A 57671-nucleotide genomic window follows, 5' to 3' on the forward strand; every position below is an offset into this window, starting at 1 on the left:
GATGTGCTGTGTATGCAGGTACTTGGGAAGATGGACAACTCCGAGTACAAAGAGATCTTGTCTAAAGATGCATTAAAGTTCTTAGAAGCCCTTGTTAATAAGTTTGGAGATCGCCGTCATACCCTGCTAAATGACCGCGACATAAAACAAGCTCAATATGACAACGGTGAGCTACCTAATTTCAGAAAGGACACCATTTCCATTCGTCAGAATAAAGAGTGGAAAGTGGCGACACCGCCGCCAGAGTTACTGGATCGTCGCGTAGAGATCACCGGACCTATCGAAAGAAAGATGGTGATCAACGCGCTAAATTCAGGCGCAAAAGTCTTCATGTGTTGCTTTGAAGACGCCTCTTCCCCGACTTGGGCCAACATGGTCGAAGGGCAAATTAACCTAAGAGACGCCAACCTTGGCACCATTAGTTACTTCGATGAGAAGAAGCAGAAGCGTTACCAATTAAACGACGATCCTGCATTGCTGATCGCACGCCCACGAGGGATCCACCTTCCTGAGCAATCCATCCAATTCAACAATCAGCCTATCGGCGGTTGCTTGATGGACTTCGCCTTGTACTTTTTCCATAACTATCAGTCACGAGCACAACAAGGCTTAGGCGTTTACTACTACATTCCCAAACTTGAGAGCATGGAAGAAGCACAGTGGTGGGACGATATTTTCAGCTTCACCGAAAACTATTTCCACGTACCCAAAGGCACCATTCGTGCGACGGTTTTGATTGAGACGCTTCCAGCCGTATTCCAAATGGAAGAGATCTTGTACGCAATGCGTGATCATATCGTAGCGATGAACTGTGGCCGTTGGGATTACATCTTCAGCTACATCAAAACGCTGAAAAACCATAAAGATCGTATCCTGCCAGACCGTCACGGAATCGGTATGGATCAAGAATTCCTAAATGCCTATAGCCAGCTGTTAGTGCGTACTTGTCATGCTCGCGGTGCACTGGCGATGGGTGGTATGTCGGCCTTTATTCCAGCAAAAGATCCGCAAGAGATGTCGCGTGTAACTGCCAAGGTTATCGAAGATAAGCAAAGAGAATCTCAGAACGGACACGATGGCACATGGGTCGCGCACCCTGCACTGGTTGATTTGGCAATGTCGATCTTTGATAAGCACTTAGATGGCAAAGTAAACCAAATGGATTTCCAAAGCCCAGAGCATGTGATCAATGCCGACTCGTTGCTAAAACCTTGTGAAGGCAGCCGCGACGAAGCAGGAGTACGTAAAAATATACGCATTGCGCTGTATTACATTGAGGCTTGGATCCAAGGCTACGGTTGTGTGCCTATCTACGGGCTAATGGAAGATGCCGCCACCGCAGAGATCTCAAGAGCCAACATCTGGCAATGGATCCACCACGGGGTAACACTCGATGATGGCCAAACCTTTACCAAATCACTATTCCACTCTTGGCTTTACCAGGAGTTAGACACAATAAAACATGAAGTCGGTGACTCGCGCTACGCAGCAGGTCGATTTGAAGAGACAGCTGATCTTTTCTATCAACTTTCTACAGCCGAAGAGTTCGCTGCCTTCCTAACTTTACCCAGCTATGGGCTATTACAAGAGTCCAGTTAGGACTCTTGTACCGAGCTGAACCAGTCAATGATATTCACAAACAAGAGTAATGATTGGTTGGCTGAGCTTGGTACGTATGCCCCTTGAAAAACTAGGAGATAACATGGGAAGTTTGACTCTACAACAAGCGTTAACCATCATCGATGGCACCTTAAAAGCAGGAAACAAGATCCACACAGAACCTTTGACGGTCGCCGTCTTAGACAGCGGTGGCAAGCTGATTTCTCTGCAACGTCAAGACGGCTCTAGCATGATGCGACCAGACATCGCGATCGCTAAAGCGTGGGGGGCACTCGCACTGGGTTGTTCCTCTAGAAAACTCGCCCAAGATGCTGACAACCGACCAGCATTCATCTCCGCCGTAAACGTGCTGGCACACGGAAACATGGTGCCAGTACCAGGGGGGCTACTGATTCGAGACAAGGATAAAACGGTATTGGGTGCTATCGGCGTGAGCGGTGACATTTCAGACATTGATGAAAGCTGCGCCATTAATGGTATTGGCTGCGCAGAACTGTTCAGTGATGAGATGCTGCAAGCTTAACTCGCTAACTCTCTGTACTTGAAATTCTTAGACAGGAACAAAAAAACCGAAGCGATTAGGCTTCGGTTTTTTGATTCATAAGTTGCGCCAACAACACTAACGAATAACGAATAACGAATAACGTGTGATTAGACAAAGAGCACTAACGAACAAGAACCATTAAGCGCGTCCATTTGGTATCTTGCTTTAGCTTGTTAGACAGCCAGTAATCAACACTAAACGATCCCGCGCCAAGTACCGCTAACGCCAGATACCCACCAGCAACAGAGACATTTTTGTAGAAGTGAATCATTTGACCCGACGAACTTGGGTCGAAGTGAAACATAACACCAGAGACTAAAGAAAAAAATGCAATCGAGAACGCTGTAAAGCGAGTCATAAATCCAGCTAAAATTGCAAGCCCGCCACCGAGTTCAAGCAAGATAACCAAAGGCAACAAGTGAGCACTAACTCCTTGAGATGCCATATATCCCGCGGTTCCTTCATAGCTAAATAGCTTTCCCCAACCCGCTTGAATAAACAAGTAAGCCAATAAAATACGAGCGAAAAAAGTTAGTGTGTCGTTCAATCTAGTGTTCATAGTTCTAAGCCTTGATAAGTTTCATTGCCGATAGGTTATTCGACTTAGCATTAAGATGATAACGAGAAAAATAGAACAACTTGTTTGAAATTTTAGTAGACATGCTCGCATACAAATTACTGACTAAATCCGAAGATTGAACAACCTCAATGCGGTTACCATTGCCTTAAATTCATTAAAACACTTGCTTTGAAAAAGCTAGAGAAGTGCTGGAGAGCCTCGGCTCAACCTAAGCCATCTAAATGAGTCAGAGATGTAAACCCATTTAACAAACACAAAAAAACCGAAGCTCATCACTTCGGTTTTCAAATCAGATTAAGTTAGCTCAGTTCAATAAATTCAGCAAGCCGCTCCAGCCAGTCAATTACTCGTATGCACTCAACCATGTTTTCAGCAGCTGGTTAGTATTTTTCTTCTGGCTCGCAGACAGAGATTTCACAAGCTTCTTCTGCGTTTCAACATGCTCAGTCATCATTTGGTCAATAAGAATAAGACCATCTTTTGTTAACTGAACACTCACGCTGCGTCTGTCTTCTTTACTGTGCTCACGACTGATCAGCCCTTTCGCTTCTAGCTTATCAAGGCGATTGGTCATCGCGCCTGATGTCAGCATCATCGAGCCGATCAATTCTGACGGAGTCAGTCGGTAAGGCTTTCCAGAACGTCGCAACGTCGCCAGCACATCAAACTCACCCAGCTTCATGTCGTATTTTTTATGAAGCTCGGCAACTTGCGTCTCCATATACTTGGCAATACGCATAATCCGGCCCATCATTGCCATAGGCTCAGTTTCTAATTCGGGCTTTTCCTTTGCCCATTGCTCTACAACGCGGTCGATAGCATCCATTTGCAATCTAGCTCCGTGATTAGTCTTGTTTACTTCAAACTAGTTTAACATAAAGATACTTTACAACCACTAGTTCTCAGTATACAGTTCACACAATAGTTATCTTAACGTAAAGATATTTCAAATGAACATATTATTAGCAATGATCCCCGCGTTCTTTTGGGGAACAACCTATGCAGTGACGCAATTTACGCTACAGGAGTGGCCACCATTATTATTAGGTGCTTTGCGTGCGTTACCTGCTGGTTTGTTATTGCTAGCAGTAAAGCCGACACTGCCTAAAAACGGCGAGTGGCAGATCATTTTCACATTGGGTCTTATCAATATTGCGACCTTCTTTGGCCTGATCTTCGTGATGGCACTAACGCTGCCTTCAGCGATTTCTGGCGTGGGTATGATCTCTGTGCCTGTGTTCGCTATGATCTTCCATTGGGTAGTGAAAAAGCAGCGCCCGCATTTGATTCAAGCCCTGTCTGGTATTGGCTTGATCACCTTAGCGTGGATATTGTTTAACCCAAGCCAGATCGCATTAAACCCGATCGGTTTGGGCGCCATGTTTGCGGCAATCATGTGTATCGTTATCGGCAGCAGCATTACCAAATCACTGGGTAATCGCATGCACTGGTGGAAAGTATTAACGTGGCAACTGATTTTGGGTGGTACGATTTTGTCTGTCGCGTCTGGCGTTCATGCGTTCATCGACCCGCAACCTTATGTTAATGCTGTCACTCATTTCGATTCTCGCAATGCAATGGGTCTATTGTGGGTAATTGGGCTAAATACTGCGCTTGGTTACGGCATGTATGTATGGTTACTACAACGTATGTCTGTGGTTGATTTCACCTTCGGTGGCATCGCTAACCCAGTGGCTGGCATCGTTACGGGGATGGTGTTGATGGGTGAATCCTTTACTCCAGTACAGTATTCACTGATGACAGGCATGATCGTGATGTCACTGCTACCGCAACTTATTCTGGCAGTAAGACAGTCCAAACAAGTTAAGCCTGTTACGCAGTAGACACTGTCTCTTAAACGTATTGATCAAGAACGCGCCTCATTGTGGGCGCGCTTTTTGCTGCTACGCTAAAAACAATAATCCAGCAGCCATACTCGCCGAGTTGATCATTCCTTGAACTAAATTAAACCCTCAAAAAGAACAATAACTTTAACTCACCCTGCCTTTGTGAAAATAAATTACTAAAAAAGATTACATTAGAGATTTAATTTCTATATTTAATTTCAATTAGAGATAAAAAGACAAAAACTTTCTCCGACGACCTACTTATACTGTGCCACGTCATTAAGGCGCCACAAGCTTATGATTTAAAATAATTATTAATGAGTAGTCACCATGAATTCGAAGTCTCTAACTATCTTGCTTTTTGTCTCTGTTTGCTTAATTTGGGGAACCACTTGGTTCGCTATGGAAGTAGCATTGCATTCTATCCCACCTATTTTTGCTACTGCGTTACGCTTTTTACTTGCAGCACCTCTGCTTGCGGTATTAGCGAAAGTCTTCAACCAACCACTGCTGTTCCCTAAAGGTAAGCGCCAATGGCTGCTTATTGTTGCGCTGATGTATTTCGCGATTCCGTTTACGTTGATGATCTATGGCGAGCAATACATCTCTTCAGGTTTAGCGTCGATCATCTTCGCCAACATGCCTGTGGTTGTGATGCTGATGTCTGGCTTATTCTTAAGTCTACGACTGGCGAAGCACCAGATATTCGGTTTGATTACTGCTGTTGTGAGCCTATGTTTAATCCTTGGCAACGAAATGCAGATGGGTGGCGATGACTACCTAATTGGCACGGTTTGCTTAGGCCTTGCTGTTGCGATTCACGCAGTTATGTATGTGCTGGTTCAAAAGCACTGCAAAGGTATTGAAGTACTGACCTACAACGCCGTACCGAGCCTGATTGCTGCTTTATTCTTATTCGCTGTTTCAGCTGTAGGTGAAAACGTGAATGTTGAATCCTTCACTGGGGATTCAATCTCAGCCGTGGTTTACCTAGGCTTTTTCGCGAGTGTTGGCGGCATTGTGGCTTACTTCAAATTAGGACAGGTTTCGACCCCTTTCCAAGCGTCTATCTGCTTTTTGATTTTCCCGGTAGTAGCGCTGCTAATATCTTGTTACGTCAACGGTGAAGTTCTGTCTGAACGATCATTGTTTATGATGATCCCCCTGCTTTGCGGCATTTTACTCACCAAGGCACCAAAGGGAATTTTCAAGCTGCGTACCGAATTAAAAACCGTAAGAAACTGATCCGCGTGAAACCTATTTTGCGGATTAGATATACATATCCCACATAAACAAAAAGCTCCAATATCACTATTGGAGCTTTTTGCTTATTTCATAATATCGAGACCAACATTAGCGCCAGCTAAACATTCGCACTTCGTTGCCCTCTTCAGGTTTCTTCGGAATGTTTAAAGATAGCGCTAGAGAAACCACGGCCATCACTGCACCAATATAGAAAACCGTTGCAGGAGAAGACAACCAAATCACACCAAACACCACTGGAATAACGACCGCTGCAATATGATTGATGGTGAAAGAGACACCAGCGGTTGATGCCATGTCAGCCGGATCTGCAATTTTCTGAAAGTAAGTTTTGATCGCTAGTGCCAACGCAAAGAACAAATGATCGACCACGTAAAGTGCTGCCGCCCACTCTGCGTTTTGCACTAAGCCATAACCGACAAATACACCAATCAAACCGACATACTCGAAAATCAGCGCCTTACGCTCACCCACCACACCAATAAATCGACCAATACGTTTTGCGAACAAGAAGTTAAATAGGTAGTTGATTAAGAACAATAGCGTTATGTCAGCTGCCGAGTAACCGAATTTCTCTACCATCAGAAAGCCTGCAAATACGGTGAAGATTTGTCTTCTTGCACCACTCATAAACGTTAGTGCGTAGTAGAGCCAGTAACGCTTTCTCAATACCAGTTTCTTATTTTGTTGGGTCTTAGTCTGAAATTCAGGGAAACCAAAGGTCATCACCAAAACTAAAACAAAACCAATTCCGCCAGTGATGCCATACACCCAAGCAAAGTCGAGTTTGAGTTGCTCTAACATCACCCAAATAGAGCCATAAGTGATTAAAGATGCCAACGCGCCAACGGAGATCATCTTACCTAACATCTCTGGTGCTTCTTCTTTACTCAACCATTGTAGTGACAAAGACTGCTTCAGCGTTTCAAAATAGTGGAAGCCCGTCGACATCAAAATCGTAGTCAGCAACAGACCAGTGAGTGAAGGGAACAGCCCCGTAATCGCGGTGCCTACAGTGAGCATCGCTAGCGATATCAACATAAAGCGTTGTTCACGTATGAAGGCCAGCACAAACACTACGGTAAACGCTAAGAAACCAGGTATTTCACGAACACTTTGCAGTAAACCAATATCCGCACCATCAAAGTTCGCTTTTTCAATCACGAAGTTATTAAGCAGTGCCATCCAGCTCGAAAACGCGATAGGAACAACAATCGAAATCAGTAATAAAAAGTTTTGCGGCGTTTTCCAGCTCGCAGTTCTATCGAACATTGACGGACTCCTGTTCGTCTAATTGAGTAAGCACTCGTAAGGTCAACTGCTCAGTATACGGGTTAATCTTCCAATGCTCTGGGCTCCAGCCTTTTACGAAACGTTGGAAGTCGGCCCATGCGACATAGAACATTGGTCGCCAAGCGGATTCGACTTCATAGAACGAAAGCTGTGGCTGATAGTACGCCAATGCCTCTTTCAAGTGTCGGAAGTAAATATCCAGTACCTGTGACTCAAGTTCAGCGCAGTCTTGCGGCCTCACCGCACTACTCATGAACAAAGCGACATCTTTCATCGCACAACCGTGACCCACATATTGGAAATCGACGGCAGCTGCGTTTTGGGTTTCTGAATCAAAACCGAAATTGGCAAGCTTGGCGTCGCCATGTACCAAGGTTGGATACGGACACTTTTTGAGTAAATGGTCGATGTGCTTGGCTTGGTTCTTCAAGGGTAAATCAGTCAAAGTGTTTAACTCATCAGGACGTGTGTCTAAATGCCAATATGTGCCGACTTGCCACAATGAGGCTGATTGTTCTTGATCTACATTGATGTGCTTTGCGTGAAAGTTAGCGAGCCATTTTAGGCAAGCATCGCGTTGTTTATGTTCTTCTAGTGTATAACCAGAAGCTCGTTCAGACTGAGTATCTTCGGTCTCCACAACATCAAAAGCAGCAAACACATCAAACTGAGAAGTTAACGGAAAGCCTATATCCGCTAAGTCTTGCATCACAATTAGCCACTCATTCTCTTCTAGTTCACAGTGCAACCCTGTAGGTATAGGGCAACGTTCGTCCCACTGTTGGGTGAACGATTGATACCATTTCGTCTCAACTTGGTAAGAGTGCACCTTTCGCTGATGAGATAATTTGGTGTTCCACCCCTTGGGGTGTTCGGCTTTATCTGGCAATACGACATGCTTAACGATGACGCTGTTCATCGAAGCACTGTTATTTTTAACAAAGACCAAGCGAACTAACTCGCCGTAACCGCCCCACAAGCGTTGAATAACTTGTATATCAACGACTTCATTGCATCCGAGCGAGTTGGCAATTTTCTGATAAAGTACGGGAACCGATTGGTTCGAATCGGCTTCAGTTTGGCTAAGTTGTTTTGATGACTTTGGTTTTGGCACAATTGATTGAGACATAAGTACCATTTATGCCTCAGACGCTAAAAGATGCGACCATTGTTTCTGCCTATGCATGTAGTGAACAACATAACTGCACACTGGAACGATCTTAAAACCTGCCTGTTCTATTTCAGGTAAAATAGATTCCATCATCACCTTACCAAAGCCCTTGCCTTGCAGTTCATCAGGGATACGAGTCGAGGTGATATGAAGCACATCCCCTTGTTTGTGGTACTTAACGACTGCAAATTGGTTTGGTTCGAGTTCAACTGTGATCTGGTTCTCATCTTGAACCCATTTTATTGCCTTCATTCTCAACTCCTACAAATAATTGATACGACAAACAATTAAAGTTTGAAGTATGAGTTCCATGTAATAGACTAACGCAAGTGCATATAAATAAAACTAAGTACTTACAAACAAAGTAAATAATTTCAATTCTCTGGGTTAATATAAAATTCATCCAAAGAAAAGACACTCTATAAATAGATGTAAGTACACCTACTAAATCTAGCACGTAATTACCCCTTGTTAGCAAGTCATCAATATCTAACAGACGCATGTTGGCGCATGGAGAACATATAATGAACGCACCACTGAAGAAGCCTTTGGAGCATAATCAGGCACTTCAAGACCCTCGTAACCGCACCGTTTCTACGATAAACAGCACCGATGCACTGGCCATGATTGAGCACGGCAGTGAACTGACATTAAATGTCTCGACTCCGGTTGGCACTAAGTTTCTCGCCACCACCAAATTTATCGGAACGCACAGTGATAACTGTATTGTGGTTGAGGTTCCCGAGGTATCCAACGAAGACCTGAATTTTTTCTTTCAAGAAGGTTTTTGGATGACGGCTCGTGCTTACTCTTTGCGAGGTGAAGGCGCGCTTATCCACTTTAGAAGCCAAATCCACCATAAGGTTGGTGAACCCTTCCCTATTCTTGTACTCTCAACGCCAAGTACGATGCAAGTGACTCAACTGCGTAAAGAAACACGCTACGAAGTGAACTTAGCTTCAAGAATTATTTTCAACGACCAACGAGCAAATTGTGAGATAAGAGACTTATCAAAAAGTGGTTGTCGCTTTGTTACCTCACCAACCTCTCGTGCGATTCAAATTGCCGACCGAGTGTCTATCGAGATTACACCTGAAAACTACAATGGCCCACTGATTCCACCATTGAGGGGTGTCATCTGTAATCTGCAAAAATCGACGCACTACGCTCGATACGGTGTGGAATTTGATGATATTGGTCGAGCTAACGCTAAACACTTGTTGGCAAAATTGAAGTTCGATGGCACCAAGCTCTGCTTACGAAACGCGTAACCTAGTTTGATACCAAGACCATATCGTTATTTAAGACAGCAGGCCGAATAAATCCGATCACTAGCGTTCTAATTCGCACCAAACAAAAAGCCATCGACCCTAGAGTCGATGGCTTTTGCGTTTTGGCTGTTATTTTTTTGTTTGTCTGTTTATCTAGTCATAAACTAACTAAGTATTCAGCTATTTACGCAATGCGTTCAGTTTAGCTTGAGCGATACCAAAGATAGTATCAATTGGATAACTCCCCTCATCACTTGCCTCACCTGCGGCTTTGCCTGTAAACAACTCAATCGCTTCTGTTACATGATCAATCGCCCAGATATTAAACTCGCCCTTTTCAACTGCTTTTACGATGTCGCTACGCAGCATCAGGTTATGAACATTCGAGCGTGGGATGATCACCCCTTGTTCGTTTGAGCGCCCTTTGATTTCACACACATCAAAGAAGCCTTCTATCTTCTCGTTCACACCACCAATTGGCTGAGACTCACCAAACTGGTTCATAGAGCCCGTAATTGCGATATCTTGACGGTTTGGCTGCTTAGAAAACGCTGAAACCACCGCACAGAACTCAGCCATACTCGCACTGTCACCATCGACACCACCATATGATTGCTCGAAGGTGATATTAGTGGTGAGTGGGACTTTCGCTGTCTTACCAAATACAGAAGAAAGGTAGGCCGACAAGATCATCACGCCTTTCGAGTGAATGCTGCCGCCGAGATCTACATTTCTTTCAATATCAATCACCTCACCGTCACCATAGGCCGTCGTTGCCGTGATTCGGTTAGGGGCGCCAAACATATGATCGGTTGTGCTCAGTACAGAAAGTGCATTCACTTGCCCAACTGCTTGACCATCAACATGAATAAGTGTTGTACCGTTAGTGAAAGTTTCCATTACGCTGTCTTGCAATCGGCCAACACGCATCTGCTGGTTAGACAATGCTTGGTCAACGTGTGAAGCCCGAATCAGGTTCGATTTCGCACCTCTAGCAACGTAGTTCGACTCTCGAAGTAGGTTCGCAATATGCGCCGAATGCAACGATAACTTACCTTGATCGCCAGCCTGGCGGGAGCTGTGCTCAATGATGCGAGCAATTGCTTTGCGGTCACAATGAAGCATGTTGTTGTCGTGCACGATGCTCGAAATAAAGCGCGCGTAATGCATTTCAGAATCCGCAGTACGCTTCATCTCATCTTCAAAATCAGCCGTCACACGGAACAATTCACCGAACTCCGCATCGTAGTGCTGCAGCAGTTGGTAAGTACGATAATCACCAAACAGGATGATCTTAACGTCCAGCGGGATAGGTTCAGGATCTAGCGATACCGCTCCCGTTAACGTCACCTCTTTTTCTAACGAAGTGAAGCTCAATTGACGTGAGCGTAGCGCTCGCTTCAAACCTTCCCAAACGTACGGCTGCTCAAGTACCTTCACCGCATCCATTAGCAGTACGCCGCCATTCGCTCGGTGTAAGCTACCTGCGCGAATCAATGAAAAGTCAGTAAATACAGTACCCTTAAACGTCGCCGTTTCTACATAACCAAACAGAGAGTGATAGTTAGGATTTTCTTCAACAACAATCGGTAGAGATTGCTCTTTCTGGCTAACAATGACGTTAACCTTGTAGCGACGCGGCATTTTCTTATCCAACGAAGCCGTCGCAACCTCAGCTTGCTCCGTGCTCTCTTCTAAGAAAATGTCAGCGTTGTCGACGATGTCTTTACGCAGTGCTGTGAGGTATTTTTTGATATCAGGATATTGACTGTAATCCTTCTTCAACTGCTTGATGAAGTGAGTGATCACATCTCTTGCGGTATCATCATTGAGCTTTTGGATTTTCTCTGTATACGTCTCTTCAAGCTCCGTCAATTCACGAGAAATGGTTCTTAACCCAACCTCTAAAATATCGATGGTTTTATCAAATTCGTCTTGTTCTTCCGGTGAAAGTAGATCGAAGCTCTCCTCAGTATGAAGCTCATCACCATTCATTGCGACAAACTGATAATCACCCTGTGTTGTAATCGTCAGGTTGATCCCTTTGTCTTTTGCCTCTTGGCTAATGGCTTCTAATGCCGCTTGTTGTTTAGCAGCCAATTGATTTTTGAGCCTATCGGCGCGGCTAAAGTACATCTCATTATCGAATGCAAGAGGCATTGCTTTGAGCAGTTTACGCATCAACTTCTCAATATCTTGCTTTAAGCTGCTGCCCACGCCACTCGGTAACTTAAGTACCTTCGGTGTACGAATATCTTCAAAGTTAGCGATATAACACCAATCAAAAAGCTCCTGCACTTCTTGAGGATGTCGGTTTAGATAGCGCAAGATCATGGTACGTTTACCAAGACCATTTCGCCCTATCGCATAAATGTTGTAACCCTTTTCCTTGATTGACATCGCGAACTCAACGGCCTTTTGAGCGCGTTCTTGCCCGACGATCTCGTCAATTGGAGCCAGTTCTTTGGTCGACTTACATGGTAGTTTGTCTAGATCTGCTACCTGATACAGCTGTTCTGTATTGAGTCTTTGCATCGCCATCGCCGCCTCCTTAGTCCTTCATTACTTGGGTGTAGATAAAATCAGTGTAGATGTAATTTCCTCTAAATTTAGTGACTTACGCTGCATCGCTGTTCAACCGAACAAATAACACACAATTTGAGTCATTTTTACGAACCAGGGGTTATTTTATTCATCAACTTAACATGCAAATGATTTTAATTTGCAATTGATAATAAATATCATTAACATTTTAAAATACTATAAATTGAGGATGTGGATATGGAAATTGAACGATGCTGGATGCACTACCTAAAAGCTGAACAATTAATGGAACAAGGTCACTGGCCTGAAGCGCAGCGCCTATACAATGATGTTCTTATTTCTCTTCCTCATCACATCCAAGATGCTGCGTATCAAAGCGACATTAAACCTTGCCAGTTTGCTTGTTTACTTGCAGGGCTTAGAGACGCAAGTGTTGCTCAATCAGAGATTCTCAATCGTCTAGGTCAACAGCAGCAAGCCTTCGATACATTGAATCAGTCGTACGCACTGATGCAATTTATCTCGCTTGAAAGCACTGAGCTGATTCAACGTACCTTTGGATTATTAGAAAAACAGAGTGAAGATTTACTCAATCACCTGATCGCTTTTTGTAGTGCTCAGCGCAGTTCGCATTGGATGCTGGAACTAGAACAAATTCAACGTGCTCATCATCATTTTGGGCAACTTAAAACAACGTCAGAAGTTCAATCTTCACCTAATGTCTTAAATTGATAAGGATATATCATGTCGGACCGGGCCATTCTCAAAGTTAATAACCTTTCCGTTAGTTTCACAACCAATGATGGAATCATTGATGCGGTTAAAAAGGTTAACTTTACTCTTAATTCCAGTGAAACCTTGGCCATTGTAGGTGAATCAGGTTCTGGTAAATCTGTGTCTTCCAACGCGCTTATGCGCTTGCTTCCTGATAACGCGATTATTGACGCTCAATCTGCAATAGAATTTGAGGGCCAGTCGATACTTGAAAAGACCGAGCGTGAAATGCAGTCAATTCGCGGCGACAGAATTGGCATGATATTCCAAGAGCCAATGACATCACTGAATCCATACCTGCGAGTGGGAACGCAAGTGGCTGAAGCCATTATGTGTCATCGTAAGGTATCAAAATCAGAGGCAAAACAACGAGTGCTCGAGCTGTTTGAGCTTGTTCACTTACCTATGCCAGAGCAGGCTTACAGCAAATACCCGCATGAATTTTCGGGCGGTCAGTTACAGCGCATCATGATCGCGATGGCACTGATTAATGAACCTGACATTCTGATTGCTGATGAACCAACCACAGCATTAGATGTAACAGTTCAGGCGGAAGTGCTCTCTTTAATCAAAGAGATTCAAAGCAAGATGGGCATGGCGATTTTGTTCATCACCCATGACCTTGGTGTAGTGAAACACTTTGCTGATCGCGTACTCGTGATGTGTAAAGGTGAACTCGTCGAAGAAGGGATCACTCAAGCCTTGTTCGAAAACCCTAAACACGATTACACACGTATGCTGATTAACTCGATTCCGAAAGGCGCTAAGATTCCTGTCCATGAATCAGCCCAAGAATTGTTAAACGCTGAAGACATACGGGTCCAATTCTTGGTTAAATCGCACTTTATCAAAAGTAAGAGTCAGTACTTCGAAGCTGTAAAAGGCATCTCATTGACCCTTAAACAAGGTGAAACGTTAGGCATTGTGGGTGAATCTGGCTCAGGCAAGTCAACACTGGGACGAGCGTTAATCGGTTTACTACCAAGTACCGGACGCATTGTTTATAAAGGCCAAGATGTCAGTTTATTAACCGACAGAGAACGTCATAAGCTCAAGAAAGATGTACAGATGGTGTTCCAAGACCCTTATGGTTCTTTGTCACCACGCATGACAGTTGGAGAAATTATCACCGAAGGCTTAACGGTGCATCAACCTCAACTCTCTAAGAAAGAACGATTGGAACGAGCACGCAAAGCGCTGATTGAAGTGCGTCTAGAACCCAATTCAATTAACCGTTATCCGCATGAGTTCTCTGGCGGACAAAGACAACGTATCGCGATTGCTCGTGCACTTATTCTTGAACCCTCTTTCATTTTACTTGATGAGCCGACTTCAGCACTCGATCGCTCGGTACAACTCACAGTAATCGACCTGTTGAAAGACATTCAAGCAAAGCACAACATCGGCTTCCTTTTCATCAGCCATGATCTCTCGATAGTGAAAGCACTGTCGGATCGTGTTTTGGTGATGCAGAAAGGGGAAGTGATGGAAGAAGGCTCTGCGGAAGATATTTTCAACAACCCGAAAAATAACTACACCAAAAAACTCATCGCTGCGTCATTCGATTTAGAAAATAAATCTAAAAAAAATGCAGCGTAAAGGGAACTAATCAACATTAACAGCGTCTTATAACTACATTCTGAAAAAGCATCTAATGGATTGCAATCTAGAATGGATATAGCAAAACTGGTTTGGCCGCCAAAAGAAAAATGTCGCATGGATGCGACATTTTTCGTTTCTGAAGGGAAATAATTCATCTCGAAGTGTCATTCCCTGGCATCAAATCACTTCATGGCATACTAACGATACAAAGACTTGGTCGACTCTCTCACAATCAAATCAATCGGTGGCAATCGAGCCTCATGCCTCTCACCAGATAATAGATTCAAAATCGACTGAGCACACACCTCTCCAATCTCTTCAATCGGCTGTCTCAAGGTGGTTAGCGCTGGTGTGAAATACTTGGAGGTTGGTAAGTCATCAAACCCAATCACTGATACATCTTCTGGCACTTTATAACCATGATCATGCAGCGCCTTAATCGCGCCATAAGCCGTTTGATCATTTGCTGCAAACAGAGCTGAAAAATGAATCTTAGACTCGATCAGTTCGACGGTTTTCTCATACCCAGACTCACTACTAAAATCACCCTGCTTAACCAATTTGGGCATCACTTTTATGCCAGCCTCTTGAAGTGCTTTTTTATAGCCTTCAAAGCGATTTCCAGAATCAGGCTGACTAGAAAGCCCTTTGATATGAGCGATATTTACATGCCCTTGCTGGAGAAGATGCAAAGTGGCCATATAACCTCCCAGCACATTATCAATGTTAATCGTACGAATATTATCATCAACAATGTCATACCCCACCGCCACGACCGGGATGTCTTGAGCGTATTTAGCAATATCTTCTTTAGTCACACTGCCGGTCACGATGATCATGCCATCAACATTACTTTTCGCCAGATACTCCAGCGCATGTAATTCCAGTTTTTTCTGCCAATGTCCTGTCGCAATCACCAAAGAGTAACCTTGAGCAATCAGAGTTTTCTCCATGTCATTGAGAATGCGACTGGTGTAGGGGCTATCAGGGTGTTGAACTAATACACCAATCGTCAGTGAGCGACGGTTGATGTTCTCTTGCATTTGAAAGTTAGGTTTATAACCCGTGTCTTTGATCGCTTGTTCTATGTTCTGACTCTTATCATCCGACACATAAGTCGTTCGATTAAGAAAACGAGAAACCGTACTGGGAGATACCCCTGCCAGTCTCGCTACATCGTATACGGTGGTTTTTTTTGTTTTTGTACGCATCTCGATACCCTAATCAGGTGACACATGGGAAGCCTATAGCTCCCCACCCGTTTCAACCTGCATACCACTGCTTTGGTTGAAAGTCGTGTCGTGAAGTTAATACAAGTAGGCGAATATCATCCCCGGTCTAAAGTAGCGACCTGCGGTGTATTTCAACCCCGTGCTCAATAACCATTTATGAAGAACGATAGCATGTTCAACCGAGATTTCTCCTTGCAGCATACTAACAAACTTATCAGTGTCTTTAGTCAGGCTCGGATTAACTCGACCGTCAGATAGGACACAGTTTTGAAATTTAAGTGCCACAAGCCAACTATTCGCATCATTTTGTGACAATTCAAATGATTCTGTCAGATCTTTCTCATCAATAGAGACTGAACAATTGAACCCTTCTGGTGCAGCAAAAGGAATCTTTGAATAGTCATAAAGCGCGGTATACACGGTATCCATCAAGGTTTCCGCTTGCTGCGATTTACCCGCCAAATTCAACGCAGTCGCTACGCTAAACTGAACGCCAATCCACACATCTTGCGCCTGAAAAGCTTCATGTGGGGAACCATCGGCCAGCGTCATATTTGCTACACCCAGCTTAGGGCTGTTGATCTCAAAGTTGTGCTTATAAACATAGTCTAGTGCTCGTTGTATTCTGTCTTCTGGGAAAATGCCCTCTAAACCGATGAGCTTTAAGTAGCTGTCGGCTAATAGTGCATCACCAAAACTGTTGTCAGAATCTGGCACTAAATTTAAATACTCTTGTGTAAAGGCTTGAGGAGCTGTTTCGCTCAGTAAGCGTTTCTTAGAGACTCTTTGACATACCTTACTAACATCAATTGAAGTATCTGTTTGGTTAAGATAATCATTCAGAATGTTCTTATCGGCAATCGCATCGCCAGTCAGCGCAAGCCCCAAGGTTTCCAATACTTGGTAGCCTTGTCCCGTTAAATGCTTAGCTTGAACCGGAGTGACGAAGAAATGGTAGTAACCTTCTTTATCATCCCATAAGCTTTGCTCGACAGTGGCCAAGGCCTTCTTAGAACGAGCTAAGTAGTCAGCAGCCAATTCATTCTCATTCATCAATAGAGCAAGCTCATTCGCAGCTTGAAGTCCTGCTACCCAAAGGCTCGCGCAGTAAATAGAAATACCGTGAGATGCTAAGTTGTCAAAGGTGTCGTCTGTGCCACGAGTAAGCGGTAAGTCATCACCTTCAGCAACAAGATTCGATAAGAATTCGATGCTTTCAGTCACGGCTTGCCAGCACTCTTTAACCACAGACAGATCTTGAGTATTTTGATAATGACGATACACCATCAGAATGTATTTCGGCGCTAAGTCCTTCCACTCTTTCACATTATGCCAGCTGTAGGCGTCAGGCTGGATATCGAATGGGCTGCCCAAGTCGTGGATTACTGCGCCTCGAATGGCACGTACGCCTTGGTACTTTTCATCAATCAATTCAGCATTCGGTGTCGCTTCGTATTCCCAGTAGCGGCGCTGAGTGAAATCTTCGGCTAAAATAGCTTTCGAGAACTCTTTCATCACACAACCATCAAGCTCAGGCAATAAGTAAAGCAGCGAGAATGAGCCGTAGAAATACACGTCCAGAGAGTTAAAGAATGGGTAGTCGACACACTCTTTCACTAAGAACTTGTCCTCTTTATCCCATACTGTCGATTCCGCTAAGAAGGACAATGAATTCATCGCCATCGTGGCATAGCGCAGTGCAGAATCAGGCTGTGATATCTTGCTTTGAGCTTGCTCTAGGAAAGCCGTTTGTTGCTTCACGATCTGTTGCTCAATAGCTTCTAGCTCTGGCAATACATCCTCTAACATTAGCAAAGCTGGCTTAGCTTGCGGGTAGAATTGCGTATAAGCTTTTTCTGAATGCCAACCATTAAGCATAACTTTGCTGTGTGCCATTACTTGCGCAAAACGCAGGTCAACAGACTCTCCCGCTTCTAGCTCAACCTGTACCACAACCAAAGCGCTCAGTGCTTCACGCCCTGTGTAAATTCCTGTTTGGAACTCAGTGTTTGTACGGCCTGTTTTCAGTGCAAATTCGGTTTGTTTTGTCGTTTTAGATGTATAAAACGTCGGTTTCACAGACACCGATACCTTGCCAGATTCAGTCAGGCGATTATCAGCTTGAACACCGAATACCACTTCACCTTCAATATCACTTTGATAAGGTGACTGGCTAGACAACTGAACACCTGTAAAGCTGTGACTTTCACCCTTTAAGTTAACCGTTTGATGCTGCTGAGCAATTGGGTTTTGAGACAAGGTACAAGCAGAATCCTGAATGCCATCGCGACCTTTTTGGTAGGTTGAGCCAATTAAGTTTTGTAGAGGCTGAGCAAGCGTAATCACGCGTGTTTGCGATGAATTATTGGTTAATTCGAAGTGATTCCAGTGCATCGGTAAAGAACAAAGACGTTTGTTCTCTTTAACGATCGGAGAGACGACCTTACGCTTTATATTAATATCATCGAAGCTACTGTATTTATATTCAGCCAATGGATACAAAGCTTGATATTCTATATCTCTACCATTAACACTACCGGTTTCATTATTACCCCCTGCAGTAAGTGATAATGATTTAGCTGTATAGTTTATTAATAAACCATTAAAGAAATCTAACGCTACATATATCTGACAAACAATAGAAGTTGAATCTAATTCAATCAATAACTTCGTTTTATTCGATAGCTCAACATTCCACTTTATAAAATTATCTTTATTTTCTTGGTAAAAATTACCGTTTTTTAATGCTGCTTGAATGAAGGTAATCGCATTTGGTATATCTTTACTGTCAATTTTCTTTCCATCGAACAAAGCAGGATAAAAATTGAGATGAACGCTCAACTCTTTTTCGTTCAACACTTGAAGTGTATCAATGGTTGGCACATTCATCACAGAAGCATAAAAATCATTAAAATTAATATCTTGCTCTGAACAATCAACAAATATACCAGGAATAAAACTGAAATTTGGAGTGTTACCGTTAGGCGTCAGTGTAAATGTATTGCCAATACCACCCACAGCCATTCCGGTATTTTCTGGCGTGGTCGAAATCGGCGTGTACCAAGGTTGAATAAATTCTACAGCATCCCCTTTTTTACACAGGTGTTCTGAATTTCCTGAATATCTTGTATATGGAATTTTATTCTTCATGTTAAAACCACCATTGAATATTTTATTTTTCTTGTTAATATCTTTTAAAAAATGGAGACATCAACATGTTTAAAATTATAAATGAAAAGTTTGGAAATATTGACTCTGTCACATTAATAAATCACAAACATGGAATAGAACTTCAAATAATTAACGGATTTGGTGCTGTTATTAATAAATATATCGTAAATAACAGTCCATTCTCTTTTATTTGTGGCTATCAGAATTATGATGAACTGATCAACCAATATCCGTTCTTTTCCCGTAGTGCTAAATTATTCCCTTTTCCAAACCGTTTAAACTTAGGACGTTACAGTTTCGATAACCAAAACCATCAACTCCCGGCTAACTTTCCTTGGTCTGATCACGCCGTACATGGCCTGCTTTACAACCAACCTTTTTCAATCACAAACAGCGTAACCAACGAAGAATCAGCCAGTGTGACGTTGCAATATCAAACGTCGTCTTTGCACCCAGGATTCCCGTTTTCTTTCAAACTTGAAGTCACCTTCACTGTCGACATCAAGGGTAGACTCACGTCTTCAACAACTGTTTCTAACCTTGGTGATTCTGCATTCCCGTTCGGTGATGCTTGGCACCCTTATTTCTCGCTCGGTACTGAGTTAGAACAGTGTGAACTCACTATGTCACCTTGTACTGAGGTCATACACGAGAACGACCTGCCAAATGGTGAAAAGCGTGCTTTTGACCGTTCATCTCTGAATAACGCCCTAACTAATCAAAGCCTGAACCACTGCTTTGAATTTGAAGCGGCTGCAACCAACCAACTTACTTTGACACTCTCAGATTCGTCTGCCGCTATTCATTACCAACAAAATGCGAGCTACCCATTCGTTCAGTTGTACACGCCGACTAGCGAGCAAAGTATTGCAATAGAACCAATGACTTGCCCAGCTGATTCCTTCAATAACCTGATTGGCCTATTGACGCTTAGCCCGAATCAATCTCAAACCTTTACTTGGCAATGCCAAGCTAGCTATCAACCACAGTGATGCAACAAAAATAAAGCGACACTAAAGAGAAACCAAAAACCAATAAAGGGCGCATAAAGCGCCCTTCTCTTTGTTAGCCTAAAATCACCTCGATGGTGTGCTCACCAGATGTAAACACTGGCGCCTTGTTACCTGAAATCAGGTCACCATTTACCTTCATTTCAACCACACCCTTACACACGTTATTCGGGTTAGAGACATGAATATGGTATGTCGCGCCACGGAACTGACGACGCACTTTGAATTCAGGCCACTCAGACGGAATACAAGGGTCCACCAGCAAACCATCTACTTCAGGACGGACACCCAGAATCCATTGCGTACCAGCAACGTAGGTCCAAGATGAAGTACCAGAAAGCCAAGCATTACGGCCTAGACCGAACTGTTTATGTTCGTCACCCAAGATGTTTTGAGGATAGCAGTAAGGCTCAGATTCAAAGGTGTCAATGTCGTCGTTCTTAGAAGCTGGGTTGATTTGACGATAGTACTCATACGCACGTTCGCCGTTGCCCATTTTCGCTTCTGCGATCATTACCCAAGGGTTTGAATGCAAGAAGATACCACCATTCTCTTTAGCGCCGGGTGGATACGTTGATACGCCACCTAGCTGTGGATCAAAACCGTTGTAACCTGGAGTTGAAAGCTTGATACCATTGGCCGTGTTCAGCTTGCTATAAACAGAATCTAGCGCTTGCGTTGCACGCTCTTGAGTCGCGAAACCAGAAATCACAGGCCAGCTTTGACCGTTAGTGTAGATCTGCCCTTGTTCGTTCTTGTGAGAGCCTATTGGCAAACCTTGTTCATCAAAGTAACGAACGAACCATTCACCATCCCAACCACACTCGTTGACCGTACTCTGCATTTGCTGATATTGGTCTTTGAACTTAGCCGTCAATTTCGCTTCGCCGCGCAACTCACACAAATCCAACATATCGAGCAATGCCTTACCGTACATGTTAGCTACCATCATCGACTCAGCACCTGTTGGCAGGTTCACCGTGTCATTCCAGTCAGCAAAACCCAATAGCGGTAGACCGTGCTCACCGGTATTGGTGTAAGTAAACTCAATCGCGCGGCACAGGTGGTTCCAAACCGTTCCCGTTTCAACTGGGTTGCCCGCTTTATTTTTTTGATAGAACGGGATCTCTTTATTCAAGAAGTCTGCATTACCCGTTTCTTTCACATATTGAGTTACCGCGTAGATGATCCACAGGTGATCATCGCCGTAGTAATCAGGGCGATCTTCCTCTTCACGAGAGTCACCCGCGTTCGCTTCCATCGTTGATGGGAAGAACTGATGCATCGCAGAACCGTTAGTATTCTGAACAGACAAGAGACGCTCAATGAACTCACGCGCCTCTTCTGGCATGTGAGTAATCACACCCAAAGTATCTTGAGAAGAGTCACGGAAACCGATACCACGAGCGCCATAGCCAAGCTGATACAGAGACAGGTAACGAGACCAGTTCTTGGTTGTGTGGCACTGACGTGGGTTATGTACGTTAAGCATTGAGTTCATTGCTGGGTCTGGCGTTTCAACCTGAACCGCTTGTAGGTAACCATCCCAGTGTTCAGCCAGTTCAGCGAAAGCCGAATCGACCACTTGATGGTCACGGTATTTAGCCAATAGAGGCAATGCTACTTCTAGGCTCTCTTCCTGTGCGATTTGTACAATCGTACGTTCGGTCTGCTCTGGTGATAACCAACCCAAGCGCAGATTTAGTGCGCCAATGTTATCGCCACGCAAGCACTCAGTATTACCCAGTTCATCATTGTTTAGCGCTTCTGGCGCTGCCCATGTACCGTATCCCAAATTGCCTAAAAACGACTGGCGATCACCGTCAAAAGAAGTCGCAGGGCGATCCGCTGTCATAAGGTTAACCGCGTAATCACGCTTCATGAAAGCGTATTGCTCAAGCACGGTATGACCCGACTCTTGCTGATGCGCTTTAAGCGTCATAGTTTGTGGAACCCAATCCGCATTCAATAGTTGCTTAAGTGCATCAAAGTGAGTGAACTCATACACGGGTACCACATCAACGTGCAGCGCGTTGTCTGAAATGTTGGTGACTTTGATGTCTTGCAACAGTACTTGGTCAGACTTTGGCACAAAGAAGGTCGCTTCACAGCGCACACCGAATGCTTCCGCAATAATGGTGGTGTAAGACAAACCCGTATGGTTTTCAAACTTATCCAATGGCTTCAGAGTTGGTGTGTAAAAAGGAGAAAACACTTCTACATTCCCTGCTTCATCACGCACCTTAAGGTATAAGGTCGAGCCTTTGAAATCTGAGTTTGGCAGTTGAGCAATGTACTTGGTGATGCGGTTGAGTGCCGGATCGCCTTTACACAACAACACGCCGCCGTTGCTATCTACAATGCCACCGAAATCTAATGTGCCCACATAGTTACACCATTTGATCGGTGTACACGGTGTGGTTGCTACGTATTCTTTGTTTTTATCGTCAAAATATCCGAATTTCATCATCACTATCCCCAGCCCCTCCCAAATCAGGAAGGGCCAAACAATTTGTCGTAAGTTGGTTGATATCAGCTCGATGGCTGACTGAACCATTTGAATCTGTTGTCTCGAACTCGCTTTATTTAACGAACTAGCTCGCTAGCGAGTTTTCGCTTAGCGCGTCAAACAGGTGGAATGCATCCAAGTCCAAGTAAAGTGTCAGTTCTTTCACGTCTACTTCAGCCGCTTGAGTTTCAACCATTAACGGTTGACCGCCGATTTCTGTTTTCAGAAGAATGCTTGCGCCCAGTAATTCCTTGTCTTTTATTTTCACAGGGAATGGCAGTACGCGATCGTGGTCCACTTGCTCAGCACGTAGGTGAATGTCTGTTGGACGAACACCAAAATGCAGCGCTAGGTTTTTCGACGCCAAAGATTTGAATCGCTCAGGCAGTGGAATTTTTACATCGCCAAGTTCTACGAAGTACTCACCTTCTGTTTCAGTCAATTTCGCTTCCAGCATATTCATTGATGGGTTACCAATGAATTGCGCGACAAACTTGTTAGCAGGGCGTTGGAACACCTCAGTTGGCGTACCGACTTGTGCCACATAACCATCTTTTAGAATCACGATGCGATCGGCCAGCGTCATTGCTTCGATCTGATCATGGGTTACGTAGATCGTTGTGGTTTTTAGTTCACGATGTAGGTGTTTGATCTCTTCACGCATCACGCCACGCAGTTTTGCATCAAGGTTAGATAACGGCTCATCAAACAAGAAAACCTTAGGCGTACGAACCATCGCACGGCCCATCGCAACACGCTGACGTTGACCACCAGAAAGCTCTTTCGGCTTACGGCTCAGTAACGGATCAAGTTCAAGCATTTTTGCTGCTTTCAGTACTTCTACGTCGATTTCTGCTTTCGGCATGCCTTTCAGTTTTAGTGCAAAGGCGATGTTCTCATAAACCGTCATGTGTGGGTAAAGCGCGTAGCTTTGGAATACCATCGCTAAGTCACGATCTTTCGCGTCGACTTTATTCATCAGCTTACCGCCAACGACGATGTCGCCAGAGCTGATGCTCTCTAGGCCAGCAAGCATACGTAGCGTAGTCGATTTACCACAGCCAGATGGGCCAAGGAAAACAACGAATTCACCGTCTTCAACCGTAAAATCAAACTCTTTTACAACTTCAACGTCGCCAAATGATTTTTTGATGTTCTTAAATTCAACTTTAGCCATTACTTGTTCTCCTCAGCGCGCTCTAGAAGCATATTTTGGTATGCGATAGCACTCTGTTTTAATGTTCTTTTTTGGGTTTGGTAATCAACGTGGATAATGCCGAAACGTTGGCAGTAGCCGAACGCCCATTCAAAGTTGTCCATTAGGCTCCAGGCGAAGTAACCATCGACTCGCACGCCCGCTTCTACTGCGTTATGCACCGCTTCGATATGACCTTGGAAATAACGAACTCGTTGCTCATCCATCACTTGTCCGTTAACACATTCGTCGTTACCTGCTGCGCCGTTCTCTGTGATGTAGATAGGCGGCATATTTTCGTAACGATCATCCAGTCTTATCAATAAATCGGTTAAACCTTGCGGGTTGATTTCCCAACCAATATAGGTGTGCTCAGCATCGGTTTGTTTTACAGACTCAATATCACCGTTTTCATTGAAACGAGCGACGTTGCGTGTGTAGTAGTTGATACCGATGTAATCCACTGGTGCACTGATGATGTCGAGATCGCCTTCTAAAATCATCGGCATGTTCATCGCTTGGCGTTCAACCACTAACTGTGGGTATTCACCTTTCAATACTGGGTCAATAAACCAGTGAAAGTTTTCCGCTTCACAATAATCCGCAGCACCTTGGTCTTGCGGCGTTAATGGGTAAGCTGGTGTCGCATTGAATACCACACCATGCTTAGCGTGAGGTGCATTCTTTCTAAGAATCGGCATTGCCAGACCATGTGCCAACATTAGATGGTGAGACGCTAAGTAGCCCTCTTTTTCACCCTTGATACCTGGCGCGTGTTCGCCCCAGCGGTAACCAAGGAATGCAGAGACAAACGGTTCGTTCAGCGTAGTGTAAACGTCAATTTTGTTACCAAAATAGTCACTTACGGCTTCTGCGTATTCTGCGAATTTGTAAGACGTTTCTCGGTTTAGCCAGCCACCCTTATCTTCAAGGTATTGCGGAAGATCCCAGTGATACAGCGTCACATACACCTTCATTCCACGAGCATGGCACTCATCAATAATTTGCTCGTAAAACTCTAGACCTTGCTGATTCACTACACCGTCTTGCGGCAGGATGCGCGGCCATGCAATAGAGAGACGGTATGCATCAACACCTAAGCCTTGAATCATCTCGATATCTTGTTTCCACAAATGGTAGTGATCACACGCCACGTCACCATTGTCTCCGTTATCAACCTTACCCGGCTTTTTGCAGAACGTGTCCCAGATAGACGGTGTGCGACCGCCCTCTGCTACGCCGCCTTCAATTTGGTATGAAGATGTCGCGACACCGAATACAAATTCCTTACTGCGTAACTTTGAATCACTTGGAAGTTGAAATTTATTCATTGTTATAACCCTTAAACCTAACCTTTAACTGCGCCGGACGTTAACCCACTGATCATCTGTTTTGATGCGAACAAGTAAGTAATCACGAGCGGTAAAATAGAAATTGTGGTGCCTAGCATTACCGCGCCCCATGGCGTATTCGGAATACCTTGAACACTTCGAAGTGCTTGCGTAATAACATAGTTATCTGGGTTGTTGAGCACCACGAGAGGCTGCATAAACATGTTCCAGAAGAAAACGAACTGAACGATAGCCAATGTTGCGAGTGCAGGCTTCATCAGTGGCAGTACCACGCTCCAGTACGTTCTAAACTCACCAGCGCCATCCAGTTTCGCCGCTTCAAGTAGCTCTTTTGGAATCGATGCAATCACGTGCTGACGCATGAGGAAGATACCAAATGGTGTGGTGGTGAACGGTAGCCATACCGCCATGTGGTTATCCAACAAGCCTAAGAATTTCACGATCATGAAGTAAGGGATCAAGCTAAGCACCGGCGGAATCGCCATCGAGCCAACCAACATGCCAAACAGCACGTTTTTTCCGCGGAACTTAAACACTGCAAACGCGTAACCACCCATGCTACAGAACAGCAGAGAGATAGTTGTGCCTAGGAAGGCCACGTAAATAGAGTTAAACATCGCCTTCCAAAACGGCATGATTTCCAGCAGCTTTGCGTAGTTAACCGCTAAGCTATCGCCAATGGCAAAACTGATGCCCGAGCCAAAAATTTCTGAACGATCACGTGTTGAAAGCAAGGCTGACCACACGAACGGGAATACCGTAATAATCGCTGAAACAACCAGTAATATGCCGAGCATAACCATCAAGATCTTAGTCATGATGTACATGCTGCGTTCGCTTGGCATTAGGCCACTTAGTGGTGAGGTATTTGTCTTAATCGATGTCGACATATTAATGTTCCCCTAAGCCTTTCTTACCGAAGAATATAAATTGAACCAAGGTACACGTTGCGATGAGAGCGAATAGCAGCCAAGAGATTGCTGACGCTGTACCCATTTCTAACCATTCCCAACCCACTTTGTAGAGGTACATCGAAATGGTTAAACCAGATTGACCTGTACCACCCGTACCACGTGTTAAAACGAACGGTTCTTCAAACATCTGCAAGTTGCCGATGATGGTCATTGTGATAGCGAAGAAGATAAACGGACGAATCATAGGCAGTGAGATATTCCAGAAGCGGCGGAAAGCATTAGCGCCATCCATACGAGCTGCTTCTAAAATGTCTTTCGGAATCGTCATCAAACCTGTGGTGTACAGAACAATGTTAAAACCTGTGTATTTCCAAAACACCATGATTGCGATTGACGGTTTCACCATAGTGGCATCGTCTAGCCAGCGGATTGGTTGGAAATCGTTAACCCAAGCGAATGCCCAGCCAAACAGTGTGCTATCTGCGAGAGCCATTAGCGTTTGGTTGATTATTCCTGAGTTAGGAGAGTACATGTTGAAGAAAATCAGTGACGCTGCGACCGTTGATGTAATGAACGGAAGAAAGTACGCCGATGTTAGCCAGTGACGCATACGGTCACCCATTGAAACCAGCATGTAAGCCACTGGAATTGCAACCAAGTGTTGAGCCACACCTGACGTAACCGCTAGCCACAATGTGTTCTTCAACGAACGCCATAACCATGGGTCAGTCAATGCAATGTGATAGTTCTCAAAACCAACGAACTCCATCGCATCCATGCCTCTTACCGGGTTCCACTCGTGGAACGACAGATAAACAGAGAACAACAGCGGGAAGATCCCAAATACAGAAAAAATGATCAGAAACGGCAGAAGAAATCCATACGGTGAAAGCGCTTTCAAATTTAGGCGAGAAAAAAAGCTTTGCTCCGAAGGTTCTATCGTTGTGCTCGCTGTATGATTCATAGTAACGACCTCTTAGAAAAGGAAGCGCGTTATCCACGCTTCCTCACTTACTTAAAAAAAGAACAAATTAAAGATTACGGGTACGACGTTTGATTAGACGCTCAGCCTCTTTAAGCGCTGTTTCGATGTCTTTACCTTCATCAAGTACTTCCATCAATGCGTTCTCTAAAATAATAGAACGTGCAACGTGATCGCCTTGCGCTGGAGATACTGGCTTAATATTCTGTGCGACTTCAGCAAAGATAAGACGAGCTTTTTGTCCGCCTAGGAACTCCACTTCTTCTTGGAACAATTCATCGTCATATGTCGTTACGTTCGCCGGGAAAGCAGCAATCGTTTCGAAGTGCTTAAGCTGAACTTCACGCTCAGTCGTCATGTATTTAATAAGAGCCCACGCTTCATCAGGATTCTCTGATTGCGTTGGAATAGAAAGGAATGAACCACCCCAGCTGCCGTAGATGCCATCAGGTAGGTTTTCTACTGCCCACTTACCTTTAGTTTCAGGAGCAATCCAGTTATTTAGGTGACCAAGAAGCCAAGCGCCAGAAAGTTGAGTTGCAAACGTGCCGTTGCGGAAGCCTTCGTACCATTCGTTAGACCAAGCCAGAATACGACCGTCTAAGCCTTTGTCGCGAATCTCTTTCGCTACTTCAAAAGCGTGAACGAAACGTTCTGATGTCACAACTGGGTTGCCATCTTTATCGAAGTAAAGACCTTCACCTTCAGGAACGGTCGTGAAGATAATCGCTTGTGCTACATCAGCCGCTGAAGCAATCAGTTGTACATTTTGCTCTTTCAGCTTTTCACCAGCAGCAATGTATGAATCCCAATCTTTGATTGCTTCTTCTACATCAATACCCGCTTTTTCAAATACGTCAGTGCGGTAGTACATCACACCAGGGCCAAGGTCGACCGGAATGCCGTACATGTTGCCATCAGCGCCTTTGCCTTGTGCCCATGCGTAAGGTGCGAATCGTTCTTCGTACTTATCTGCACCGTAGTTTTCAGACAGGTTAACTAGGCCGCCAGAGCCAACGAATGGACCGATTTTTTCTACATCCACTACGATCACGTCACCCGCTCCAGAGCCGGTTGCTAAGTTTGTGGTTAACTTAGTGTGGTGGTCACCATGGTTATTCATTAGGTAATCGACTTTGATACCCGTTTCCTTTTCGAAATCAGGCAGCAATACCTTTAGGCTGCTATCAAAATCAGGGAAACCGTCAAAACGAATTTCTTTGTCAGCGGCATTCACAGCTGTTGTACCTAATCCTAAAGCAACCGCGCATGAAAGCGCTAAGGTCTTAAATTTCATGTTCTATCCTTAATGTTTTTATAGGGTAACTGGTAAATCCAATACCGAGTTTCTAGTGACCAACGTCGGCAGCAATTTAAAGTTCACGTCATGTTTTATTTTTTTTAGCTTTTGTAGAGTGAGCTGCACTGCTTCAATGCTCATCTCTTCAATGGGGAAGTTAATGGTGGTCAAACTAGGGGTCAGATAACGCGCGAAGATGGTGTTATCAAAGCCCACCAGTGAGACGTCCTTCGGAACAGACAATCCCTCCTGATGTAAGACTTCGAATGCGCCAAATGCCATGTGATCGTTTGAAGCAAATACGGCCGTGAACCGACACTTGCGGTTGATCAACTTCTTCATAGCGCTGATACCAGTCTCTTCGGTAAACCCCGCCTCTGAGACCAAAGCTTCATCGTATGGCACACCCGCTTCTTCCAAAGCCTTTCGATAACCTTGCAAACGCCCCCTAGCATCTGCTTTATCTAAAGGCCCGGTAATACACGCGATATCTGTATGTCCCTTTTGCAAAAGATATTGAGTAGCGAGTAGCCCCCCGACTTCGTTATCAATGTCTATGCAACTCATCGCCATTTCTGGGATGAAGCGGTTAATCAAAACCACAGGGGTCCCCTGTTCTTCCAATTCAATTAAATAGTCATCACTCAGCAGTTGAGTATGAAGAATCAAAGCATCAACTCGACGCCCCAATAAAAACTCTACAGACTCGCGCTGCCCTTGCTCAGTGTTAGAACCCGCCGTGACGACAGCGTGGTAACCAAAGCGGCGTAAGTTCTCTTCTATACAATGCAAAATGCCTGAATAGAACGAACCGCCAAGTTCTGGAACAACAACACCAACACTACCTGTACGACTTGAAGCCAAGGCTTGAGCGATGGAGTTCGGACGATACCCCAACTCTTTGATCGCTTTTTCAACCTTTAGCTTCTTGTCATGACTGACTCTACTGGTGCCATTAATAACTCTAGACACTGTCGCCTGAGACACACCTGCATGTTCTGATACGTGTTTAATTGTCGCCACTCGAACCTCGATACTTCATTAGCTTGTAACCGCTTACAAAACGATTATTAAGAAAATACGTTTTAGTTGAAGTGAGTGTCATCACACTAAACCCGGCGCTAAAAAGGCCAGTTATGGAAATCATGAAAGCGCTTACATATTCCCTTCATACCATGAAACTGTTTCATGAGATTATGGCTAAAGCAATAAGAACGCTGTTCTATTATTAATGCGTAAACTCAAAAAATCCGTCTAGGTCCCCCTTTTTTTGAAAGCACTATTTGGTGCAGCCCCCACAGCAGACGGTAATATACGGAACAAAATTGACCTTATTGTTTCAAGGGCAATACGAAATTGTATGAGAACATTTCACTCCTTCTGTAATTCACGTACCCAGAGACAAAAAGCCCAGCATAAGGCTGGGCGCGAAATCTCCGATAAACTCGATGTTGTGACTAATCCTTGTGACTTGGATGCTCCGCTAACTTAAATTCCTGCGTTAACGAGAATTGCTCTTGAGACATCACTTCAAGCTGTTGGCCATGTGAGAAAAGTACCTGAGATCGCTCGGAGTTCTCTTCTGCCAACATATGTATCTGACTGATATTTTGCGTGACTTGAGAAGCCACAACCTGATGTTCTGTGGTCGCGGTAGCGATCTGATGGCTTCTTTGTTCGACTTCATTGAGAAGACCAAACACCTTAGAGATTGAGTGGTTGACCTCCCCAGTTTGTGCTACGCATTGAACCATACCCACCACACATTGATTGATTTGTTCAACGGCTAGCTTAGAACTGGTTTGCAGTTGTTCAATTTTATGGTGAATCTCTTGAGTCGATGCGTTGGTTTTCGCAGCCAATACTCGAACTTCATCGGCAACCACAGAAAAGCCTCTTCCTTGCTCTCCTGCTCGTGCCGCTTCAATGGCCGCGTTAAGTGCCAATAGATTCGTTTGCTCTGATATCCCCGATATCACATCGAGAATCGAACCAATGCTAGCACTCTCTTTTTCCAGCTGAGCAATAGTCACTGTCGATTCAGCCAGTTGACTTTCTAAACCACTCATCATCTCAACGCTTTTATCCATGGTCTTTTGACCATCACTTGAACTGGACACCGCTTCGGTCACTAGGGTTAAAGTTTGATTGGCCGCTTGGGTTATTTCCGTTACAGAACACTCAATTTGCTCCATCGCAGTTGCCACCATCACAGTTTGATTGGTCTGGTCTTGCATCGCTTCACGCAGTGAACGACTAGTGCTTTGGTTCTCCAAGGAAGCTTGCTGTAAATGCATCGACGAATTACGCATGTTCTCAATCATTTGAGCTAGATGGCTAATCACCAAATTAACTTTGTCACTGACTGAACCAAATTCATTGCTTGATCGATACTCAACCCTAGAGCTCAGATCCTTATTGGCGACTTGGTCTAAAGCACTTTGCACAAGTTTACTTGGCTTACGGATCCCTTTGGCAATGTTCAACCCGATCAACATAGCAACGAAAACCGATGATGCCGAGATGATGAATTGCATCAAAAGCGCCTGATTAGACGAATCTATCGACTCTTGATATAAACGTGTCGCGGTGTTTTCCGCGTACATAGAAAGCTCATCGAAATGAGCTAACTGAACGTCAATTAGCTGTTCTATATCCACTCTTTGTTGCGCGATAACCTCATGTCTTTTTACAGTCTCCATGTGGGTTGCAACTGAGCCTTGCTCAGAAAAGGCATGCAAAGCGAGTAACGACAAAGACTGTTTGCTACGTCGCATCAAAACTGGATTTAATGCCTCTAGGTCAGTGATCGCTTCTTCAAATCGTTCTTTACGACTGTGCAGACGGCGTTCGATACTACGAACCTCAGATGAGGTTTGCAGCGAAAAGGCCTCATTTGCTTCTGCGGCAATCAAACTCAATTGCACCAACAAGGCTTCGACTGCTTTTTGCGTGTTCTCCGAATCCGCACTCGCTAATTGATTCACTAAGCTGTTATTAAGCTGCCCCACGACAGACTGGAATTGCTCTTGTTTCATCGAGCCAAGGTCTTTGCCATCCAAATACGATACATAGAGATTCAAAACTTGTTCGATCTTCTCGAACGTAGACTCTCCCGTTTCATTAATTTTATTGAGCATGGATTCAATTGGTGAACCGGCTGCGTCCTTGCCTTCAAACCAATTTAATTGCTGCTGATACAGGTTGATATTATTCAAAATGGTTTGCTTTAATGGCTCGAGTTCATCAATGTAATTGGCGGATAAATAGGGAATCGAGCTGCGATTAATGTCCAAGAATCCAATAGTAAGTGCCGACGATTGAAGCATTAGTGGAGTGGCTTGCTGTGTGATATTTTCAATTCGAGTTGTGATGTTCTTATTGCTACTGATACTTAGCCACGCAGAGGCTAACATAATTGCGATCAGTACAAAAAAACCCAGATAAACTCGAGACACAATGGAAGAAAGTCTCATAGTTATTCCTTGAGCTAGTGGCGAAAAAAAAGGGCACAAAAATGTGCCCAAGAATGGAGTTAATTGAAACGTGCCCTAATCAATCTGCCTTTAGGGCTAAAATGGACAGTATTACTTACTCTTTAAAAGCATAGGTATTTCAACGTATGCTCTTAATAAGCATGGATATTTGAAAGCATCGCTCTTTGAAAATATGCCTAATTCAAAGAGCTGCTGTTTCTAGCTTGTGATTACCACCAAGCTTCAAACATTGCACCGAATGCAAGTGTATCTGCAGTAACCGTTTCAGTTGTGCCTTTAGTCTCCACATCACCCACTGTTGTGTAGAAACGTAGCATTGGACGACTCCAAGGTAGACCACCAAGTGATACGTTTTGAGATAGCGTGACTTTCCAACCGTTTTTCTCAGAACCATCATCACGATCTTCCATCGCGTAGCCCGCTTCTAACCATGTAGAATGCGTGTCATCCCATTGATACTGTGGACGAACTATACCAGCGTATTCGCTCTGCTCTGTTGCATCGTCACCAGAGATATCTTTGTACGATATAAGGTAATCAATAATGAATTGATCGCTCGTTGCGTAGTTACCTTCTAAACTTACATAGATAACTTGCTTATCGCCCGCTAACTCAAATACTGAGTTATCAGCACCGTCAGCGTATTTAGCAACTAACTTGTTGGAATCACCTAAGCCAAGAGTTGCACCGATTTGCCATGCATTTTCATCGCTTACTTTATTCCCGATAGTATCGGCTTCTTCAGACGCGAAACCATAGTTAGCATACAAATCTAGGTTGCCAATACCAGCATTGATGCCGTGAAGTTTCGACGTAATACCATAACGGCCTGAATCATTACCTAGAGCACCGTCTTCGCTATCAACCGCACCAACAAAACCCATGTCTAGCTTAATGCCACCAAGGTTTAAGTTGTTAAAGCCCGCACCTTGACCATCGTGAGACATCCAGAAGTAATCGTTCAAACCTTGTTGTGGACGCTGATGGAAATCACGACCAGCCCATGCGTATAGCTCAGGTTGGCTCTCAACGAAATTAGTGACACCAGCGTACATTTTCTTCAAGTTTACGCCGCCAGAAGAACCCCACTGATCGTTGTTCCAATCATCAAGCATGAGCACTACGTCCCACTTCGCACCGCTATCTGCTTGGAAAATTTTTCCTAATTGAAACTCACCGCCGTTGGCTTCGTTACCTAAACGACCAAGAGAGCGGCCTGAGCTACCAACTTCAACATAGCGATTGTCTCCATCCGAGTAATGTGCGCCGTAACGAGCGTAACCAGAGAATACAATCCCTTCTGGCACTTTCGTGTCTGGAGTCAAAACTGCTGGCTGTTGATCGTTCACATAATCAATTTCTACAACCTTAGATTCTAACTCTTGAATTCGTTTTTCTAATGCTTCGATATCAGTATCAGCAGCAAAAGAAGAGAGTGAAGCAAGCGATGCCGCCACTGCGACTGTTATTGGCAAAAGCTTAAATTTTTGCATTTTATTTCCCTATTATTTTTTTGAGTTTTCATCGGACAGGGAAATATTAAGCAATGAAAGCGTTGAAAAGTTAGTTGCTGTTCACACTGATAAATCAGCCCAAATGCCATGAAACTTTTAGAGTTATCACCAGATATAGTTATCTATTTACAATCAGGTAGATAGACGTAGAAATTCGCAATAATACAGCTTGAAATCGCTTTCATTTCATCAGTAATGGTGGCCACTATCACGAAAAAGGGTGTGGTAAAGAGATAAGAACAGGGTGCAATTTTGATTGATTTTCATATATATGAAAGCCTTCAAAATCTAAGGTAGATTTTGAGGGCTTTTGGTCTGAGTCAAATACCTAATTATCTAAGATCAAGTATTCGCTAAAGTGAATCTATGGACTCTATTCCCATATTGAACAGAGTAAATGCATAAATATCAGTAGTGAGATCGATCGCTTTACTCAGCGGCATTCCGGAACCATGGCCTGCATTGACATCAATACGAATCATGACGGGCGCACTGCCTTTATGCTTATCTTGCAATTCAGCAATAAACTTATAAGAGTGCGCTGGTACTACGCGGTCGTCGTGATCTGCGGTCGTCACCAGAGTCGCTGGATAGTCTGTGCCATGTACTACATTGTGAACGGGTGAGTAACCAAGCAAGTATTCAAACATCTCTTTGTTTTGCGCTGATGTACCGTAGTCGTACGCCCAGCCTTCACCAGACGTGAAGGTGTGGTAACGCAGCATATCTAGCACCCCAACAGCAGGCAGAGCCACTTGGAAAAGCTCAGGCCTTTGTGTCATACAAGCACCCACCAGCAAACCACCGTTAGAACCGCCGCGAATCGCCAGCTTGTCGCGGCTGGTGTACTTTTCTGCGATTAAGAACTCGGCTGCGGCAATGAAGTCGTCAAACACATTCTGCTTTTGCTGCTGAGTGCCAGCTTTGTGCCACACCTTGCCGTATTCGCCACCACCACGTAAGTTCGGCACTGCATACACACCTCCCAATTCCAACCAACTGCCCACCGTACCCGAGAAAGAAGGCGTTAGGCTCACGTTAAAGCCGCCATAGGCGTACAACATGGTTGGATTATTGCCATCTAACACCAATCCCTTCTTATAAGAGATAAGCATCGGAACCTTGGTGCCATCCTTCGAGGTATAGAAGACTTGTTTAGACTCAAATTGATCCGACTCAAACGGAGACTCAGAACGTTGGTAGATTTCAGAGCTTCCAGATTCGACATCGAAAGAGAAAATCGTTGGAGGCGTTACATAGTTGGTAAAGGTGTAATAAAGCTGAGTTTGCTCGTTTTTTCCACCTAAGCCACTGGCCGTTCCCAGCCCAGGCAAATGAATTTCACGAACTAGATTGCCTTGGTAATCTAGCTGCTCAATCTTAGACACCACATCCACCATGTAGTGAGCAAACAAGTAGCCACCACCCGTGCTGATATCCAATGGCTGTGGCTTTTCAGGGATGATTTCGAGCCATTTCCCATCGCGAGTATCAAAGCTCACCACCTTGCCATTAGGCGCATCAAGATTGGTGTATAGAATGAAGGTCTCATCTTGGTTATCGATGAGATAAGTGTCGCTATCAACATGATCAATCAACGTGTTCAGTGATTGTTCCTGTGAGTTTAAATCGATATAGAACAGGCGATTTCCCGACGTCGACTCTTGCCCTAGAATGATCAAATAGCGGTCGTCTTCGGTGGTGTAACCCGAAACATAGCGATGTCGCTCAGTACTATTTTCACCAAAAATCACTTTGTCGCTGGCTTGCTCGGTACCCAATTCATGAAAATACAGCTTATGTTGATCAGTACGAGCTGAAAGCTGACTACCGTCTGGTTTATCGTAGCTAGAGTAATAAAAGCCACGATTACCCAACCAAGAAATACCGGTAAATTTAGCGTCTGTGATTTCGGCTTCAAGCTGCTTTTTAGTCTCGGTATCAATCACAAAGATCTTACGCCAGTCACTACCACCCTCTGAAATGCTGTACGCCACTAGGCTGTAATCTTTAGAAAACGACACCGAACCCAGAGATGTAGTGCCATCTTCCGAGAAAGTGTTCGGATCTAGGAATACTTCCATCGGCTGACCTTCTTTCTGACGATAGAGAATACTGTGATTCTGCAAGCCATCGTTCTTATAGAAGTAGGTGTAATCTCCTCGTACAAACGGCTGCGAGCTCTTTTTATAGTCTTGCGCTTTCGCCAGCCTTTCTCGCAGTTCAGCGCGATACGGAATTTGAGCAAGGTAATCGAACGTGATTTCATTTTGACTCTCCACCCATTGGGCGGTTTCATCACTTCTGTCGTCTTCTAACCAACGATACGGGTCTTCGATTATCTGGCTAAAATAGTCATCGCTGACGATCTGTTTGTTGGTGATTGGATATTGATACTCTTTTAAATAGCTCATCGTGATCCTTATTAAAAATAATGTGAAATCGTCAGGTAACGTGTTCTGATGTGTTCAATCAATAACTTAATCTTGTTCGGTGGCTGGCGCGTAAAGGGGTACACCGCATAGATACCGAGCTTCTTGCCAACTAAATCTGGAAAGATATCCACCAACTGCCCATTTCTAATATCGTGATACACCAGACAACGCGGCACGTACGCAACACCATGACCGCCCAACGCGGCTTTACGCAGTGCTGTCGCGTTATCGGTAGAAAAAGAGCCTGAAACACGCACTATGTATTTGTCGTTATCAGTAAAGCCATCTTTACTATGTAGAAATTGCCACTCACTAGCGCCCGTTGTTTGATAAGCGTATTGCAGGCAGTTGTGATCCACCAAATCTTTGGGCTGCATCGGCTTACCGTTTTTGGCGATATAAGATGGAGAAGCACACACCACCCATTGCGAATCAAGGATATGACGAGCAATTAAACTGGAATCTTCCAAATAACCGGTTCGAATGACCAAGTCGAGACCATCCTCAACCAAATCGACAAAGCGATTGTTTAGAGACATATCGACCGTTAAACCTGGGTGCATATTACAAAACTCGGCAACAGCGTCTGCAAGAATCAAATCCCCCGAGATAGTAGGCACTGACATTTTGATATGACCACTAACATTTTCACCAAAGCCTGAAACTGCGTCCATAGCCTCTTGAGCCGCCTGCTTCACATTTTTGGCGCTATGTAGCATTGCCTTACCTGCCTCGGTAAGCGTCAATTTACGCGTGGTTCGATACAATAATTGCACGCCAATCTCTTCTTCCAAACGTGCAATTCTTTTACTAACTACCGAATTTGTAAGGTTATTTTGCTCTGCAACCTTACTAAAACTGCCCAATTCTACGACCTGTGAAAACAGGATCAAATCGTCTGCTCGCATCTGATTATGCCAATTTTGGAATTAATTATTTTCATTATTTCCCTATATCAATAAAAAATAAAGGGGTAAATTCACGCCAAATTAACAAAACAATTACAAAAACAGCTTTTGCAATCACATCGATTACAAATAAAGCGACTCTAATTACAACAACTGAATCCTCGAGATTCAGATTACACCTACAAAACTAATAACGTGTTATTCACTTCAAACATGAACGTTTGAAAACAAGTACGAGGAAGTACCCATGAGTGAAACCCTACTAGCTCTATTGGCCTTTTCGCCAATAGTTGTTGCAGCGATTCTGCTGGTTGGCCTTAACTGGCCAGCAAAAAAAGCGATGCCAGTGGCATTTGCATTAACCGTTGCTATCGCCCTATTTGCTTGGGATATGTCTAGCACTCGCGTGTTAGCTTCAGTATTCCAAGGCTTCGGCATAACCGTGTCGGTTCTCTGGATTGTGTTTGGCGCCATCTTCTTATTAAACACTTTGAAACACACCGGAGCTATCACCACCATCCGTAACGGCTTTACTGACATATCAGCAGACCGTCGTGTACAAGCGATCATCATCGCTTGGTGTTTTGGTTCATTCATTGAAGGTGCATCTGGCTTCGGTACACCCGCTGCAATCGCCGCTCCATTGTTGGTTGCCATCGGCTTCCCAGCATTAGCCGCGGTACTGATGGGTATGATGATTCAATCTACGCCAGTATCATTCGGCGCGGTTGGTACACCTATCATTGTTGGCGTAAACAAAGGTTTGGATACGCACAACATTGGTGAAAGCCTGATTGCAAATGGTTCAACATGGGACGCTTATCTACAGCAAATTACGTCAAGTGTAGCGATCATCCACGCCTGCGTTGGTGTGATGATTCCTGTATTGATGGCGATGATGCTGACTCGCTTCTTCGGTAAGAACAAGAGCTGGACTGAAGGTCTTGATATCCTACCGTTCGCACTGTTCGCAGGTGCCGCTTTCACCATTCCTTACGCATTAACAGGTGTTTTCCTTGGCGCTGAATTCCCATCACTAATTGGTGGTTTGGTTGGCCTTGCAATTGTTGTAACGGCAGCAAAACGTGGCTTCCTAGTACCTAAATCAAAATGGGATTTTGAAAGCGAAGATAAATGGCCAGCAGAATGGCTAGGTTCTTTGAAGATCGATTTAGACGACAACAAAGATCATAAAAAGATGAGCATGGCGATGGCATGGGCACCTTACGTGCTGCTCGCTGTCACTCTAGTTGCTAGCCGTGTGAGCCCTGAGTTCAAAGGCCTACTTAAGAGCGTTAGCCTTTCATTCAGCAACATCCTTGGCGAAACAGGCGTAAGTACAGCGATTCAGCCTCTGTATCTACCTGGCGGTATCTTGGTATTCGTGGCACTGGTTGCTGTTCTAATGCAATCACGCAGCACAACTCCACTGGCTAAAGCCTTTGGTGAATCGAGCAAGACTCTTATAGGCGCTGGGTTTGTGTTGGTGTTCACCATCCCAATGGTTCGTATCTTCATTAACTCTGGCGTGAACGGCGCTGATTTAGCCAGTATGCCGGTAACAACTGCAAACTTTGCAGCAGACCTAGTCGGCGGCGCATTCCCAGCGTTAAGCGCCACGGTCGGTGCGTTAGGTGCTTTCATTGCGGGTTCTAACACCGTTTCAAACATGATGTTTAGCCAGTTCCAATTCGAAGTAGCACAAACTCTGTCTATCTCTAGTGCTGTGGTTGTTGCTCTGCAAGCCGTTGGTGCAGCAGCAGGTAACATGATTGCGATTCACAACGTGGTAGCCGCATCGGCGACCGTAGGCTTGTTAGGACGCGAAGGCGCAACACTACGTAAGACTATCATCCCAACGTTCTACTACTTAGTAATGACAGGAATCATCGGCCTAGTGGTTATCTACGGCTTCAAAATGACAGACGCACTTATGTAAACCATAAGTCGTTACAAAAGCACTTGGCGTTAATACTCAATTCCCCGACTGCAACACCGTCTAATAAGACAGTTGATGAGTTTCGGAATGGATACTAAAACACATCAACACCCTCGGGTATTAACGCCACTTTATTAAGAATAACAAGCAGCCCAAGCCAAGCTCTCACAGAAGGGCAACATCCCAAGAATTTAGGACTGAAATTATGATCATATCCGCATCGACTGATTACCGCGCCGCAGCAAAAGCAAAATTACCACCGTTTCTTTTTCACTACATTGACGGCGGTTCTTACGGAGAACATACCCTACGCCGCAACACGGCCGATCTTGCAGAGATCGCGCTCAAGCAGCGTGTACTTAATGACATGTCGGACCTAAATTTAGAAACCGAATTGTTCGGCGAAAAGCTGGCGATGCCGATTGCATTAGCTCCGGTTGGCCTAACGGGTATGTACGCACGACGTGGCGAAGTCCAAGCAGCAAAAGCAGCCGACAACAAGGGCATCCCTTTTACGATGTCGACCGTATCGGTATGCCCAATCGAAGAAGTCGCACCTAAGATTGAACGCCCAATGTGGTTCCAGCTTTACGTGTTAAAAGATCGCGGCTTCATGAAGAACGTATTGGAACGTGCAAAAGCAGCTGGCGTGACAACACTGGTCTTTACGGTAGACATGCCTGTACCCGGCGCTCGCTACCGTGACATGCACTCAGGAATGAGTGGCCCAAATGCAGCAATACGCCGCGTATTTCAATCTATGCGTCATCCTAGCTGGGCCGTTGATGTTGGCCTGTTAGGTAAACCGCATGACCTTGGCAATATCTCTACTTACCGCGGCTCTCCAACCAAACTGGAAGACTACATCGGTTGGTTGGGTGACAACTTTGACCCGTCGATTTCATGGAAAGACTTAGAGTGGATCCGTGACTTCTGGGACGGCCCGATGGTCATCAAAGGCATTCTTGATGAAGAAGATGCAAAAGACGCCGTGAGATTTGGCGCAGACGGTATCGTAGTTTCAAACCACGGTGGTCGTCAGCTTGATGGCGTTCTATCAAGTGCTAAAGCATTACCTGCAATTGCAGATGCAGTAAAAGGCGACACGAAGATTCTGGTCGATTCTGGTATTCGTACTGGCTTAGATGTAGTTCGTATGATGGCGATGGGCGCAGACTGCACCCTACTTGGCCGTTCTTTCGTCTACGCATTAGCAGCACAAGGACAAGCAGGCGTTGAGAACCTACTTAATCTGTACGACAAAGAGATGCGCGTAGCCATGACACTGACGGGCGCAAAGACAATCAAAGACTTAACCCGTGAATCATTGGTAGGGCTAGATTAAGACGCCACGATTCTGATTTAGATTCAAACTAATGCTTTGGTCTACTTCGACTGAAGTTCAATCGGTGTCACAGCAATTCCACTGCCGTTGTGACACCGTTTAAAAACAAATCAGTGCCAAATAAGAAGCACAAGGAAGCAAAGATGGAGACAAACACATCTCATGAGCGAGTAATAGACGCACAAGCTTATCAGCAGCTTGAAGCGATACTGGCTCAAAAAATAGAAACGGAACGCATTGTCACGCAAGAGGCAAAGCGATTGGCTTACGGCACCGATGCGAGTTTTTATCGCTTGGTGCCGAAAATGGTTCTAAGGCTCAAAAACTTAGACGAAGTCATATTCACCATTCAAAGCTGTCGCGAGCTGGGCATTCATTTTACCTTTCGCGCCGCGGGCACTAGTCTTTCAGGGCAAGCCGTTTCAGACTCGGTACTCATCACTCTAACCGACGACTGGCGAGGCCACGAGATTGTCGATAACGGCAATCAGATCATTCTTCAGCCCGGTGTGATTGGCGCAGATGCCAACAAATACCTTGCCCCTTTCCAACGTAAAATCGGCCCAGATCCAGCTTCAATCAATACTTGTAAAATCGGTGGTATAGCGGCGAATAACGCCAGTGGCATGTGTTGTGGTACTGCGCAAAACTCTTATCGCACCGTCGAGAGCATGAAAATCGTATTGAGTGATGGTTCCCTACTTGATACAGCAGATAACGCCAGCGTCGAGGCGTTCAAGCAATCACACAAAGCGCTATTTGAAGGTATTGTTGATTTACACAGACAGACTAGCTCGAATCAAGAACTGGCAGACAGAATCCGCCACAAGTACCGCCTCAAAAATACCACTGGCTACGCGCTTAATGCATTGGTCGATTACCACGACCCAATTGAGATCATCAAACACCTGATGATTGGCTCAGAAGGCACGCTAGGCTTCATCGCAGAGATCACCTACAACACGGTTATCGAACACCCAAACAAAGCTTCGGCCCTGTTGGTGTTTGCCGACATCGAACAAGCAAGTAAAGCCGTTACTACGCTATCAAAAACACCCGTTGCTGCCGTTGAATTGATGGATGGCAGAGCACTGCGTTCAGTGGCTGATAAACCGGGTATGCCTGCATTTATGCCAAGCTTGGCTCTAGAAGCCGCGGCTATTTTGGTTGAATCACACGCCAGCTCCCAGCAGGACTTAGATTTACAATGTAAATCAATTTTGGACGCATTGACTGAATACACGATTGTTGAATCGGTGCCTTTCACTTCCGATCCAAAGACAGTCGCGACTCTGTGGGGCATTCGAAAAGGCATGTTCCCAGCAGTTGGCGCAGTGCGTGAAGTCGGTACGACCGTTATCATTGAAGACGTGGCTTTCCCTGTCGAAAACCTCGCTAATGGTATTCGAGAGCTGCAAGAGTTGTTCGACAAATACGACTACAGCGAAGCGATCATTTTTGGTCACGCCCTCGAAGGCAACCTGCACTTTGTGTTTACCCAAGGCTTCGATAGCCAAGAAGAGATCGACCGTTACGGCGGATTCATGGATGACGTTGCCGAGCTAGTCGCTGTGAAATACCAAGGCTCTTTGAAAGCGGAACACGGTACGGGCCGTAACATGGCACCTTATGTAGAATTGGAATGGGGCAAAGATGGCTATGCCTTAATGCAACAGATCAAAGCACTGTTCGATCCAGAAAGGCTACTCAACCCCGGCGTTATCATCAACGACAATCCAAATTCCCACATCACAGACCTAAAGCCGATGCCTGCAGCTGATGACCTTGTCGACCGCTGTATCGAATGTGGATTCTGTGAGCCTGTGTGTCCATCTCGTACGCTGACTCTATCACCTCGCCAACGTATTGTTTTATATCGCGAGCTACAACGCCGTCGTGCGGCAGGAGAAGAGATAGAAGCAAGCGAGCTAGAGAAGACGTTTGAATACCAAGGTATTGATACCTGCGCCGCAACAGGCCTGTGTGCCGAGCGTTGCCCTGTAGGCATCAACACTGGCGATTTAGTGAAGAAGCTTCGTATCGCTAAATATGAAAAGTTCACTCCAATTGCTAAGTGGACAGCAGATCACTTCTCGACCACCACCAAGCTGACCAAGGCTGGCCTCAAAACCAACCAAGTGGCGAGCAAAGTACTAGGCGCAAATACCGTCGGCAAGCTAACCAACGGCCTACGCTCAATGACTAAAGGCGCGACACCCGTTTGGATGCCAGAAATGCCGCAATCCAACAGCCACTTGCTCACAGCTTCACCAATAACAGCCGAAAAATCGAACAACGCGAAGAAAGTGGTTTACCTTCCTTCATGTGCCAGTCGAACCATGGGGCAACAGAGCGATGCGGGAGATCAACGTCCTCTTACTGAAGTGACCATGTCTTTACTCAACAAGGCGGGATTCGAGGTAATTCTTCCGAAGAAGCTCGATGACCAATGTTGTGGTATGCCTTACGACAGCAAAGGCATGACCAACCTCGCTCAATCTAAAGCTCAACAGTTAGAAGAAGTGTTGTGGCAAGCGAGTCGTCAGGGTGAATACCCCGTACTGATGGATACCAGTCCGTGCGCCAAACGCAGTATTGAGCAGTTCACCAAGCCATTAGAGGTGCTAGAACCAACAGGGTTTGTGAACCAATATTTGCTTGAACACCTGACACTTGAGCCACTGCAAGAAACCGTGATGCTGCATGTGACGTGTAGCTCTCGTCGAATGGGTTTGGAAGGCGCAATGCTGAACCTTGCTAAAGCGTGTACTGAAGAGGTGATTGTTCCTGAGCATATTCAATGTTGTGGTTGGGCGGGTGATAAAGGCTTTACTACGCCAGAGCTGAATGAAGCTGCTGTACACCCACTCAAAGAGCAAGTACCGAGCAACTGTACTCGTGGATTCAGTAACAGCCGAACTTGTGAGATCGGTTTGTCACATCACAGTGGTATTCCATATCAATCAATCTTGTACCTGGTTGACGAAGTCGCGCAATAGATCCACTCTCATTGCGAGCGACGAACTCTAGCTTAAAACGAAAAATGGCAGCCCAATCAGGCTGCCATTTCTTTATTCGGCTTGATATATATTATTGAGTTGAATGTTATTGAGACAAGCGCATCAACTCTTCTGGCGAGTAGTGTTCTGCTTCTGCACCTTTGGCGATTAGGTCAATCACTTGGAACTCGCTCATGTCACCAAACTCTTTGGTTAAGTAATCACGAAAGGCTTTCTCATTCGGCCATTTACCGCGCACGATATAGCCATCTTCTTTGTCGAAATCTTCCGTCTCAAAGAAAGAAAAGTCGGTCATACCAATATTGTGGCAATACAAAACGAGATACATGTTGAATCCTTTACACTTAACTAGGGTCTATTGAGCTTTAAAAACGCTTCTAAAAAACAGGCCTAAGGTTACAACATAAAAAGCAAATCGAACACTCAATCGAATAGTACGTCGAAAACTTAAGCTGCCTGTTCTTTTTCGTTAATCATCAAACATCATGTTGATGGCCGCGCCTAATAGAATCAACCCAACGATTGGCCCCATCACAGCCAATGGTGCACGCTCGATGTAAGGTAGGTTCTCTGCGATCATCAAACCCCATTCAGGTGTCGGCGGTTTAGCTCCCAAGCCAATGAAGCTTAGTGATGTTAGGCTCAATGTGATTACTGGCAGCCTCAACATTGCGTGTCTTAGTAGCGGTGGCAATACATAAGGAAGTAAGTAGAAGCGGAAGATTCTCAGCTTGCTGGTACCCCACAATGGCGCGAGGTGCGTATAAGGTTGAGCCTTAGCTTCCACAATTAAACTCGAACAGTGAGCCGCCAATGGCGCCCAAGATACCAATACTATCGCGATTAATGCGCTGTTCGGATTCATACCCGTTAAGCCCGCAACCAGCAAGCCTGCAATAATGTAAGGGATACCCTTAGTTATCTCGATAAGACCTTGGCAAAAGCGGGTATTGAAACCCATGATAATGCCTGTCACCAAACTCAAAAACGTCGCCAACATACCGGCTTGGAAGGTCGAAACCATACCTGAACCGATTCTCGCTAACAGATCTCGACCAATGCCATCCGCACCCAATGGAGCTTGCCAACTTGGATCCGCTAAGCGAGTAAATTGACTGGTATATGGGTCACGAAATGCTGCCCAAACTACGATAGTAATTAGGAACGAGAAGATCGCAAAAGCAGTAACACGTTTAGCTCGGCTCTGCGTAAAACGAAACGAAGAGTGACTACTGATGAGCTTACCGCTTTTCAGGCTGTGACCAAGAATCAACTGCTGAACAAACAAGCTCATGCTGCTCACGGCAATCGAAAACAGCAGCAATACTAATAAGCCGCCTTGCAGCATAGGTAGATCTTGCGCCTTAGCAGCACCAAGAATCATGCGTCCGATACCCGGAATCGAGAAGATAAGCTCAACCGCGACCGCGCCACCAGTCAAACCGATCACGATCATCGCGATCTGTGGGATCAGGCTGCTCAGCGCTCTTTTCAGCGCAAAGCGAATAATTTGATTGGAGTGAACGTTGGCACTGAGCCACGTGATCACCCAAGGTTCATTAAGAACGCGTTGTAAACTGTCTCTGAGTAGGCGACTAAACAGGCCGCTAGCAGGCAGTGCGAGCGCTAAGCTCGGTAGCCAAATGTCTTGCCAGCCTTGCCAACCATACGGTGGTAGCCAACCTAACCAGATAGAGAACACCAGTATTAATACCGAGGCCACCACGTACTCTGGCAAGGATATTAATACGGTGCTTAAACTGCTGTAACTCTGCCCTAGTTTGCCCTTCTTCCAACTGCGCAAGGTAGCCAGTAAGCCTGCACCGCACAGTACGAAAGTCATCACCAATGCGCTAGACATCAGAAACAAAGACGTAGACGCTGTCTTTTGAATGCCTAATGCAACCGAAGATCCATCGATCCATGACTTACCTAAGTCACCCGAAAAGGCACTTCCTACCCAGTCGATCAGGCGCTCGCTTGCCGAACGGTCAAGCTGAAGATCAGCACGTACCGCCGCTAAAGCTTCAGGCGTAAGCAGGTGTTGTTGCCCCGCTCTCGCACGCAGGATGGATTGGCTTGGGTCGATGCCTGCAATGTCAGGCATCAAGCCAACAAGAATCACCACCACGATCAGTGAGGCGATTCTTGATAGCCAAGGCGTCAAGATAAATAAGGTTCGACGCAGAGTTTCAGCAGATAGCATTTATTTAGTTAACCTGTGTTGCCGCGTTAACTTGTGTCGTTTGATCAACCAAGCGACGTTCACTTGGGTCACGAACTACATTGCTTACACGCTCGCTCTCGCCTTGAATCACACGTTCGTGAAGCAGTGGAATAGCAGCGAAGTCGTTCAGGATTTTTTGCTCAGCTTCGATGATCGCTTGCTGACGCAGTGCACCTAGTGGTTGCAGATCAGCGTGAGTCAGTGCTTGGTCTACTTCTTGAGAACAGAATTGACCAAGGTTGAATGAACCCTTACAGCCAAAGTCACTCATCATGTAAGCCACTGGGTCACCAGAATCTAGAACGGTTGCACGAGAAAGGATGAACGCATCGAACTTGCCTGACAGTGCATCGTTTTCAATCTGAGCGTATTCACGAATATCCAGCTCAACTTTGAAACCAGCCGCTTCAAGTTGCTGTTTAAGCAGCGCTGCCACTTCTGGAAGCTCAGCTCGGTCGGTAAAGGTACCGATAACAATGCTTTCACCGTTTGCTTTTAGCGTTTTGTCGATTGCTTGGCCTTCAGGTCGGATCGGCTCAGCCCAAGCAAGTGCAGGACCTAATAGGCCTTGCGCGATATCCGCGTGGTTTTCATAAACGGTATTCACGATTTGTTCACGGTCTACCGCAGCAGCCGCTACTTTACGTAAGTTAATATCGCTAAATACACCCGACTTGTTGTTTAGGTAAAGCGTATTGGTACGAGGCATTGCTACTTCGTAAAGCAGGTCAGGATCAATGGTCGCGATTTGTGAAACTGGCACCGCTTCAACGATGTCTGCCGTGCCTGTTCTTAGAGCCGCAGCGCGCGCAAAACCGTTAGGAACGTATTCAGCAATCACAGATTCAACTTGCGCTTTTTCACCCCAGTAGCCATCGAAACGTTTTAGTTTCGCGCTAGTTGTGCCGTTGATTTCAGTCAACTCAAACGGACCTGTACCTGCACCCATTGGACTAACTCGACCATCTTCTTGGTACGCGCTTGCTGCAAGAATCGCTAATTGAGGGCTTGATAAACGACTTGGTAGAAGAGGGTCATCAAAGCTGGTTTTGATCTCTACGCGGTAGTTGTCCATTGCTTTCACTTCTAGCTCTACGCCATCTAGGATGCGTGGCTTAGGTGCCGCTTCCAACGCTTTCTGTAGTGAGTTCACAACAGACTCTGCCGTTAATGTAGAGCCATCGTGGAATTTAACACCTTGGCGAACCGTGAATTGCCAAGTCAGTGGATCAACGTGTTTCCAATCTGTTGCCAGCATTGGCTCAGCTTCTGAAGTTGGGCTCAGGTTAACTAGCGTTTCAGCCGTGCTCCAACGCGATAGTTTGAACGCGTCATCAGAAAGTGGTGATAGACCTGTTCTTGGTGGCTGCATCATCGCAACACGAATTTCAGATTTGACCGCCGCATCGCTCGACTCTGGTTGAGAGTCAAAACAGCCCGTCAAAGGCAGAGCCAGCGCTAGAGCGCAGGCTAGTTTGATTGAATTAAAACGCATAGTTATTTTTCTCTGTAAGCTGTGCTTCGTTAATAAGCTGTATTTTGTTAATAAGCTGTATTTCGTAATAAATAAGGTTGTATTAACAAGTAGATTTCGAAAGAGGCTGAGATTGAATCAGCAACTGAGTCGCGGGATGAGCAGGTACGCTCATCACTTGAGGTGTCGGTCCATGCTCCACCATCTCGCCATGGTCAAGAACCAGAATTTCTTCACAAAGCGCCTTTGCTGCGCCTAAATCGTGTGTCACCAAAACGATGCGCATATCGCGCTTCTTTTTCAATGAATTGAGTAAATCTAACAGCCTTTGACGGTTCACCGGGTCAAGGCTGGCGGTCGGTTCATCGGCTACCAACACTGCGGGTCTAACGACAAGCGCCCGAGCAATGGCCACACGTTGAGCTTGGCCTGTAGAAAGCTGATTAGGTTTCAGTGATAACAAAGTGGCAGGTAAGCCCACATCCAACAGCGTCTCTTCAATAATGCTTTCATGGTTGCCAGAAACATCTAAGTTGCTTAGCGGCTCGGCTAAGATCTGTCGAACGGTATAGTAAGGATTAAGGCAGGTGTGTGGCTCTTGAGGCACCAATTGAATCAAGCGACACACTGCGGCTTGCGCTTTGCTATTACGAATCGGCAGCAAATGACCAAACAAACTGATTTGGCCAACAGTCGGCTCTTTAAGGCCAAACAGCAGTTCAATCAGCGTTGATTTACCGGCACCAGAACGTCCAACAATAGCTAGGCTTTTATCTTCAACATCGAGGTCGATGTTCTGTAGTGCTTTGAACGCCTTACCACCCAACCAACTTGGTATTGAGTAGTAATGCACACCGACATTCTCGAACTTAATCTCAATCGGTGTTTGTGTTTCTGAATCTATCACTGGCATTAACGGCGAGACTTCTGAATTTAATGATAAGGTCGAGCTCATGCGATTAGGTCTCTCAATGAACAGCAGAAAGCGTGAGAGCTTGATTCAAGCGCGTGTTTTGGTGCGCCATAAGCCACCACTCCGCCATCATCGATCACCAATAACTTGTCACACGCGAGCGCGCTGTGCAGGTCATGAGTGATAAGCAGGCCACCAATTTGTCGCTGTTTAACATTGTCGCGAATCAGCTTGAGTATCTCTTGCTCTGTCACCGGATCTAACGCACTGGTTGGTTCATCTGCAATGATGATATCGGCGTTACTCAGCAACCCAATCGCAATGCACACTCGTTGACGTTGCCCTCCAGAGATTTGACTCGGGTATAACGGCAAGATGGTTTCTGGGTTAGGGAAACCGAGTTGTACTAGCAATTCGGTGAGCTTGGTTTTGTCTTGCGATTTAAGCTTAGTGCGAGTGCCTGTCAATGCCAAACTGAGTTGGCCTTCAATGGAAACGAGAGGGTTCAATGCTTGAAGGGCGTCTTGGAAGATAACCGCAGGTCGTTGTGCTGCGGTTCTTTGCAGCATAGGCAAACCACATACCGCTTCACCAGACAGAGAAATATGACCTTCAACCTCAACCGTTTCCGGCAGAAAACCTGCAATCGCGCGTGAAAGCATCGACTTACCAATACCTGATGGGCCCATGATCGCCAGCAGCTCACCTCGATACACATCGAAGTGGATATCTTGGAAAAGTGTTCTCGAAGAGGTTTTGATCGTTAATCGGTCAACAGACAAAAGTGGGGCGTTCACGCAAGTACTCATAAGTAGATGTTATAACATAACAACTCTATCATTAAGCCTGTATGATGAAAAGTGAACATTGAACCGGATCGCAAAAAATTGCCTGTGAAACCATCTATGGTCACAATCCGTTAGGTACAAAAAAGCGCCTAACTACAAGAAACAGTCAGGCGCTTTCGTAATGATTCTATATGACCTCAGCTTTGTGGTCGCTGTTATTACTTATGTCATTGGAAGGCATTTCCGCTTAACTTGAGCGATGAACGGATACAAGAAGGCAATACGCCCAAGATAGAACAAAGTAAACGCCAACCACAGACCATGATTGCCCCACAAATCGACCGAAAACGCCTGTACAGCCAAGAATACCGTCAAGGTAGCGATGCTAGAGTCTCGAACCGGACGTGTAGTTCCTGTTCCAGTAAAGATGCCGTAAACCGTTAAACCAAAGCCAGCCACCAGCGGGAACACAATCAACCACGGTGCCATCTCTTGGTATAGCGCAACAAGCGTTGGGATATCGGTAAACAAGAAAACAATGTTGTCTTTAAATACCAAGGTCAATAACGTTAACGCAGCAATAAAACCGGCCGTCCATTGAAAATTGAGTCTTAATACACGATCCAACATCGAAGCATTTTTCTGACCAACCGCTTTACCCGCAAACACACTCGATGCATTGGCAATACCATCAAACATGTAACTCACAATAAAGGTTACTTGCATCAAGATTGCGTTAGCAGCCAGAACATCGGTACCCAACTTTGAGCCTGTGCGCGCCATCATGTTAAAAAATACTAAGATACAGATCGTGCGTAACAGTAGGTCAGTATTTGATGAGATGATTGTCGAAAGGTCTTTCTTGGTCATCTTCGAGCCTTGCAGGAACTCAGAGATCGAGATGTTGCTGGTCTTCATCACCAGCGTCATACCAATCACAAAGGTGGTGATTTGTGCAATCAAACTTGCGTATGCCACACCGGCGACACCCAAGTCGAAATAAAGCACGAACACCGCATCTAAAACAATGTTCAACACGTTACCAAACACTTGTGTGTAAAGGACTTCTTTGGCTTTCGCCTGCCCCATTAACCAACCAATAATGGTGTAGTTAAGCAGAACAAAAGGTGCGCCATAAATCAAAACACTAAAATAGATGTGCGCGTGCTCGGCCACATTGGCTTCAGGCTCTATCACCCACATTGCGCCTTGCCAGATGAGCGGTTGTATCAAGATAAAGATCAAACCCACCAAACCAGACAGCACAAACGGACGCATCAAGCTACCCGCTAAATCAGAGCGACTGCCCTTACCCAATGCCATCGCACTTTGCCCGGTCGTACTGACACGGAAAAAGCCAAACAACCAATACATGGTGTTCATAATGATGGTGCCAATCGCCACACCACCGATCAGTTCAGCGATGCCAAGCTGACCAATCACGGCGGTATCCACCGCGCCAAGCAGAGGCTGAGTCACCGTTGAGATGATGAAAGGGAAAGCGATTTTTAGATAATCTTTGTGGGTAATGGTCATATTCTAGCGAGTGATATTAAGAACTATTTGCAATTAGAACGGGATGCTATCGTTTAATCCGTACGTTGTCATCATTTACTGGGGTAAATTATCAACAAAGCACCTTTATCTTAGTTCACCTGCATAGAATCGTTAGCTGCCATTAGTTGTGCTAATTTTTCTCAACAAAAGAGCAAAGTCTGGTTCAAGAAAACAGCACAACCATCGATTAAGTGAATTTACGCTAGCGAGCCAAATAGGTAGCTTTAGGTCGGTTAGTAGAAGCTCACCGGAAGATAAAAATCGAGTTCAAAAACTTCATCACTGTTGAGAAAATGATTCTGATGATAGTGCACATACGCAGGAGTAGAGCGCTGTTTAAAGCCAGACGTAGGTAGCCACTTTTCTAACACCATACTAATCTGTGGTAGCAGTTCACCATAGCGGCCATTAAGTCGAAAAACGGCATGCAAACCACCTGGAATCACCATCTGATTCACAACACTGCGATACTTAATCGGTTCATCGATCGTAATACATGCCACATAACGACACTGATCCATTTCGACCCAGGCAGGGTTAGAGTGATGCAAGCCGAACTGACTCGAAAAATCACGCTGTTCAGAGTTCGCCCACGCTTTCAGTATCAACCAAGCATTGCGAATAGAGCGGTTGTAGCCCATATGTCGAACGTAGGCAGCCATGCGCTCAGGCACTTCAACGATCTTCGGTTCAGGTAACACTCTCTGCGCCACATTCAAATAGCCCGCCGCCACTTCAGGATCTTTCAGATAGGGTTTTTCAGCTATTTGTAAGTCGTGTTTACGCCATTCACCCGGCGACATATTAAAAGTCGCCTTAAATGCTCGACTGAACGAAGACACCGAACTAAAGCCACACTTGTTGGCAATTTCTACCACTGACGACGTGGTATCAAACATCAATTGATTAGCCGCATACTCCATTCGGGTACGTCGAATGTATTGGTGCAGCGACTCCCCCACAACACTTTTGAAAGTACGATGAAAATGCTGTTCGGAATAAGCTGCGATCTCAGAGAGCGCTTTGGCCGACAAAGGCTGACTGATGTCTTGGTGAATATAGAACAGAACATCATTGATTCTAGATATGTGTTGTCGCGACATCGTTTAAATAGCATAAATGGACATGTTTATAAGCATAAATGGACACGCTGTTTTTTACAATTGCCGTGTAATATCAAACCATAAAATAAAAACGAAAATGACGAGACACAACAAATGGAAATCGCACAATCACTGCAACAAATTCAGTCTTCTTACATCCGAGAAATTCTCGCGGCCGCAAGCGATCCAAATGTCATTTCATTGGCCGGTGGTTTGCCAGATGAGAAAACGTTCCCTATTGATTTAATGAAGCCAACGTTAGAAGACCTAGCGAACATGCCGGAAGTTTTCCAATATGGGTCGACTGCTGGTTATGGCCCTTTGCTTGAGCACCTAACGCAAAGCTACCAATTGCCAGAGTCACACACGGCAATGATTTGTACTGGCTCTCAGCAAGGTTTGGATTTGATTGCGCGTGCGTATGTCGACCCAGGTGATGTGGTTGTGATGGAAGCGCCAAGCTACTTAGGTGCGATGCAGGTGTTTGGCCTCGTTCAAGCAAAAATTGCGACCGTGTCTCAAACAGAATTTGGCCCGAACCTAGACGAACTGGAAACGTGCTTTGCACAGCAATCACCCAAGATGTTCTATGCTGTGCCTGATTTCCACAACCCAACAGGGGTGTGCTGGGCAACAGAAACTCGTCAAAAAGTAGCTGAGCTGTGTATCAAATACAACGTGGCATTCATTGAAGATGCACCATACCGTGAGCTACGTTTCACAGGTACAGAACTGCCGTTAGTTTCTTCGTTCTGCCCTGACAACTCTATCGTTCTTCGTTCATTCTCTAAAATTGCATCGCCAGGTTTACGTATTGGTGCGGTAACAGGTAAGCGCAGCTACCTTGAGCCACTGATCAAAGTGAAACAAGGCGCTGACTTACACTCAAGTGTACCTATGCAAGCGCTGCTTGTCGGTCTTCTGAAACATGAAGACTTCAACGTACATATGGAAAACATTCGCACACTGTACAAGTCTCGTTATGAAGTGTTATTTTCAGAACTAGAAAAAAAACTGCCTGCAGATTGCGTGTTAAAAGCCGTAGATGGCGGGATGTTCATTTGGGTTGAAATCCCAGACTGCGACACCTTCGAACTGGCTAAAACTCTGCTTTCGAATGGCGTGGCAGTTGTGCCAAGCCCAGTATTCTATCCAAAGGCCGATGAAGCAAAAGCAGCGCTACGCCTAAACTTCACCAATGCAAATCCAGAAGAATTAACCGAAGCGGTGAAACGCTTAGCAGAAGTACTTAACCAAGCATGATCTTGATTGTACAGACAGCTTGGATTATTGATTGATAAGCTTATTACGGTTCAAGCAATAACGATTCAGCCAGTGTTAATTCTCAACTCAGAGACTTAACACTGGCTGATTTCGTATAGGAATAAGGACCCAAGATGATTAGAATTGAAAAATTAGCCGACAGACATATCGAGGCAATAAAATCGATTCAACTAGCTCCAGAACAAGTTAAGTTTGCAGGTACAGCGGAAGAGTTTTTAGCAGAAGCTAGCGATACTACCCACCTACATGTCATCAGATTAGACAATGACATCGTCGGCTTTTTCAAAATCGACACGGATTACGCATCTAACTATGACTTTTGCCCGAACACCGCCATCGGCCTAAGAACTTTTGTCATAGACCAAAGCCAACAAGGAAAAGGGATTGGTACACGCGCTGTGCGAGCATTAGTACTGTACATCGCCATACACTACAGCGGCTACCACTCTATTTATCTTACCGTAAACTGTAAGAATCCAGCGGCCAAGGTTTGTTATCAGAAAGGTGGGTTCCAAGATTCGGAAGTACTCTATCTTGGAGGGGCTGCTGGTCCTCAATATGTTATGTTTAATCACATTCGTTAGGCAAAATGGAAAAATCAAATGGAAGTGACCGTTGGCAACAGCCCAGATCTCATACGTAAGGCGCAATTCATTCGCAATCAAGTATTTGTTGTAGAGCAAGCTATCCCTGAAGTTTTAGACCTCGATGGCCTAGATCCAATATCGCATCACGTCTTAGTCACCGATGCTGAAAATCTGGTAGCAACCGCTCGCTTATATATTGATGACTGCGGACACGCCATTATGGCTCGTGTTGCCGTCTTGCAATCGTATCGAGGTTTAGGTATTGCTTCTAAAATGGTAGCCGCACTTCTAGAACATGCGACTCAACAGGGTGCCAAAGTCATTGAAATTCACGCCCATCAATACTTAAAGAATTACTACGAAAAATTTGGCTTTGAGTTTATCCGTGAAGTAGAAATCGTTGGAGAACACCAACTCATAGAAATGAGGTACTACATAAATTCAAAGCGTAACGTTCAATGAACCTCAAATACCTCAAGCCAATTAAATAAATATCCTTTCAACACCCGCAATTCCACACAATAAGCAATGCTAAATAGCCCTACATTTGGTTGGTTTTTGTCCTACACCGCCTTGGTTATACTGCGCCTGATTTTAATAAGCCTACCGTTGTAGACTGAGAACGACACAACGTCGCTCTATCGACATTTATGGCGAATAACAGGTAAACGCTCTGGATTTACGTTCCAGCTCGCAGAAAGGAAAAACCATGTCTCAATATGTTGTATGTGCTCTGTATAAATTCGTTGCACTTGATGATTACCAAGAAATTCGCCAGCCACTAACTGAAGTGCTAGAAGCCAACAAAATTCGCGGTACTTTGCTACTTGCGAGTGAAGGCATCAACGGTACTGTTGCAGGTAAACGCGAATCTATCGATGCACTTCTTCAATGGTTCAAGCAAGACACTCGCTTAGCGGACGTTGTTTATAAAGAATCATTCAACGAAGAACAGCCATTCAACCGTACCAAGGTGAAACTCAAGAAAGAGATCGTAACCATGGGCGTTGAAGGTATCGACCCTCGCCATGTTGTCGGTACTTACGTGAAACCAAACGAGTGGAACGCTCTGATTTCTGATCCTGATGTGATTCTGGTTGATACTCGTAACGACTACGAAGTCGATATCGGTACATTCAAAAATGCTGTAAACCCAAACACAGAAACCTTCCGTGAATTCCCTCAATACGTGGCAGATAACCTCGACCCTAAGAAACACAAAAAAGTCGCGATGTTCTGTACGGGTGGTATTCGTTGTGAAAAATCAACAGCCTACATGAAAGAGCAAGGTTTTGATGAGGTATACCACCTTGAAGGCGGCATTCTGAAGTACTTAGAAGAAGTGCCAGAAGAAGAGAGCATGTGGGAAGGCGACTGCTACGTATTTGATGGTCGTGTTGCGGTAAACCACAAGCTAGAGAAGAGCGGTTACGACGTGTGTAACGCTTGTCGCCTGCCAATCACAGATGAAGACAAAGCGTCTGAGCACTTTGAGAAAGGCGTAAGCTGCCCTAAGTGTATTGATAAGCACAGCGACGAGCAGAAAGCCCGTTTCCGCGAACGTGAAAAGCAAGTTCAACTTTCTAACGCCCGTGGCGAAACCCACGTAGGTGGCGAAGCCGCTCATCTTATTGAGCAGCGTAAGAAAGAAAAGCTGGCGCTCAAAGAACAGCAACGTTCTGGCAAGCAAGCGAAGTAAGCCTCATACGATAGGCCTAAAGTTATAAACGTATAACGATAGATATTAAAAAGGGCACAAATTCGCGGACCATTCCACGAGTTTGAGCCCTTTTCTGATCGCTTTACTGCTTTGTGTTTTGAACCACATTTCTTTCGATAAATTGCTTCTATACTGTTAGTAATACGACTAGAGAGGAAGTGCCAATGCTCAATGAAAACCATGCCTTTATCTTAGATTTCCCAGATCTTAAATTAGACATTGTTCAGCTCAACCACGACGACGAAAAATTCAAAGCAGACATGCAGAAATACCACCAACTCGACTACGACATCCGCCAACTAGAAATTTCTGGCAGCCCAATCGATGACGACAGCATGCATAACCTCAAAGTAGAACGCATGGCATTAAAAGACTCGCTACATAAGCAACTTACTCGACATCACGCGCTTAAGATCGTTTAAATCACAACGTTCTTACTGCCAGATTTTAAGCCATGCATTACGCATGGCTTTTTGATTTCATAACATCGAAAATCTAAGCTAATTCGGCTTATTCAAAAGCGTTTAATAAGGAAGCTGAGTGACAATAAAAGAAGAGAATATGCAATTCCAGCTCATTTCAAATCTCGAATTCGAAGAACTGTTTGCGTGTGTTAAGCAAGGGCTTTTCATACACGTCGACAATGTGTTTGGCTGGGATGACGAATTTCAACATAACCGCCTATTAAACGACTACCAACCTTCTTGGTTTCATTGGGTATACCGAGGAAAAGAGAAGATTGGACTTGTGTGTTTTAAGCCTTATGACAACGCATACCATATTCATCTGCTGATCATTTCCCCTCAATACCAAGATCAATCTCTTGGTAAAAAAGTCATGTCACTCATCCACGAAAAAGCCCATCAAGAGCAACGAAACCAAGTCACTCTGTCGAGCTTTAGAAATAACACCCGCGCCATTCGCTTTTATCAGTCACTTGGCTATCAGGTTATTGATGATAGTGATGAAGATTTTGTGGGGATGGCTCTCAACCTAGCTAACTCTCAGTCTCGCTAACCATAGAGAAAATACAGATAGCGAGTAGGTAGAGAGCGTTTACTTTAGTGCGCGCTTGAAATATCTAACTTCTCAATCAACGACGGATACCCCCAACCATTCTCACCTTCGACTACAGCCTCTCCGGTTAAATATTCAAAAAGCGTCGGCGCTAACGAGCCATTGGATTCGATCTTTAATGGCTGTGAGTTTTCACCAATTGGCGAGCCCCAGAAACCGATGAATGCGTCCTTCTCTAAATAGTCTTCACCAGCATGACGACCGGGTACCTTGGTGTTGTAACCAATTCCAGCTTTCGGGAACAGGTTAACCGTGCCCGCTCTATCTTCAAGGTAGATATTGGCTAGTTGATTGACAGAATCTGGTCTAGGAGTCAGTTGGGTTAACTCTGTCCACTGCGCACTGCTGCACCATGTAGTGACATCCACCTTCATCGCTCGGTTAATACACTTTTCAACTAATTGAGAGTAGAGCGCGAAATCAGATTGATTCGGTCTCTTGAGATAAGGATTAAGCTCTTGTGTGTTAAGTAAAACTGGCGCTCGATTTGCTTCTAGCGACTCGTAGAAAAGCTTGTCACCTTCGCGGGTAATCAATTCGTCGACTCGTTTTAAATCTCGGTTACCAATCACACGAACCGCACAACGTTGTTGGTCACATGTGCTTTCTCTTACGACCATATAATCAAGAGTTTCAGGTAAGCGTTGCGATATCTGATTAATGATGTTGATATTCTGACCAGGTGGCGCTGCAATCGGAGACCACTGCGTGAGTTCTTGGTAAACAGGCTGAACCTGCCACCCTTGAGCCGAATTAAAGAAGTCCATCATGAAGTTACCACCGGCAGTCGAGGCGACCACCACATCCAATTCCTTCGAGCTTGGGTAGCTTAGAGCATTGGTGATTTTAGGCCCTTCACCCTCGTCTGAAGATATCTTCTTCACCACAATTGGATACTCTAGCTCTGCTTGTAAGCCTTCAAATACCTGCTTTTCGGGATTGAGCGCGTAGAACACCGGCGTTAAACCATGATCCCCAGCCATGCCCCATAGCGTTTTATCGTAAACGCCTGCACTGCGGTAGGTCGCTTCAATCTGGCGAATCCAATAGTCCAGTCGGTTAAGCTCTCCAGTCGGCATCAGAATTTCGTCACTAAAAGGACCGGTAAAGTGCGCGAAGTGATCCGGCCATGGGTTATAAACCAAGGTGTAATCCGGCATCCCTTTTCCATCTAACTCGGCAAACTGAGTGATCGACTGTTTAACCTGAGCTCTCTTTGAAAACTTGGTGAAAAAATCAAAGCCAGATATAGACTGATACGCCTCAATATCTTCAATCAAGGCTTGACGCTTTTCTTGCAAAACCACTTCGACTTCTGAACGTTCTTGAAGCTCTTTAACGCAGCGTTTCTCACCATAATCACGCAGTGACTCACCCAAACCTAGGTTTACTAGCCCGTCGTAAGTCGTGTGAGCATTCCAATCGTATTGGGCGTTGCAGTTCAACGTTTTCAGATAATCAAGGCGATCAAACATGGTCTGCACCTTGTTGTTTGCCATCAACACATCCAACTGCAGGGCATCATTACCAAAGAAGTAATACGCTCGGTCGATCTCTCGGTCAACAAAGTGGAAATTAGGGATACCAGTGCCACCTTGCCCTGATACTTTCGCGCCCGTTTTAATGATCGGTAGGTTACGTACGCTGATTGTGGGAGTTGAAGAGATACCCACTCGGCTAATATTGTCTAGATGTTCTTGATAGAGTTTTTTGAAGAACGGAAGATAATTCGGATCACGGTAGGTTTGTTCAGACAGAACTTCCATGAACCTCACCTGCTGTTGATGCTCAGGCTCAATCACCGTTTCTAACTTAGGTTTGTATTGCGTTCGGTTTTTATGATTTTGGTAAGCAACCGAGATGAATGGCGCGCTTTCATCGACCAACCCCTCAATCAACCCTTGCTGTAAACCATCGACGGTCACTTGGACCGCAAAGCGCTTGTTCTGTTGGGATTCTAAGAACTGAATGAGCGCATCAGGCTGGTCACTAAACGCTTGCTGCATCCAATCATCGAGCGCTGCTGCACGTTCTTCTTTAAACACAAATTGGCGGTAGGCTTTCAGCAAGTTTAAGCGCACAAAATCAATAAGCGTGATGGTAAGAGCT

At 45.0% G+C, this 57671-nt stretch carries 44 protein-coding genes (2 of these 44 cut by a window edge); 17 read left to right on the forward strand and 27 right to left on the reverse strand.

Annotation, left to right across the window (positions count from 1 at the left end; translation table 11 throughout):
* Both aceB and SJY39_RS14465 read left to right on the forward strand, forming a co-directional pair.
* Nucleotides 1-1599, forward strand: the 3' portion of a protein-coding gene (gene aceB / locus SJY39_RS14460) for a malate synthase A (protein WP_016793169.1). Its footprint begins 27 nt before the window's first position; 1599 of the gene's 1626 nt are visible here — the last part of the coding sequence; its start codon lies off the left edge, out of view; its stop codon occupies nucleotides 1597-1599.
* 103 nt (nucleotides 1600-1702) lie between these two features.
* On the forward strand, nucleotides 1703-2143 hold the full coding sequence (locus tag SJY39_RS14465) for a heme-binding protein (RefSeq protein ID WP_008220964.1): 441 nt from the start codon (nucleotides 1703-1705) through the stop codon (nucleotides 2141-2143).
* Between the two features lie 142 nt (nucleotides 2144-2285).
* On the opposite strand, the gene SJY39_RS14470 is transcribed toward SJY39_RS14465, so the two are convergent.
* Together SJY39_RS14470 and SJY39_RS14475 are read right to left on the reverse strand one after the other, a co-directional pair.
* Nucleotides 2286-2723: a DoxX family protein gene (locus SJY39_RS14470; protein WP_010432679.1), complete on the reverse strand. Its 438-nt coding sequence runs from the start codon at nucleotides 2721-2723 to the stop codon at nucleotides 2286-2288.
* Between the two features lie 364 nt (nucleotides 2724-3087).
* The gene (locus SJY39_RS14475) at nucleotides 3088-3570 is read right to left on the reverse strand and encodes a MarR family winged helix-turn-helix transcriptional regulator (RefSeq protein WP_010432677.1); all 483 of its coding nucleotides are present in this window, start codon (nucleotides 3568-3570) and stop codon (nucleotides 3088-3090) included.
* Nucleotides 3571-3694: 124 nt separating this feature from the next.
* Here SJY39_RS14475 and SJY39_RS14480 point away from each other — a divergent pair, with 124 nt between their 5' ends.
* Nucleotides 3695-4588, forward strand: a complete 894-nt coding sequence (locus SJY39_RS14480) for a DMT family transporter (RefSeq protein ID WP_016785504.1) — start codon at nucleotides 3695-3697, stop codon at nucleotides 4586-4588.
* A gap of 333 nt (nucleotides 4589-4921) precedes the next feature.
* On the forward strand, nucleotides 4922-5836 hold the full coding sequence (locus tag SJY39_RS14485) for a DMT family transporter (protein ID WP_372275193.1): 915 nt from the start codon (nucleotides 4922-4924) through the stop codon (nucleotides 5834-5836).
* A 108-nt stretch (nucleotides 5837-5944) separates the two neighbouring features.
* On the opposite strand, the gene SJY39_RS14490 is transcribed toward SJY39_RS14485, so the two are convergent.
* Genes SJY39_RS14490 through SJY39_RS14500 form a run of 3 tightly spaced genes read right to left on the reverse strand, consistent with a single transcriptional unit; the run spans nucleotide 5945 to nucleotide 8570 of the window.
* Nucleotides 5945-7126: an MFS transporter gene (locus tag SJY39_RS14490; RefSeq protein WP_010432674.1), complete on the reverse strand. Its 1182-nt coding sequence runs from the start codon at nucleotides 7124-7126 to the stop codon at nucleotides 5945-5947.
* Nucleotides 7116-8285 (reverse strand): phosphotransferase, encoded by a 1170-nt coding sequence (locus SJY39_RS14495; protein WP_016793168.1) that lies wholly within the window; start codon nucleotides 8283-8285, stop codon nucleotides 7116-7118. Before SJY39_RS14495 ends, SJY39_RS14490 begins: the two co-directional genes overlap by 11 nt.
* Nucleotides 8286-8570, reverse strand: a complete 285-nt coding sequence (locus SJY39_RS14500; RefSeq protein ID WP_016766944.1) for a GNAT family N-acetyltransferase — start codon at nucleotides 8568-8570, stop codon at nucleotides 8286-8288.
* 272 nt (nucleotides 8571-8842) lie between these two features.
* On the opposite strand from SJY39_RS14500, the gene SJY39_RS14505 reads away from it, so the two are divergent.
* Complete coding sequence (locus SJY39_RS14505; protein ID WP_010432668.1) at nucleotides 8843-9589, forward strand: flagellar brake protein; 747 nt, start codon at nucleotides 8843-8845, stop codon at nucleotides 9587-9589.
* A 180-nt stretch (nucleotides 9590-9769) separates the two neighbouring features.
* On the opposite strand, the gene SJY39_RS14510 is transcribed toward SJY39_RS14505, so the two are convergent.
* Nucleotides 9770-12130: a Lon protease family protein gene (locus SJY39_RS14510; RefSeq protein WP_010432664.1), complete on the reverse strand. Its 2361-nt coding sequence runs from the start codon at nucleotides 12128-12130 to the stop codon at nucleotides 9770-9772.
* Between the two features lie 240 nt (nucleotides 12131-12370).
* Between SJY39_RS14510 and SJY39_RS14515 the strand changes: the two genes are divergently transcribed.
* Both SJY39_RS14515 and SJY39_RS14520 read left to right on the forward strand, forming a co-directional pair.
* Complete coding sequence (locus SJY39_RS14515; RefSeq protein WP_010432662.1) at nucleotides 12371-12865, forward strand: hypothetical protein; 495 nt, start codon at nucleotides 12371-12373, stop codon at nucleotides 12863-12865.
* Nucleotides 12866-12877: 12 nt separating this feature from the next.
* Nucleotides 12878-14506, forward strand: a complete 1629-nt coding sequence (locus SJY39_RS14520) for an ABC transporter ATP-binding protein (protein ID WP_016785499.1) — start codon at nucleotides 12878-12880, stop codon at nucleotides 14504-14506.
* A 200-nt stretch (nucleotides 14507-14706) separates the two neighbouring features.
* Here the strand turns inward: SJY39_RS14520 and SJY39_RS14525 are convergent, their stop codons facing one another.
* Both SJY39_RS14525 and SJY39_RS14530 read right to left on the reverse strand, forming a co-directional pair.
* Nucleotides 14707-15720 carry a LacI family DNA-binding transcriptional regulator gene (locus tag SJY39_RS14525; protein ID WP_010432657.1) on the reverse strand — a complete coding sequence of 338 codons (1014 nt, stop codon included), beginning with the start codon at nucleotides 15718-15720 and terminating at the stop codon, nucleotides 14707-14709.
* 96 nt (nucleotides 15721-15816) lie between these two features.
* Nucleotides 15817-18891, reverse strand: a complete 3075-nt coding sequence (locus tag SJY39_RS14530; RefSeq protein WP_010432654.1) for a GH116 family glycosyl hydrolase — start codon at nucleotides 18889-18891, stop codon at nucleotides 15817-15819.
* 65 nt (nucleotides 18892-18956) lie between these two features.
* Between SJY39_RS14530 and SJY39_RS14535 the strand changes: the two genes are divergently transcribed.
* Entirely contained in the window at nucleotides 18957-19904 is a 948-nt protein-coding gene (locus SJY39_RS14535) for an aldose 1-epimerase (RefSeq protein WP_016785498.1), read from the forward strand.
* A 73-nt stretch (nucleotides 19905-19977) separates the two neighbouring features.
* Here SJY39_RS14535 and SJY39_RS14540 read toward each other — a convergent pair whose 3' ends face one another.
* From SJY39_RS14540 to SJY39_RS14590, 11 genes are all read right to left on the reverse strand, one after another.
* The gene (locus SJY39_RS14540; RefSeq protein WP_016793167.1) at nucleotides 19978-22392 is read right to left on the reverse strand and encodes a GH36-type glycosyl hydrolase domain-containing protein; all 2415 of its coding nucleotides are present in this window, start codon (nucleotides 22390-22392) and stop codon (nucleotides 19978-19980) included.
* Between the two features lie 124 nt (nucleotides 22393-22516).
* Nucleotides 22517-23608, reverse strand: coding sequence for an ABC transporter ATP-binding protein (locus SJY39_RS14545; protein WP_010432646.1), 1092 nt, complete (start codon nucleotides 23606-23608; stop codon nucleotides 22517-22519).
* The gene (locus SJY39_RS14550; protein WP_016787530.1) at nucleotides 23608-24957 is read right to left on the reverse strand and encodes a GH1 family beta-glucosidase; all 1350 of its coding nucleotides are present in this window, start codon (nucleotides 24955-24957) and stop codon (nucleotides 23608-23610) included. The genes SJY39_RS14545 and SJY39_RS14550 overlap by 1 nt, the downstream gene beginning before the upstream one ends.
* A gap of 17 nt (nucleotides 24958-24974) precedes the next feature.
* Complete coding sequence (locus SJY39_RS14555) at nucleotides 24975-25823, reverse strand: carbohydrate ABC transporter permease (protein WP_016766938.1); 849 nt, start codon at nucleotides 25821-25823, stop codon at nucleotides 24975-24977.
* 46 nt (nucleotides 25824-25869) lie between these two features.
* Complete coding sequence (locus tag SJY39_RS14560) at nucleotides 25870-26856, reverse strand: carbohydrate ABC transporter permease (RefSeq protein WP_010432637.1); 987 nt, start codon at nucleotides 26854-26856, stop codon at nucleotides 25870-25872.
* Nucleotides 26857-26923: 67 nt separating this feature from the next.
* Entirely contained in the window at nucleotides 26924-28171 is a 1248-nt protein-coding gene (locus SJY39_RS14565; RefSeq protein ID WP_010432635.1) for an ABC transporter substrate-binding protein, read from the reverse strand.
* 18 nt (nucleotides 28172-28189) lie between these two features.
* Complete coding sequence (locus tag SJY39_RS14570) at nucleotides 28190-29197, reverse strand: LacI family DNA-binding transcriptional regulator (RefSeq protein WP_010432632.1); 1008 nt, start codon at nucleotides 29195-29197, stop codon at nucleotides 28190-28192.
* A gap of 434 nt (nucleotides 29198-29631) precedes the next feature.
* Nucleotides 29632-31650, reverse strand: coding sequence for a methyl-accepting chemotaxis protein (locus SJY39_RS14575; protein ID WP_016793166.1), 2019 nt, complete (start codon nucleotides 31648-31650; stop codon nucleotides 29632-29634).
* 230 nt (nucleotides 31651-31880) lie between these two features.
* Nucleotides 31881-33164, reverse strand: a complete 1284-nt coding sequence (locus SJY39_RS14580) for a carbohydrate porin (RefSeq protein ID WP_010432626.1) — start codon at nucleotides 33162-33164, stop codon at nucleotides 31881-31883.
* 374 nt (nucleotides 33165-33538) lie between these two features.
* Complete coding sequence (locus SJY39_RS14585) at nucleotides 33539-35599, reverse strand: prolyl oligopeptidase family protein (RefSeq protein WP_016793165.1); 2061 nt, start codon at nucleotides 35597-35599, stop codon at nucleotides 33539-33541.
* Nucleotides 35600-35610: 11 nt separating this feature from the next.
* On the reverse strand, nucleotides 35611-36528 hold the full coding sequence (locus SJY39_RS14590; RefSeq protein WP_016766934.1) for a LysR family transcriptional regulator: 918 nt from the start codon (nucleotides 36526-36528) through the stop codon (nucleotides 35611-35613).
* 247 nt (nucleotides 36529-36775) lie between these two features.
* On the opposite strand from SJY39_RS14590, the gene SJY39_RS14595 reads away from it, so the two are divergent.
* The 3 genes from SJY39_RS14595 (at nucleotide 36776) to SJY39_RS14605 (ending at nucleotide 42811) form a co-directional block, all read left to right on the forward strand.
* Nucleotides 36776-38467 carry an L-lactate permease gene (locus SJY39_RS14595; RefSeq protein WP_010432612.1) on the forward strand — a complete coding sequence of 564 codons (1692 nt, stop codon included), beginning with the start codon at nucleotides 36776-36778 and terminating at the stop codon, nucleotides 38465-38467.
* A 205-nt stretch (nucleotides 38468-38672) separates the two neighbouring features.
* Nucleotides 38673-39812, forward strand: coding sequence for an FMN-dependent L-lactate dehydrogenase LldD (gene lldD, locus SJY39_RS14600; protein WP_016793164.1), 1140 nt, complete (start codon nucleotides 38673-38675; stop codon nucleotides 39810-39812).
* A gap of 143 nt (nucleotides 39813-39955) precedes the next feature.
* On the forward strand, nucleotides 39956-42811 hold the full coding sequence (locus SJY39_RS14605) for an FAD-binding and (Fe-S)-binding domain-containing protein (RefSeq protein WP_016793163.1): 2856 nt from the start codon (nucleotides 39956-39958) through the stop codon (nucleotides 42809-42811).
* A gap of 106 nt (nucleotides 42812-42917) precedes the next feature.
* Here SJY39_RS14605 and SJY39_RS14610 read toward each other — a convergent pair whose 3' ends face one another.
* The 7 genes from SJY39_RS14610 to SJY39_RS14640 all read right to left on the reverse strand — a co-directional run bounded on the left by SJY39_RS14610 (nucleotide 42918) and on the right by SJY39_RS14640 (nucleotide 50894).
* Complete coding sequence (locus SJY39_RS14610; RefSeq protein WP_016785493.1) at nucleotides 42918-43160, reverse strand: hypothetical protein; 243 nt, start codon at nucleotides 43158-43160, stop codon at nucleotides 42918-42920.
* A gap of 141 nt (nucleotides 43161-43301) precedes the next feature.
* Nucleotides 43302-45038 (reverse strand): ABC transporter permease subunit, encoded by a 1737-nt coding sequence (locus SJY39_RS14615; RefSeq protein ID WP_016793162.1) that lies wholly within the window; start codon nucleotides 45036-45038, stop codon nucleotides 43302-43304.
* Nucleotides 45039-45042: 4 nt separating this feature from the next.
* Complete coding sequence (locus SJY39_RS14620; protein WP_010432601.1) at nucleotides 45043-46554, reverse strand: ABC transporter substrate-binding protein; 1512 nt, start codon at nucleotides 46552-46554, stop codon at nucleotides 45043-45045.
* Nucleotides 46555-46636: 82 nt separating this feature from the next.
* The gene (locus tag SJY39_RS14625; RefSeq protein ID WP_016790068.1) at nucleotides 46637-47488 is read right to left on the reverse strand and encodes an ABC transporter ATP-binding protein; all 852 of its coding nucleotides are present in this window, start codon (nucleotides 47486-47488) and stop codon (nucleotides 46637-46639) included.
* Nucleotides 47485-48243: an ATP-binding cassette domain-containing protein gene (locus tag SJY39_RS14630; protein WP_010432593.1), complete on the reverse strand. Its 759-nt coding sequence runs from the start codon at nucleotides 48241-48243 to the stop codon at nucleotides 47485-47487. The genes SJY39_RS14625 and SJY39_RS14630 overlap by 4 nt, the downstream gene beginning before the upstream one ends.
* A gap of 213 nt (nucleotides 48244-48456) precedes the next feature.
* The gene (locus SJY39_RS14635; RefSeq protein WP_010432590.1) at nucleotides 48457-49770 is read right to left on the reverse strand and encodes an MATE family efflux transporter; all 1314 of its coding nucleotides are present in this window, start codon (nucleotides 49768-49770) and stop codon (nucleotides 48457-48459) included.
* A gap of 254 nt (nucleotides 49771-50024) precedes the next feature.
* The gene (locus SJY39_RS14640) at nucleotides 50025-50894 is read right to left on the reverse strand and encodes a GyrI-like domain-containing protein (protein WP_016766925.1); all 870 of its coding nucleotides are present in this window, start codon (nucleotides 50892-50894) and stop codon (nucleotides 50025-50027) included.
* A gap of 114 nt (nucleotides 50895-51008) precedes the next feature.
* On the opposite strand from SJY39_RS14640, the gene SJY39_RS14645 reads away from it, so the two are divergent.
* The 6 genes from SJY39_RS14645 (at nucleotide 51009) to SJY39_RS14670 (ending at nucleotide 55502) form a co-directional block, all read left to right on the forward strand.
* Complete coding sequence (locus SJY39_RS14645) at nucleotides 51009-52157, forward strand: PLP-dependent aminotransferase family protein (protein WP_016787522.1); 1149 nt, start codon at nucleotides 51009-51011, stop codon at nucleotides 52155-52157.
* A 134-nt stretch (nucleotides 52158-52291) separates the two neighbouring features.
* Nucleotides 52292-52762, forward strand: coding sequence for a GNAT family N-acetyltransferase (locus SJY39_RS14650; RefSeq protein ID WP_016790022.1), 471 nt, complete (start codon nucleotides 52292-52294; stop codon nucleotides 52760-52762).
* 18 nt (nucleotides 52763-52780) lie between these two features.
* Complete coding sequence (locus SJY39_RS14655) at nucleotides 52781-53227, forward strand: GNAT family N-acetyltransferase (RefSeq protein ID WP_016766922.1); 447 nt, start codon at nucleotides 52781-52783, stop codon at nucleotides 53225-53227.
* A gap of 247 nt (nucleotides 53228-53474) precedes the next feature.
* Complete coding sequence (locus SJY39_RS14660; protein ID WP_016793160.1) at nucleotides 53475-54464, forward strand: rhodanese-related sulfurtransferase; 990 nt, start codon at nucleotides 53475-53477, stop codon at nucleotides 54462-54464.
* A 185-nt stretch (nucleotides 54465-54649) separates the two neighbouring features.
* Nucleotides 54650-54907 carry a YdcH family protein gene (locus SJY39_RS14665; RefSeq protein WP_010432560.1) on the forward strand — a complete coding sequence of 86 codons (258 nt, stop codon included), beginning with the start codon at nucleotides 54650-54652 and terminating at the stop codon, nucleotides 54905-54907.
* A gap of 139 nt (nucleotides 54908-55046) precedes the next feature.
* Nucleotides 55047-55502 carry an N-acetyltransferase gene (locus SJY39_RS14670; protein WP_016785488.1) on the forward strand — a complete coding sequence of 152 codons (456 nt, stop codon included), beginning with the start codon at nucleotides 55047-55049 and terminating at the stop codon, nucleotides 55500-55502.
* Between the two features lie 44 nt (nucleotides 55503-55546).
* Here the strand turns inward: SJY39_RS14670 and SJY39_RS14675 are convergent, their stop codons facing one another.
* Nucleotides 55547-57671, reverse strand: partial view of an alkaline phosphatase family protein gene (locus tag SJY39_RS14675; protein WP_016793159.1) — the 3' portion only. The gene runs 791 nt beyond the window's last position; 2125 of the gene's 2916 nt are visible here — the last part of the coding sequence; the start codon falls outside the window, past its right edge; it ends in the stop codon at nucleotides 55547-55549.

It is taken from the genome of Vibrio sp. R78045 (assembly GCF_042466085.1).
Lineage (GTDB): Bacteria > Pseudomonadota > Gammaproteobacteria > Enterobacterales > Vibrionaceae > Vibrio > Vibrio cyclitrophicus.

Coding starts and splice junctions, on each gene's coding strand:
- SJY39_RS14505 (WP_010432668.1), top strand. CDS start 8,843: ATGAACGCACCACTGAAGAAGCCTTTGGAGCATAATCAGGCACTTCAA.
- SJY39_RS14605 (WP_016793163.1), top strand. CDS start 39,956: ATGGAGACAAACACATCTCATGAGCGAGTAATAGACGCACAAGCTTAT.
- SJY39_RS14565 (WP_010432635.1), bottom strand. CDS start 28,171: ATGAAATTTAAGACCTTAGCGCTTTCATGCGCGGTTGCTTTAGGATTA.
- SJY39_RS14635 (WP_010432590.1), bottom strand. CDS start 49,770: ATGACCATTACCCACAAAGATTATCTAAAAATCGCTTTCCCTTTCATC.
- SJY39_RS14615 (WP_016793162.1), bottom strand. CDS start 45,038: ATGCTATCTGCTGAAACTCTGCGTCGAACCTTATTTATCTTGACGCCT.
- SJY39_RS14470 (WP_010432679.1), bottom strand. CDS start 2,723: ATGAACACTAGATTGAACGACACACTAACTTTTTTCGCTCGTATTTTA.
- SJY39_RS14545 (WP_010432646.1), bottom strand. CDS start 23,608: ATGGCTAAAGTTGAATTTAAGAACATCAAAAAATCATTTGGCGACGTT.
- SJY39_RS14580 (WP_010432626.1), bottom strand. CDS start 33,164: ATGCAAAAATTTAAGCTTTTGCCAATAACAGTCGCAGTGGCGGCATCG.
- SJY39_RS14510 (WP_010432664.1), bottom strand. CDS start 12,130: ATGGCGATGCAAAGACTCAATACAGAACAGCTGTATCAGGTAGCAGAT.
- SJY39_RS14585 (WP_016793165.1), bottom strand. CDS start 35,599: ATGAGCTATTTAAAAGAGTATCAATATCCAATCACCAACAAACAGATC.
- SJY39_RS14525 (WP_010432657.1), bottom strand. CDS start 15,720: ATGCGTACAAAAACAAAAAAAACCACCGTATACGATGTAGCGAGACTG.
- SJY39_RS14520 (WP_016785499.1), top strand. CDS start 12,878: ATGTCGGACCGGGCCATTCTCAAAGTTAATAACCTTTCCGTTAGTTTC.
- SJY39_RS14485 (WP_372275193.1), top strand. CDS start 4,922: ATGAATTCGAAGTCTCTAACTATCTTGCTTTTTGTCTCTGTTTGCTTA.
- SJY39_RS14475 (WP_010432677.1), bottom strand. CDS start 3,570: ATGGATGCTATCGACCGCGTTGTAGAGCAATGGGCAAAGGAAAAGCCC.
- SJY39_RS14655 (WP_016766922.1), top strand. CDS start 52,781: ATGGAAGTGACCGTTGGCAACAGCCCAGATCTCATACGTAAGGCGCAA.
- SJY39_RS14620 (WP_010432601.1), bottom strand. CDS start 46,554: ATGCGTTTTAATTCAATCAAACTAGCCTGCGCTCTAGCGCTGGCTCTG.
- SJY39_RS14465 (WP_008220964.1), top strand. CDS start 1,703: ATGGGAAGTTTGACTCTACAACAAGCGTTAACCATCATCGATGGCACC.
- SJY39_RS14560 (WP_010432637.1), bottom strand. CDS start 26,856: ATGAATCATACAGCGAGCACAACGATAGAACCTTCGGAGCAAAGCTTT.
- SJY39_RS14625 (WP_016790068.1), bottom strand. CDS start 47,488: ATGAGCTCGACCTTATCATTAAATTCAGAAGTCTCGCCGTTAATGCCA.
- SJY39_RS14660 (WP_016793160.1), top strand. CDS start 53,475: ATGTCTCAATATGTTGTATGTGCTCTGTATAAATTCGTTGCACTTGAT.
- SJY39_RS14490 (WP_010432674.1), bottom strand. CDS start 7,126: ATGTTCGATAGAACTGCGAGCTGGAAAACGCCGCAAAACTTTTTATTA.
- SJY39_RS14555 (WP_016766938.1), bottom strand. CDS start 25,823: ATGCCAAGCGAACGCAGCATGTACATCATGACTAAGATCTTGATGGTT.
- SJY39_RS14515 (WP_010432662.1), top strand. CDS start 12,371: ATGGAAATTGAACGATGCTGGATGCACTACCTAAAAGCTGAACAATTA.
- lldD (WP_016793164.1), top strand. CDS start 38,673: ATGATCATATCCGCATCGACTGATTACCGCGCCGCAGCAAAAGCAAAA.
- SJY39_RS14640 (WP_016766925.1), bottom strand. CDS start 50,894: ATGTCGCGACAACACATATCTAGAATCAATGATGTTCTGTTCTATATT.
- SJY39_RS14495 (WP_016793168.1), bottom strand. CDS start 8,285: ATGGTACTTATGTCTCAATCAATTGTGCCAAAACCAAAGTCATCAAAA.
- SJY39_RS14595 (WP_010432612.1), top strand. CDS start 36,776: ATGAGTGAAACCCTACTAGCTCTATTGGCCTTTTCGCCAATAGTTGTT.
- SJY39_RS14550 (WP_016787530.1), bottom strand. CDS start 24,957: ATGAATAAATTTCAACTTCCAAGTGATTCAAAGTTACGCAGTAAGGAA.
- SJY39_RS14480 (WP_016785504.1), top strand. CDS start 3,695: ATGAACATATTATTAGCAATGATCCCCGCGTTCTTTTGGGGAACAACC.
- SJY39_RS14575 (WP_016793166.1), bottom strand. CDS start 31,650: ATGAGACTTTCTTCCATTGTGTCTCGAGTTTATCTGGGTTTTTTTGTA.
- SJY39_RS14535 (WP_016785498.1), top strand. CDS start 18,957: ATGTTTAAAATTATAAATGAAAAGTTTGGAAATATTGACTCTGTCACA.
- SJY39_RS14530 (WP_010432654.1), bottom strand. CDS start 18,891: ATGAAGAATAAAATTCCATATACAAGATATTCAGGAAATTCAGAACAC.
- SJY39_RS14540 (WP_016793167.1), bottom strand. CDS start 22,392: ATGATGAAATTCGGATATTTTGACGATAAAAACAAAGAATACGTAGCA.
- SJY39_RS14610 (WP_016785493.1), bottom strand. CDS start 43,160: ATGTATCTCGTTTTGTATTGCCACAATATTGGTATGACCGACTTTTCT.
- SJY39_RS14665 (WP_010432560.1), top strand. CDS start 54,650: ATGCTCAATGAAAACCATGCCTTTATCTTAGATTTCCCAGATCTTAAA.
- SJY39_RS14650 (WP_016790022.1), top strand. CDS start 52,292: ATGATTAGAATTGAAAAATTAGCCGACAGACATATCGAGGCAATAAAA.
- SJY39_RS14670 (WP_016785488.1), top strand. CDS start 55,047: ATGCAATTCCAGCTCATTTCAAATCTCGAATTCGAAGAACTGTTTGCG.
- SJY39_RS14500 (WP_016766944.1), bottom strand. CDS start 8,570: ATGAAGGCAATAAAATGGGTTCAAGATGAGAACCAGATCACAGTTGAA.
- SJY39_RS14645 (WP_016787522.1), top strand. CDS start 51,009: ATGGAAATCGCACAATCACTGCAACAAATTCAGTCTTCTTACATCCGA.
- SJY39_RS14590 (WP_016766934.1), bottom strand. CDS start 36,528: ATGCGAGCAGACGATTTGATCCTGTTTTCACAGGTCGTAGAATTGGGC.